Source organism: Methylacidiphilum kamchatkense Kam1 (assembly GCF_007475525.1).
Taxonomy (GTDB): domain Bacteria; phylum Verrucomicrobiota; class Verrucomicrobiia; order Methylacidiphilales; family Methylacidiphilaceae; genus Methylacidiphilum; species Methylacidiphilum kamchatkense.
This window is the reverse complement of sequence record NZ_CP037899.1, coordinates 634,387-692,057: the sequence shown is the minus strand read 5'-3', so window position 1 is coordinate 692,057 and position 57,671 is coordinate 634,387. Positions and strand designations below refer to the sequence as shown.

The 57,671-nt window shown below is 39.7% G+C and carries 49 protein-coding genes, 1 tRNA gene and 1 other RNA gene (1 of these 51 running past the window's edge); 29 read left to right on the top strand and 22 right to left on the bottom strand.

Annotated features, from left to right (window positions below; all coding sequences use genetic code 11):
• Nucleotides 1-1,026: 1,026 nt before the first annotated feature.
• From accD to kam1_RS03190, 9 genes are all read left to right on the top strand, one after another.
• The gene (accD, locus tag kam1_RS03230) at nt 1,027-1,860 is read left to right on the top strand and encodes an acetyl-CoA carboxylase, carboxyltransferase subunit beta (RefSeq protein WP_039721144.1); all 834 of its coding nucleotides are present in this window, start codon (nt 1,027-1,029) and stop codon (nt 1,858-1,860) included.
• Between the two features lie 390 nt (nt 1,861-2,250).
• Nucleotides 2,251-3,054 carry an arsenate reductase/protein-tyrosine-phosphatase family protein gene (locus tag kam1_RS03225; protein ID WP_143958246.1) on the top strand — a complete coding sequence of 268 codons (804 nt, stop codon included), beginning with the start codon at nt 2,251-2,253 and terminating at the stop codon, nt 3,052-3,054.
• 11 nt (nt 3,055-3,065) lie between these two features.
• Nucleotides 3,066-4,463, top strand: coding sequence for a serine hydroxymethyltransferase (locus kam1_RS03220; protein ID WP_276507649.1), 1,398 nt, complete (start codon nt 3,066-3,068; stop codon nt 4,461-4,463).
• 93 nt (nt 4,464-4,556) lie between these two features.
• Nucleotides 4,557-5,006 carry a hypothetical protein gene (locus tag kam1_RS03215; RefSeq protein ID WP_143958245.1) on the top strand — a complete coding sequence of 150 codons (450 nt, stop codon included), beginning with the start codon at nt 4,557-4,559 and terminating at the stop codon, nt 5,004-5,006.
• 142 nt (nt 5,007-5,148) lie between these two features.
• An RNA gene (gene ffs, locus kam1_RS03210) (signal recognition particle sRNA small type) lies at nt 5,149-5,243 on the top strand.
• Nucleotides 5,244-5,250: 7 nt separating this feature from the next.
• Nucleotides 5,251-7,041 carry a DNA polymerase III subunit gamma/tau gene (gene dnaX, locus kam1_RS03205; RefSeq protein WP_039721146.1) on the top strand — a complete coding sequence of 597 codons (1,791 nt, stop codon included), beginning with the start codon at nt 5,251-5,253 and terminating at the stop codon, nt 7,039-7,041.
• Complete coding sequence (locus kam1_RS03200) at nt 7,038-7,346, top strand: YbaB/EbfC family nucleoid-associated protein (RefSeq protein WP_009060613.1); 309 nt, start codon at nt 7,038-7,040, stop codon at nt 7,344-7,346. The genes dnaX and kam1_RS03200 overlap by 4 nt, the downstream gene beginning before the upstream one ends.
• A gap of 18 nt (nt 7,347-7,364) precedes the next feature.
• Nucleotides 7,365-7,964: a recombination mediator RecR gene (recR, locus tag kam1_RS03195; RefSeq protein ID WP_039721147.1), complete on the top strand. Its 600-nt coding sequence runs from the start codon at nt 7,365-7,367 to the stop codon at nt 7,962-7,964.
• Between the two features lie 211 nt (nt 7,965-8,175).
• Nucleotides 8,176-8,388 (top strand): hypothetical protein, encoded by a 213-nt coding sequence (locus kam1_RS03190; protein ID WP_143958244.1) that lies wholly within the window; start codon nt 8,176-8,178, stop codon nt 8,386-8,388.
• A 36-nt stretch (nt 8,389-8,424) separates the two neighbouring features.
• On the opposite strand, the gene kam1_RS03185 is transcribed toward kam1_RS03190, so the two are convergent.
• On the bottom strand, nt 8,425-9,006 hold the full coding sequence (locus tag kam1_RS03185; protein ID WP_039721149.1) for a thioredoxin family protein: 582 nt from the start codon (nt 9,004-9,006) through the stop codon (nt 8,425-8,427).
• 77 nt (nt 9,007-9,083) lie between these two features.
• Here kam1_RS03185 and kam1_RS03180 point away from each other — a divergent pair, with 77 nt between their 5' ends.
• Entirely contained in the window at nt 9,084-9,527 is a 444-nt protein-coding gene (locus kam1_RS03180; protein ID WP_039721150.1) for a universal stress protein, read from the top strand.
• A 189-nt stretch (nt 9,528-9,716) separates the two neighbouring features.
• Complete coding sequence (locus tag kam1_RS03175; protein WP_039721151.1) at nt 9,717-11,444, top strand: NADPH-dependent assimilatory sulfite reductase hemoprotein subunit; 1,728 nt, start codon at nt 9,717-9,719, stop codon at nt 11,442-11,444.
• 62 nt (nt 11,445-11,506) lie between these two features.
• Here kam1_RS03175 and kam1_RS03170 read toward each other — a convergent pair whose 3' ends face one another.
• On the bottom strand, nt 11,507-12,337 hold the full coding sequence (locus tag kam1_RS03170) for a GntR family transcriptional regulator (RefSeq protein WP_039721152.1): 831 nt from the start codon (nt 12,335-12,337) through the stop codon (nt 11,507-11,509).
• Between the two features lie 146 nt (nt 12,338-12,483).
• Between kam1_RS03170 and queA the strand changes: the two genes are divergently transcribed.
• The 6 genes from queA to kam1_RS03140 all read left to right on the top strand — a co-directional run bounded on the left by queA (nt 12,484) and on the right by kam1_RS03140 (nt 17,977).
• Nucleotides 12,484-13,488: a tRNA preQ1(34) S-adenosylmethionine ribosyltransferase-isomerase QueA gene (queA, locus tag kam1_RS03165; protein WP_039721153.1), complete on the top strand. Its 1,005-nt coding sequence runs from the start codon at nt 12,484-12,486 to the stop codon at nt 13,486-13,488.
• 119 nt (nt 13,489-13,607) lie between these two features.
• A tRNA-Arg gene (locus kam1_RS03160) sits at nt 13,608-13,684 on the top strand.
• Nucleotides 13,685-14,289: 605 nt separating this feature from the next.
• Nucleotides 14,290-15,357 (top strand): DNA polymerase IV, encoded by a 1,068-nt coding sequence (gene dinB, locus kam1_RS03155; protein WP_244946149.1) that lies wholly within the window; start codon nt 14,290-14,292, stop codon nt 15,355-15,357.
• Nucleotides 15,358-15,454: 97 nt separating this feature from the next.
• Entirely contained in the window at nt 15,455-15,775 is a 321-nt protein-coding gene (locus kam1_RS03150; protein ID WP_039721155.1) for a hypothetical protein, read from the top strand.
• A gap of 79 nt (nt 15,776-15,854) precedes the next feature.
• The gene (locus kam1_RS03145) at nt 15,855-17,261 is read left to right on the top strand and encodes an alkaline phosphatase D family protein (RefSeq protein ID WP_244946148.1); all 1,407 of its coding nucleotides are present in this window, start codon (nt 15,855-15,857) and stop codon (nt 17,259-17,261) included.
• Between the two features lie 95 nt (nt 17,262-17,356).
• Nucleotides 17,357-17,977: an MIP/aquaporin family protein gene (locus tag kam1_RS03140; protein WP_039721357.1), complete on the top strand. Its 621-nt coding sequence runs from the start codon at nt 17,357-17,359 to the stop codon at nt 17,975-17,977.
• Nucleotides 17,978-18,355: 378 nt separating this feature from the next.
• Here kam1_RS03140 and kam1_RS03135 read toward each other — a convergent pair whose 3' ends face one another.
• The 6 genes from kam1_RS03135 to kam1_RS03110 all read right to left on the bottom strand — a co-directional run bounded on the left by kam1_RS03135 (nt 18,356) and on the right by kam1_RS03110 (nt 24,923).
• Nucleotides 18,356-18,973, bottom strand: coding sequence for a hypothetical protein (locus tag kam1_RS03135; protein ID WP_039721156.1), 618 nt, complete (start codon nt 18,971-18,973; stop codon nt 18,356-18,358).
• Nucleotides 18,970-20,376 (bottom strand): selenium-binding protein SBP56-related protein, encoded by a 1,407-nt coding sequence (locus kam1_RS03130; protein ID WP_391524876.1) that lies wholly within the window; start codon nt 20,374-20,376, stop codon nt 18,970-18,972. Before kam1_RS03130 ends, kam1_RS03135 begins: the two co-directional genes overlap by 4 nt.
• 433 nt (nt 20,377-20,809) lie before the next feature.
• Nucleotides 20,810-22,213: a bifunctional 2-methylcitrate dehydratase/aconitate hydratase gene (locus kam1_RS03125; RefSeq protein WP_039721158.1), complete on the bottom strand. Its 1,404-nt coding sequence runs from the start codon at nt 22,211-22,213 to the stop codon at nt 20,810-20,812.
• A gap of 62 nt (nt 22,214-22,275) precedes the next feature.
• On the bottom strand, nt 22,276-22,965 hold the full coding sequence (gene rpe, locus kam1_RS03120) for a ribulose-phosphate 3-epimerase (protein WP_039721159.1): 690 nt from the start codon (nt 22,963-22,965) through the stop codon (nt 22,276-22,278).
• A gap of 66 nt (nt 22,966-23,031) precedes the next feature.
• The gene (locus kam1_RS03115) at nt 23,032-24,096 is read right to left on the bottom strand and encodes an NADH:flavin oxidoreductase/NADH oxidase (RefSeq protein WP_039721160.1); all 1,065 of its coding nucleotides are present in this window, start codon (nt 24,094-24,096) and stop codon (nt 23,032-23,034) included.
• A gap of 29 nt (nt 24,097-24,125) precedes the next feature.
• Nucleotides 24,126-24,923 carry a hypothetical protein gene (locus kam1_RS03110; protein WP_039721161.1) on the bottom strand — a complete coding sequence of 266 codons (798 nt, stop codon included), beginning with the start codon at nt 24,921-24,923 and terminating at the stop codon, nt 24,126-24,128.
• A gap of 20 nt (nt 24,924-24,943) precedes the next feature.
• On the opposite strand from kam1_RS03110, the gene kam1_RS03105 reads away from it, so the two are divergent.
• The 3 genes from kam1_RS03105 to kam1_RS03090 all read left to right on the top strand — a co-directional run bounded on the left by kam1_RS03105 (nt 24,944) and on the right by kam1_RS03090 (nt 28,834).
• Nucleotides 24,944-26,032: a pyridoxal-phosphate-dependent aminotransferase family protein gene (locus kam1_RS03105; RefSeq protein WP_039721162.1), complete on the top strand. Its 1,089-nt coding sequence runs from the start codon at nt 24,944-24,946 to the stop codon at nt 26,030-26,032.
• Between the two features lie 712 nt (nt 26,033-26,744).
• Complete coding sequence (locus tag kam1_RS03095; RefSeq protein WP_039721163.1) at nt 26,745-27,416, top strand: response regulator transcription factor; 672 nt, start codon at nt 26,745-26,747, stop codon at nt 27,414-27,416.
• A gap of 32 nt (nt 27,417-27,448) precedes the next feature.
• Nucleotides 27,449-28,834 carry a HAMP domain-containing sensor histidine kinase gene (locus kam1_RS03090; RefSeq protein ID WP_039721164.1) on the top strand — a complete coding sequence of 462 codons (1,386 nt, stop codon included), beginning with the start codon at nt 27,449-27,451 and terminating at the stop codon, nt 28,832-28,834.
• A gap of 7 nt (nt 28,835-28,841) precedes the next feature.
• On the opposite strand, the gene gpmA is transcribed toward kam1_RS03090, so the two are convergent.
• Nucleotides 28,842-29,591, bottom strand: a complete 750-nt coding sequence (gene gpmA / locus kam1_RS03085) for a 2,3-diphosphoglycerate-dependent phosphoglycerate mutase (RefSeq protein WP_039721165.1) — start codon at nt 29,589-29,591, stop codon at nt 28,842-28,844.
• Between the two features lie 160 nt (nt 29,592-29,751).
• Between gpmA and kam1_RS03080 the strand changes: the two genes are divergently transcribed.
• The 5 genes from kam1_RS03080 (at nt 29,752) to kam1_RS03060 (ending at nt 37,070) form a co-directional block, all read left to right on the top strand.
• On the top strand, nt 29,752-31,074 hold the full coding sequence (locus kam1_RS03080; RefSeq protein WP_235277011.1) for a TolC family protein: 1,323 nt from the start codon (nt 29,752-29,754) through the stop codon (nt 31,072-31,074).
• Between the two features lies 1 nt (nt 31,075).
• The gene (locus tag kam1_RS03075) at nt 31,076-32,389 is read left to right on the top strand and encodes a TolC family protein (RefSeq protein WP_143958240.1); all 1,314 of its coding nucleotides are present in this window, start codon (nt 31,076-31,078) and stop codon (nt 32,387-32,389) included.
• The gene (locus tag kam1_RS03070; RefSeq protein ID WP_172616752.1) at nt 32,349-33,284 is read left to right on the top strand and encodes an efflux RND transporter periplasmic adaptor subunit; all 936 of its coding nucleotides are present in this window, start codon (nt 32,349-32,351) and stop codon (nt 33,282-33,284) included. The genes kam1_RS03075 and kam1_RS03070 overlap by 41 nt, the downstream gene beginning before the upstream one ends.
• 9 nt (nt 33,285-33,293) lie before the next feature.
• Nucleotides 33,294-36,473 carry an efflux RND transporter permease subunit gene (locus tag kam1_RS03065; protein ID WP_039721167.1) on the top strand — a complete coding sequence of 1,060 codons (3,180 nt, stop codon included), beginning with the start codon at nt 33,294-33,296 and terminating at the stop codon, nt 36,471-36,473.
• Nucleotides 36,474-36,596: 123 nt separating this feature from the next.
• Nucleotides 36,597-37,070, top strand: a complete 474-nt coding sequence (locus tag kam1_RS03060; protein WP_143958238.1) for a L,D-transpeptidase family protein — start codon at nt 36,597-36,599, stop codon at nt 37,068-37,070.
• A gap of 71 nt (nt 37,071-37,141) precedes the next feature.
• Here kam1_RS03060 and kam1_RS03055 read toward each other — a convergent pair whose 3' ends face one another.
• Together kam1_RS03055 and kam1_RS03050 are read right to left on the bottom strand one after the other, a co-directional pair.
• On the bottom strand, nt 37,142-38,707 hold the full coding sequence (locus tag kam1_RS03055) for a hydantoinase B/oxoprolinase family protein (protein WP_143958237.1): 1,566 nt from the start codon (nt 38,705-38,707) through the stop codon (nt 37,142-37,144).
• 36 nt (nt 38,708-38,743) lie between these two features.
• Nucleotides 38,744-40,819: a hydantoinase/oxoprolinase family protein gene (locus kam1_RS03050; protein ID WP_039721168.1), complete on the bottom strand. Its 2,076-nt coding sequence runs from the start codon at nt 40,817-40,819 to the stop codon at nt 38,744-38,746.
• Between the two features lie 215 nt (nt 40,820-41,034).
• Here kam1_RS03050 and kam1_RS03045 point away from each other — a divergent pair, with 215 nt between their 5' ends.
• Entirely contained in the window at nt 41,035-42,672 is a 1,638-nt protein-coding gene (locus kam1_RS03045) for a bifunctional aminoglycoside phosphotransferase/ATP-binding protein (RefSeq protein ID WP_039721169.1), read from the top strand.
• A gap of 128 nt (nt 42,673-42,800) precedes the next feature.
• Complete coding sequence (locus tag kam1_RS03040; RefSeq protein ID WP_039721170.1) at nt 42,801-43,709, top strand: hypothetical protein; 909 nt, start codon at nt 42,801-42,803, stop codon at nt 43,707-43,709.
• A gap of 253 nt (nt 43,710-43,962) precedes the next feature.
• On the opposite strand, the gene kam1_RS03035 is transcribed toward kam1_RS03040, so the two are convergent.
• On the bottom strand, nt 43,963-44,418 hold the full coding sequence (locus kam1_RS03035) for a hypothetical protein (RefSeq protein ID WP_244946147.1): 456 nt from the start codon (nt 44,416-44,418) through the stop codon (nt 43,963-43,965).
• 987 nt (nt 44,419-45,405) lie between these two features.
• Here kam1_RS03035 and kam1_RS03030 point away from each other — a divergent pair.
• Nucleotides 45,406-46,086: a response regulator transcription factor gene (locus tag kam1_RS03030; protein ID WP_143958236.1), complete on the top strand. Its 681-nt coding sequence runs from the start codon at nt 45,406-45,408 to the stop codon at nt 46,084-46,086.
• Here the strand turns inward: kam1_RS03030 and kam1_RS03025 are convergent.
• On the bottom strand, nt 46,081-46,287 hold the full coding sequence (locus kam1_RS03025; RefSeq protein ID WP_039721172.1) for a hypothetical protein: 207 nt from the start codon (nt 46,285-46,287) through the stop codon (nt 46,081-46,083). The two genes, kam1_RS03030 and kam1_RS03025, sit on opposite strands and share 6 nt — an antisense overlap.
• A 142-nt stretch (nt 46,288-46,429) precedes the next feature.
• Between kam1_RS03025 and kam1_RS03020 the strand changes: the two genes are divergently transcribed.
• Entirely contained in the window at nt 46,430-47,167 is a 738-nt protein-coding gene (locus tag kam1_RS03020) for a helix-turn-helix transcriptional regulator (protein WP_235277023.1), read from the top strand.
• An 812-nt stretch (nt 47,168-47,979) separates the two neighbouring features.
• On the opposite strand, the gene kam1_RS03015 is transcribed toward kam1_RS03020, so the two are convergent.
• The 9 genes from kam1_RS03015 to kam1_RS02985 form a co-directional block, all read right to left on the bottom strand.
• Nucleotides 47,980-48,633 (bottom strand): C40 family peptidase, encoded by a 654-nt coding sequence (locus kam1_RS03015; RefSeq protein ID WP_039721174.1) that lies wholly within the window; start codon nt 48,631-48,633, stop codon nt 47,980-47,982.
• 153 nt (nt 48,634-48,786) lie between these two features.
• Nucleotides 48,787-49,644, bottom strand: a complete 858-nt coding sequence (locus kam1_RS03010) for a transglutaminase family protein (protein ID WP_039721175.1) — start codon at nt 49,642-49,644, stop codon at nt 48,787-48,789.
• 9 nt (nt 49,645-49,653) lie between these two features.
• Nucleotides 49,654-52,062: a circularly permuted type 2 ATP-grasp protein gene (locus kam1_RS03005; RefSeq protein WP_235277025.1), complete on the bottom strand. Its 2,409-nt coding sequence runs from the start codon at nt 52,060-52,062 to the stop codon at nt 49,654-49,656.
• Nucleotides 52,063-52,141: 79 nt separating this feature from the next.
• Nucleotides 52,142-53,053, bottom strand: coding sequence for an alpha-E domain-containing protein (locus kam1_RS03000; RefSeq protein WP_039721176.1), 912 nt, complete (start codon nt 53,051-53,053; stop codon nt 52,142-52,144).
• 5 nt (nt 53,054-53,058) lie between these two features.
• Nucleotides 53,059-54,576, bottom strand: a complete 1,518-nt coding sequence (locus kam1_RS02995) for a circularly permuted type 2 ATP-grasp protein (RefSeq protein WP_039721362.1) — start codon at nt 54,574-54,576, stop codon at nt 53,059-53,061.
• 456 nt (nt 54,577-55,032) lie between these two features.
• A complete protein-coding gene (locus kam1_RS10460; RefSeq protein WP_244946146.1) occupies nt 55,033-55,287 on the bottom strand; it encodes a hypothetical protein in 255 nt (84 codons plus the stop codon).
• An 8-nt stretch (nt 55,288-55,295) separates the two neighbouring features.
• On the bottom strand, nt 55,296-55,709 hold the full coding sequence (locus tag kam1_RS10455) for an efflux RND transporter periplasmic adaptor subunit (protein ID WP_244946145.1): 414 nt from the start codon (nt 55,707-55,709) through the stop codon (nt 55,296-55,298).
• Between the two features lie 17 nt (nt 55,710-55,726).
• Nucleotides 55,727-57,202 (bottom strand): site-2 protease family protein, encoded by a 1,476-nt coding sequence (locus tag kam1_RS02990; RefSeq protein ID WP_244946144.1) that lies wholly within the window; start codon nt 57,200-57,202, stop codon nt 55,727-55,729.
• Nucleotides 57,203-57,457: 255 nt separating this feature from the next.
• Nucleotides 57,458-57,671: the 3' portion of an efflux RND transporter periplasmic adaptor subunit gene (locus kam1_RS02985; RefSeq protein WP_143958235.1), read on the bottom strand. 692 nt of this gene lie beyond the right edge of the window; the window shows 214 of its 906 coding nt (coding positions 693-906); its start codon lies beyond the right edge, outside the window; it ends in the stop codon at nt 57,458-57,460.

The window sequence follows — 57,671 nt, the reverse complement described above, 5'->3', positions numbered from 1 at the left end:
TGTGTCAGTAGTATGGCATATGTGTTACATATTTATTGTTAAATTATTGCGCATATGTCATAATCGCATACAGCACTATCTTGTATAGAAACGATCTATGTAAGAAAAATGGAATAGCTAGATGGTCTAGGAAGGCTTGAGTAGTCGGGTTTGCGGGTCAGGGAAGCCAATAACTATCAAGCGGCCAATGCACTATTCGGTCATAAATCTAAAAGATATTTATGAAGAAGATTGAAAGTGTCTAACGATCTAACCAAACTTATCGAAGAAATTCGGCTTCCAAGTACTCTTTCTTATTTTTTTTTATAAAAAAGCATCAGACTGGATTATTTTGAAATGATTCATAATACTATTTGGAATAATTAGTCTATCGAATCAAAAAGAAAGAGATTTATTTATTCTATCTTTATGGCTTTTTCTAACCCAATTTCTGGTAATTACCAGCATATCCAACAATCGAATCAGCCGTTACGACTCGATAATAGTTATTATTCCACCCATATGCGTTCAAGAAGCCATTACCGTAACCATCTTTCTACAGCTTAATCAAGGTAATTCATGGGTTATTTAATTTATTCACCCCTGAGCTCCCCAACCTACCTACCCTTTCCTAAAGAATTACCCTATTTTAAAGCGGTAAAATTTGCTTGGCTCAGCCTATGTTTTTTTTCTTTTTGCAAAAGTAGGATTTGTTTTCAATGGACTTGTCCAAGAAGAAATTCTGTGTGTAAAATACTCCGGTCTCTTTGCCTATGCCAATAGTTAGAATTCTTAACAGTTTTGAAATGACTCAAGTTTAGTCAGCAACAAATGGGTTTTTATTTACATGAGAAATGGCACTAGCATAAGAGATAACTTTAGGATGAAAAGGAGCTTTGACTAATCGGCTAAGAACTAGTTAATTATAGACGATACCATTCCCACAGGGGCACCCGTTGGAGCATGAGAGGAAGTCTTAAAAAAAAGGGCAGAGCTAAGGAAATAGCAGTTCTGACCGTCGCTAGAAACTAAGGAGCTTGAAAAACAGTGATCAACAAAGACAAACCACAGATTCCGTCAGGAGACAAAGTGCTTGATATACCAGAAGGGCTATGGACAAAGTGCCCTTCTTGTTCCCGTTTCCTTTATAATAAGGAACTTCAGTTGAACCAATCAGTCTGTCAATATTGTCAGCATCATTTTCCTCTTCAAGCCCTGGAACGTATCTCTTTCCTTGCTGATCCACAAAGCTTTGTTGAATATGATCACAATCTCCTTTCTGTTGATGTCCTTGGATTCAACGGTGAAAAAAGCTACGAAGAAAGGCTTCGCTACTATCAGGAAAAAACAGGTCTTAATGAAGCGGTGGTTTGCGGAAAGTGCACCATTGGCTCTATTCCAGTTTTTCTCAGTGTGATGGATTTTAACTTCCTTGGAGGAAGTATGGGTAGTGTGGTAGGGGAAAAAATCACCCGAACGATCGAAAGATCACTGACAGAAAGAACACCTCTTATTATCATATCCGCGTCGGGTGGGGCCCGGATGTACGAGGGGATGATAAGCCTTATGCAGATGGCTAAGACCTCTGCGGCTCTCCAACGGCTTTCTCAGGCGGGCATTCCCTACATCTCTGTATTGACCAATCCAACAATGGCCGGAGTTACTGCTAGTTTCGCCTCCCTAGGAGATGTCATTATTGCTGAACCCAAAGCAATGATCGGTTTTGCAGGCAGTAGGGTGATCAAAGAGACAACGCAGCAGGAACTGCCGCAGGGTTTCCAAACATCGGAATTCCTGTTGGAAAAAGGCCTAATCGATAAAATAATCCACAGAAAAGATCTTAGATCTTCTCTAAAAGAGCTGCTTTACTTTTTGGTCTAATTGCCATGGTTGCTTTTCAAAAGAAGAAGATATTCTCAACTGGACTATTGAACCCGATGCAATGCATAGCAAACTTCTCCGACCATAATGGGAAAGGATAGTAAATTTTATTCATTACAAGGATTGCTCTTTTGAACCTTATTTTTCATTTTTCTCAAAAGAAAGTTTCTTGAAATTTTTAATTATCAGTGTTTCTTTGATTGAAAGTGAAATTTTCGTTTCATCATAGAGCAAGGGAGATTCTTCTATACATTGTCTATTTCTGAAAAATACTCTCCGCTTTTCCATTCCGCTTTTTCCATGTTGTCAAAGCGATGAAAATTTTTTTGGCTAAAAAATCTAAACATGTAAAAAAGATAATAAAGAAAGAGGCTTAGAAAAGATCGTGGGATGAAAAACATTTTGTTTGTTTGTACTGGCAATATTTGCCGAAGCCCTATGGCTAAAGGCCTTTTTGAATCTTTGATCCGTGGAAATAAGGACATTAAAGTGGATTCCGCAGGCATCGGAGCCATTAGTGGACTGCCACCAAGTGCCCATGCTATTGAGGTCATGGCCGAAATAGGCATCGACATTTCTCATATTCGAAGTAAGCCAGTCAACTCGGAATTAATTAGGAAAGCAGATTTTATTTTCTGCATGAGCTATTCGCATCTGGACTCGCTACTACTTCTCTACCCAGAGGCTGGGGAAAAAACATTTCTTCTTTTGGAATTTGCAAACGATCTCCCCATAATGGCAAGGGAAATTCCTGATCCTATAGGTGGTTCCATTGAACTATATAAACTCTGTCGAGACCAAATGAGGCAGGTTATGCCAAAAATTCTGTCTTTCGTCTTGAGCGAAGCTTCTTCCTATAGCAATGTCGCAGGTTCTGCCACCGAAAACAAAGATAAAAGCAGGCTTCGAGTCCTTCTCGGCTCCAATTTTTATGGGACTGAACTCAAAAATGCTTCCAAGGAAATTCTTGAAAAGTGGCAGATTCCCTTTGAAGAGATTGTCCCCACTGATCCTCTCGACATAGTAGGAATGGTTGAGAGGATAGCTGTGGAGCTTCTTGAAGGAAACTTTGATACCAGCATTCTTTTTTCAAAGAATGGAATTGATGTAGAAATAGCAGCCAACAAATTTCCTCAGCTCCGAGCTGTCCGAGCCACTGCTCTTTCGGATATTCTGGTGGCAAAAAAGAATTAAATTGCAACGTATTGTGTCTGGGAAGTCAGTATGTCAAAATAGCCGATCTTCCCCAAATTTTAAAAACTTGGATAGATGGCTCTATTGAAAAGCCAGCTAACCATGAACCTTATGAACCTTTAGAATCTTCCATACAACAGCCTATGCATAGTCAACATCCCCATTTCGAATCAGCCTTAGCTCAAAATGATCCAAAAATTTACTTCCTTATAAAAAAGGAAGCACAAAGACAAAAGCAAAACCTCGAACTCATTGCTTCTGAAAACTTTACAAGTCCTGCAGTCATGGAAGCCCAAGGCAGCTGCCTCACGAACAAGTATGCCGAAGGCTATCCAGGAAGAAGATGGTATGGCGGCTGTGAAAATGTTGATGAAATTGAGTCCCTTGCGATAGAAAGGGCTAAAGAGCTTTTCAAAGCCGAATACGTGAACGTTCAGCCTCATTCAGGTTCTCAAGCCAACATGGCTGTCTATTTTGCGATGCTTAAACCCTTTGATACCATCATGAGCATGGATCTTAGTCATGGTGGACATTTGACTCATGGGTTTAAGATGAATTTTTCAGGGAAATTTTTCCACGTTTTCCATTACGGTGTTAGTCCAAAAGATGAAAGAATCGATTATGATAGCCTGGAAGCAGCCGTTAGAGAACACAAGCCAAAGATGCTCATCGCTGGAGCTTCCGCTTACCCTGTGATAATAGATTTTCCAAGGCTTAAAAGTATTGCAGACAGCGTTGGGGCTTATCTCATGGTCGATATGGCCCACATAGCTGGGCTTGTGGCTACTGGACTTCATCCTTCCCCGATACCCTATGCAGACTTTGTCACTACGACCACGCATAAAACTTTGCGAGGGCCACGAGGTGGAGTTATCTTCGCCAAAGCCAAGTATGGGAAAGAAATTGACAGTCAAGTCTTTCCCGGTATTCAAGGTGGTCCTTTAGTTCATGTGATCGCTGCCAAGGCCGTTTGCTTTCATGAAGCTTTGCAAGAGTCTTTTATCGAATATCAAAAGCAGGTGATAAAAAATGCAAAAGCCTTAGCCGAGGGGCTGAAAAAAAATGGATACCGGCTTGTCTCTGGCGGAACAGAAAATCATCTTATTCTTGTAGATCTTAGACCTCTTGGTATTACAGGAAAAGAGGCTCAGGATATTCTAGATTCCGTTGGGATTACAGTGAACAAAAACACAATTCCTTTTGATACGGTTCCTCCCTACCAAGGAGGAGGGATCCGCATAGGTTCGCCCGCGGTCACTACACGTGGAATGAAGGAAAACGAGATGTTTGATATTGCTGAATGGATTCATCAGGCACTAATGCATAGGAAAGATCCTAAGACGCTAGAAAAAATTAGGCAATCGGTCTTAGAACTAACCAGTAGATTCCCATTGTCATTTGATAAATAACATTTTTTTTCTAATGCATTCCTCTTGAATTGACATCTTAATAACAAGTTTTGTTTAATGTATGCCAAATTTAACCCGAAAATAGGTTTTCACATGCATAAATTGAAAAATTATTCGAAATGTTCTCGATATATTTCAAACTGGAAAAAGCTCTTCTTACCCTTTCTAATGTTTTCTTTTTTAATCGGTTGCAACCCTTCTCCTAAAAGCGGAGATGCAAATCCCGATAAAAAAAAGGAAGAAGCTACCGCCTCACAAGAATCCTCTTCTCAGGAGCCAGCGCTGCCTTCTCCGGAGTTTTCGGCACCAAAGCAGAAGGAAGAAAGTAGTCCAGCAGCTTCTTCTAAGCCTGGAGAGCAAGAACAAACAAAAGCCCCTGCTCCCGAACAGACTATACAGCAGGAAGTAAAAAAAGAGGCAGACTCTGTTGAAAAAGAAGCAAAACAGAAAGCTGAAAGTCTAGAGAATAATCTAGAACAACAAGCTCAGCCTCAGGCTCCAGCAAATCAGCCGCAAACTCCAGCTCCTGAAAAAGAGCCATAAAGGTAGAGGAGACAAGAATAGAAAAAAACGAGTTCTTTAGACTCCCTCCTTCTTTTAAGGGAGTCCTGCATTGTTATTATCTATTTTTTTTATTTTTATTTTGTTCTTTTACACGAAGAGAAAGTTCGATTACTATTTAATTTACCAAGGACAGTAAAGATAGAGGCAGGCTAACCCCGCCAGGTCCGAAAGGAAGCAACGGTATCTTGACCTTATCTGTTACTGTCCTTGGCCTTTTGGATGCATGTACCAAGTTTTTAGTAGAAAATACCGGCCTAAAGTTTTTTCCGAGGTCGTTGGCCAGGATCATGTAGTTAGGACATTGAAAAATGCGATTCGACTACAAAGAGTCGCCCATGCATATCTTTTTTCCGGACCAAGAGGCACTGGGAAAACCACCCTTGCTAGAATCCTTGCTAAGTCACTGAATTGTACAGATGGACCAAACGCTGATTTTGATCCTAATGACCCAATTTGCCTCGACATTGATGCGGGTAGATCATTTGATTGCATTGAAATTGATGGGGCTTCCAATAACGGGGTCGACCAAGTAAGAGATCTGCGGGAGGCGGCTAAAACACTGCCTGTCCAATCACGCTATAAAATCTATATTATAGACGAAGTGCATATGCTGACTCAGGCGGCCTTCAATGCCCTTTTAAAGATTTTAGAAGAGCCACCTCAGCATGTAAAATTTATTTTCGCAACAACCGAACCTCATAAAATCCCCACAACGGTTATCTCTCGATGTCAGCGCTTTCATTTTAAACGCATTCCCCGAAAGCTTATAGCCGATCATCTCCAAAAAATCTGTTCATATGAACATATCGATGCTGATCGCAAAGCTCTTGAAATCATTGCTGATATGAGTGAAGGGGCGCTACGCGATGCGGAAATCGCTCTAGATCAGCTTATAAGTTTTTATGGAGAACGAATTGATCTCGCTTCTGTTCAGGAAATGTTTGGTATAGTTGGATGGGAGCCATTATGTGGAATTCTTAAGGATATAGCTAGTGGGCAGTCTCTAGAAGCACTGAAAAAAGTGCATATGCTTTTGGAATCAGGCAAAGATCCAACATTATTGGCTCGTGAATTCCGTAATCTTTTACATAATGTCGCTCTTTTCAAGGCTTCGATTACGACCCTTAAAGGCCAACTTGACCCTGAGGAGTTAGAATGGATTAGAGAAGTATCAAACCATCTTTCTCTTCCTTTGGTAATCGATCTTCTTGAAGCTATGGACAGTTGGGAAAACAAGCTTCGTTATGCACTGCATAAAGAAGTCCTTTTTGAAATTGCCATCCTTGAGCTATCCCAGCTAAAAGAAAAAGTAGCGCTAGAAGAACTGCTAGCCATGTGGTCTCGAAGCGAAGGGAACCTCCTCGAAGAAAAGATCTTCCCTTTGCCTTCTGCCAAAAAAGAAGACAAGCCGATTGAAGAGGCATCCTTCGAAGCTATCACCTCTTTACCTAAAGACAAGACTTCGGAAAGCGCAAAAAGCCAAGCCGATAACACCTCTTTAATTTCTGTAGCGGATTCTATAGTGGACAAAGAAGAAGACCCTAGAGAACCCCTTCCATCTAGTGATTCACCCGCCCAAAAATGGGCTTTTGTTGTCGAATCCTTTTCCGCTTCTAATCCGGCATTCAAGGAGATTGCTAAGCATCTTCACTTTTACGAACTTGGTGCCGAAGAGCTCAGGATCAACCACTCTATGGAACCAACTGAATTCGCAAAGCGGATTGCTCCTTTTTACCCATCACTTAATCTGGAAGTCAAAAAAGTGTTTGATAAAAAACTTGTTTTTTTCCCACTTCATATCAAAGCTACAACAGCAGTAACCAAATCTGAATCATCTTCCAAAAACAAAAATAACGGCTATGCCAATAAAACAAACGAAGAAAAAAACCAAACAGATAATTTCTCGATTGACGAATCGAGTCTCAAAAATGATCCTTTAATAAAAGAAGCCCTAGAGATTTTTAAAGGGAAGATCTTGAGAATTGAAAAACGAAATAAAGAAGAGGGCCCGTGAATATTAATAAGATACTGAAACAAGCCCAAAAGCTGCAGGAAGAAGCAAAAAAGATTCAGGAACAATTGGCCTCTCTGACTTTTGAAGGTGAAAGTGGAGGGTCTAAAGTCAAAGCAACCGTCAATGGCGAAGGGGTTCTTGTCAAAATTGCCATCGATCCTAGCCTGTTAGAAACGAAAGACGGTGAAATGATCGAAGATCTCATCGTTGTCGCTGTTCAGGCTGCTCAAGAAAAGGCCAAAGAAGCTTCCCAAGCACAATTTCAAAAGTTAGGGGGTGGCTTGGGCATTCCTGGAATGTTCTAAAACCAAGAACCAAAACAGATGATCGACTTTCCTCCTGTAATTCGAAACCTTATTGAAGCCTTAAAAGAGTTGCCTGCTATTGGCCCACGCTCAGCCGAAAGGATCATCCTTTATCTTCTAGAAGAAAATAAAGGAACAAAACAAAGGCTTATGGCTTCTTTAAGGGAGCTCGAAACAAAAATCACACTCTGTTCTCGATGCGGTTTTTATAGTGAAGAGCCTCTTTGCCAAATCTGTCAGGATCCTTCCAGGGATCTTCTATATTTCTGTGTTGTCATTCATCCTGTCGATGTTTTAAAAATAGAAAGAACAGGAGCCTTTCGCGGAGTTTACCATGTGTTAGGCAAAAAAATCTCTCCCTTAGAAGGGCATACCCCAGAAGACCTTCCTATCGCCCACCTCATTCAGAGGATAGACAGAGAAAAACCTAGAGAAGTCATTCTAGCTTTTGGAACGGACGCAGAAGCCGAAGCAACAGCTTTATTCGTCAGTCAGATTTTGAAGAAAAGAGCCATTAAGGTCTCTTCCCTAGCTATGGGACTTCCTGCTGGTAGCGGACTTGAATACGCAGACAGCGTTACCTTAAGTTATGCTTTGTCAGGAAGAAGAGAACTTTAAATGTTCTCAAAAAAAAATATTTCTGGAGATTGAGTGCTATTTGTTACTTTCCAAAAATTTTTATCTTTATTAAGATTTTTCTTGTAGGATGAAATTTGTAAAATTCTTTTTTTTGAGCTTTCTTCTTCTTCCTCAGTTGTCTTATGCCCTTATGATGGGGACATCTAAAGGGCCGAGAATTACTATTCTCAATCCTCACGGTGCAGAGAACATGGAAAAAAACAAAATAGTGAGGATTCCCAAAGGAAAAGTGTACATTCAGTCTCTCAAAACTGTTGATTCAAAAAAGAAAGATCCTGTGGTTCAGACCCAATCAGTTAATAAAAAGCCAAAAATTTCTTTTGCAGAAATAAAAGGAAAAGCACTTCCGGAAAAGAAAAAAATCGGAACAACCTCACACATAAAGGAAAGACCCTTTAAATAAAAGAAGCGTGAGTGGAAGAACGAATGCTAGAAAGAATTAGAAATTCCACCACGACGGTTCATTTCCAATTTTCCACTTAAGACTGCAGCCAATACTGGGTTTTTGATCAGGATCGACTGGTTCTCCTTTAAGGGTAGCTTCAATGGCTTTTGAGAGATCTGCTCCAGTAACAGCCACTCCACTATTTGGTCTACTATCGTCGTAGCGCCCCCTATAAACTAATTTCCTTTCTTTATCGAATAGGAAAAAATCTGGCGTACAGACTGCTTTATAAGCTTTTGCCGTTTCTTGAGTCTCATCGAAAAGATAAGGAAAAGTGTAGCCTACTTGAAGAGCTACTTCTTTCATCTTTTCTGGACTATCATCGGGATATCTTGACACATCGTTAGAATTAATTGCCACTGCTGCTAATCCCTCTTTTTGATATCTAGCAATCGTTTGCGCCAAATGATGCTGGATATGTTTTACATAAGGGCAGTGGTTACATATAAACATCACTAATAAGGCTGAGAAGCTGTCAAAATCAGATAAAGAAAAGATTTTTCCGCTTACTGCATCTGGTAAAGAAAATTCAGGAGCCTTTGTTCCCAAAGGAAGCATAAGAGAGGTAACAGCCATACCAAAAATTTTTTCCCAATTTTCTTTTTTAACCAATAAAAGTCAAATAAAAATAAAAAGGAGGAAAGCAAAAGGATATGTATACAAAAATATTAATTGCCTATGACCGGTCCAAAGGTGGGAAAATGGCTATCGATGAAGGTTTTTGTTTAGCCAAAACTTTGGGATGTCAATTAGGTGTTATTTGGGTTGTTCCTCCAATTCCTTATTATGCAATTAGTCTTGTGATCGAACACGAAGAAGAAGAAAAAGGAGAGAAGTCATTTTTTTCCGAAATAAGAAAAGATATTCAGGAAGCAGAAAATAGGTGGGGAATAAAAGTAAGGGAATTTTACAAAAAATATGGTCATCCTGCCTTAGAAATTGTCAACTGCGCAAATGAAAATGGCTATGATCTGATTGTCCTTGGACATAGTGGGTATTCAGGTGCCTTGGGTCGGGCATTAGGAAGTACAGCGGCACGCGTTAGCGAGGAGGCAAAATGTTCTGTCTTGATCGCACGCCATCCTCCTGCTGAATGATACGATCAAACTCCAGATCCTTGATCCTTACAAGCGGCATCGAATCTCTCTCTCAACCCTTTTTCTTCTCATAGAAATCCCAGAAGGCATTAGACAAAAAATTAATTTTACGAAGTAAAATATCTTTTTTTTCTTTCATTTTTTAAAAAACATAATATTTTCCTATTATATCTATAGAGATACATAATTATGCCATCACCAGTGGAATCCATTAAGGAAAAGAGTCGGAATCTTCGTGGAGCGATTTTAAAAACACTAAAAAAGGCTTCTGCAACGCATTTTTCTGAAGAAGATTATCAGATTCTTAAATTTCACGGCTGTTACCAGCAAGATGACCGGGATCTAAGGAATGAACGAAAAAAGCTCGGGCAAGATAAAGCCTGGATTTTTATGGTTCGAACCAAATGTCCTGGAGGAGCTTTGACTGCCTCTCAATACCTTTCTTTAGACAAACTGAGCGATTCGGTTGGTAATGGAACCCTTAGGATTACGACTAGGCAAGGCATTCAACTGCACGGGGTTGTTTTTAGAGGGCTCCATCGCTGCATTTCTTCCATCATTGCCTCTGGCATCCATACATGGGGTGCTTGCGGGGATATTGTCAGGAATGTGGTGGCTCCTCCCTCACCTATAAAAGATGGCGCACATGATGAACTTCAAAAACTTGCCCTTTCTATCAGCAATACTTTTCTTTCGAAAAGCAAAGCCTATACTGAAATTTGGATTAATAACATTCCAGTAGAATATGAATCGGCACAAGAAAGTTCAGTGGAGGAAGAACCGATCTATGGGAAGGTGTATCTGCCTCGGAAATTTAAAATCGGCTTTGCTATTCCTCCAAGAAATGATGTCGATATTTATTCCCAGGACCTTGGCTTCGTTGCCCATGTTTCAGGCACTACAATAGAGGGGTTTACCGTTTTGGTCGGTGGCAGTCATGGGATGACCCATGGTGTTGTGAAGACTTACCCAAAACTAGCTGTTCCTTTATTTTATATTCCAAAAGAAAAGCTTACTGAAACAGCCATTGCTATTGTTACAATGCATCGAGATTTTGGTAACAGGGAAGATCGCAAAAGAGCCAGGCTCAAATATCTCATTGATGAAAAAGGTATCGATTGGTTCCGTTCAGAGGTAGTCCAGCGGCTTTCTTTTTCTCCAGAATCCCCAAAACATTTTTCCTTTACCACCGTAGCTGATAGCCTAGGATGGCATCCTCAAGGCGATGGGAAGTACTTTCTTGGAATCAGAATAGAAAATGGACGAATAGCTGATTTACCTTCCCTTCCCATACGAAGTATCCTCCGCTCTATTATAGAAGATTATCAACCTTCGATCCGTTTGACACCTAACGCCAATATTCTTCTATGCGATATTGACGAGGATAAAAAAGAAAAAATAGGAAAGATTCTTTTAGAAAATCGTCTTTTCCCACTCTCTCCTAAGACTGCAGCTAGGAATCTGGCACATGCTTGCGTTGCCCTTCCAACATGCGGGCTAGCTCTTGCAGAAAGTGAAAGAGTCTTTTCCAAAATCATGGATCAGCTAGAAGATATTCTAAAAGAACTAGGATTAGAAAAAGAAGAAATTCTTTTTCGGATGAGTGGTTGTCCCAACGGTTGTTCTCGGCCCTATAATGCTGATATCTCCTTTGTGGGAAGGGCTCCCAACCGCTATGCCCTTTTTGTAGGTGGCTCTACCGCAGGAGATAGACTAGCTAGTCTACAGAAAAGGGTCGTTGACATCAACGACATCCCAGCAGTAGTCCGCGAATATCTGGAAGATTTTGTTCGTAACAGAAGACACGAAGAATCATTCAGTCAATACTGGCATAGAATTAACCCTAATTGTGAGCAATCTTTTCCCCAAAACTTCCACATGGAAATGTCTTCCTTACAAACAAAAAATACTTCCTAAAAAACTTCTTAGGATTTATTTCTTGCAAGGAAGCCGTCACATAGGGATCAGCATCCTCTCAATTAGCTTTGGCTCTGGCCATTTTTAATTGGTTGTACGAACAACGGAGAAAATTGACGTAAAGGCAATGCCGAAGGAATATGAAAATTTTTAGAAGGATCTCTTTCTAACTCCAGTTCGTAAATCACGCGATCACACCGGTAAAATCGTTTCTGGAAATAAATGGGTTGATCCGAAACGGTAAAGGAAGTCCGATGAATCGCCAGAACAGCCTGGTTTTCTTTTATTTCTAAATGGCTTGCCAGTTCGTTATCCGCATTCACAGCTTCAATCAAATATCGACCACGGATTACAGGAATCTTATATTCACGTTGTAATATCTGATATATAGTCTCTCTTTCTAGATCCCGACCATCCAAAAGCCGAGCATAATAAAGAGGAAGCCAGGTTCTATCAAAAGCAATAGGTTTTCCATTACCAAGTCGTAACCGATCAAGCCGAACGCAAACACTCCTTTCTTCAATACCTAATTCTTTGGCGATATCTTTTGAAGCATTTTCTTGTGCATAAAATAACACTTTGGATGAAGGCTCGATACCAGCGCTCGAAATATCCTCAGAAAAATCCGTCAGTCTGACCAATCCATGACGTAACCTAAAATCAGCCACAAAAGACCCAAGCCCTTGTTTTCGATAAATCAACCCCTCTGATTCCAAAGTTTGAAGCGCCCTTCTGACGGTAATACGGCTTATGTTAAAGGTCTTTTGAAGCTCTTTCTCCGAAGGTAGCTGTGCACCAATCCCCAGACGACCCGAATCAATTTCGTTTCTAATCCACTGGCTAACTACCTCATGTCGGGGTAATCGTTGATAGCGAGAAGTACTTGATTGCATTTATTTCTCTATAGATATACTATATTTGAAAACAATACAATAATAATCTTTTAAACTTGATCAGTTGAAATATCAAATCATAACATTATATAAAAATACCTTTTCTTCAACCTTTTTCATTTTGTCGTACTGATAAAACTAAAGCAATGGAAGAGTATTCATTTTCATTACCCAAGGAGCTGATTGCCCTTGATCCAACGCCTCAAAGGGATCATTGCAAACTAATGGTAGTCGACAGAAAAACTGGTTGTTTTTATCACTGCCAATTTTCTGATCTTCCCCAATTTCTTTCAAAAGAGGACCTCCTTGTTTTGAATAATTCGAAGGTACTGCCCGCTTTTTTCAAATCAATGGATGAAAAGACAACCTTTCTTTTTGTAGAGGCTTTAGCCCCCTATCAATGGAAAGTCATGGCGTCCCCCTCCAAACATGTAAAGAGTGGTTCAATCGTTTGGCTAAAAAGGTCGCAAAAAGATGGATATTGCGAGCTTCAGGCAAAAATCGTTTCTAAACTTTCCGATGGCTATTATATCCTGGAATTTGATAAAGCACCCAATCTTGAAAGCCTTGGGCTTCCTCCACTGCCTCCTTATATACGAAAGTTGAGAAAAAAGAATAACCGACCTGAAATAGAACAGCAGGATATGGAATACTATCAGACCGTCTTTGCCCAATGCCCTGGATCGATTGCGGCTCCCACAGCTGGACTCCATTTTTCAAAGGAGTTACTTAGCAAGTTTAAAACCGCTTTTATTACTCTTCATATTGGTCCGGGCACTTTTCGCCCCCTAACAGCTGAACAGCTAAAGAGAGCGAAATTAGAACCGGAATATTTTATCATCGATGCGAACCTAAAAAAAATGTATAAAGAAGGGCAACGAATTGTTGCTATTGGCACCACTGTCGTACGTGTTTTAGAAACGATAAAAAACCTAGAACCTCAAGAGGGATGGACTGATCTTTTTATTTTTCCTCCCTTCCAATTTCAGCGGACAGGAGCTTTAATCACCAATTTTCATTTACCAAAATCTAGCTTGTTTCTTTTAACCTGTGCGTTTGCAGGTACCAATCTTCTTAAAGCAGCCTATGAAGAAGCAATCAAAAAAGGCTATAGGTTTTATAGCTATGGCGATGCTATGCTTATTCTTTAAAAGAGATAAACTGTTTTCCTTTGTAAAGGGAACAGAAAAAAATAGCCATCACCGAACAATTGTTCTATGCTAGAGGACAATTCAAAATCGTTTTTAAAAGCAGTTTCCATTTTAGAGGAGGTCCCGTAGCTCAGAAGGATAGAGCAGCGCTTTCCTAAAGCGCGGGTCGGCAGTTCGAATCTGCCCGGGACCGCCAGCTCTTTTCCTCCTGCATCCCCCCTTGCCCATCAATAAACGAGCACACTTTTCCAATTTAGGCAAAACCACCGATAAAAACTTATTGGCTTAGATAACTTTTTTTCCTTAGTCGATATTCCCCTTCTTGTGATTCAGCCCAAACAAAGGATAGGAAAAAAATCTATAATTTTGGGAAAAAAATGACTTAACTACTAGAAAGTGGGCTATTTTTTAAAAAACTCAGGGACAAATAAGAAAAAAAATCCTCTATATTTTTTGCTAACATTTACGAAATAGAACAAAATTGAAACATAATAATATTTTATGAAACCATGAAATTTCCTGTTTTTATTTTTGTATTTATTCTTCTTTTTGTCATTGTCTGGGGGTTTGCTTTTTATTATATCTCCACTAGATTTTGAATCCTTTTTTATCAACAGATTCATTTAACTTCTCATGACTGAAGTCTAAGCTTGCTTGCTCTTTATATAAAGTAAAGCGCTATTCCTTTTGTTTTCTTGTTGGAATCTAAAAGAATCAAAAACTGCCCAATCTCCCTCTTTTATGCTATTTTTAGATGTGATCGTTTCAAATGCTTCTTATGAAGAGCCAACTATCATAAGCATGGAAAGAGGTTGGTTTATATTCGTAGATCTCGATGCGTTCTATGCTTCCGTCGAAATACTTCAGCATCCTGAATTAAAAGAAACTCCAATGGTAGTATGGATGGGCAGCCTACAAGGCAGAGGAGTAGTATCTACCGCTTCTTACGAGGCAAGAAAGTATGGGGTGCACAGCGGGATGCCACTACGAAGAGCTATTTCCCTCTGCCCTGACCTTATCCTTGTGCCCGCACATCATGCTCTTTACGAGGAATATTCGGCAAGAGTTTATGCTCTTTTAAAAACCTTTTCAGAGCGAATCCAAAAAGTATCTATTGATGAGGCTTGCTTGGAGTTAGCCCCACATATCGAACCGGAAAAGATGGCATTGGCAATTCAAAAAGCTATTAAAGAAAAACTTGGTCTACCCAGCACTATTGGAGTAGCCTCCAATAAACTTGTGGCAAAGATCGCTTGCGACCTTGCAAAACCCAACGGGGTCAAGGTCGTCCCCAAGGGCTCTGAAAAAATTTTTTTAGCACCACTACCTGTAGAAAAAATTCCAGAAGTTGGTCCTGCAACTGTTAAAAAATTGCAGACCATGGGAGTAATCACTATTGATGATCTAGCAAAGATACCAGAACAACAACTAATAGAAAGGTTCGGGAAACGAGGCCGATATTTTCACCTGGCCTCTTTGGGTATAGATCTTAGTCCTTTAGAGCTGGAAAGCAAACCTCGGTCTATGAGTCGGGAAGTAACCTTCAATAAGGATACGAAAAATCTGGACCTACTTATAAAAGAGCTTTACAGCATGAGTCAAACATTGGCCGAAGATCTCAAAAGACAAGGACTTATCGCAAAAACCGTCTTTATTAAGTTGAGATACTCTGATTTCTCTACCCTTTTACGCCAGCTCACTTTGACCTCTCCAACACAGAGTCCACTCGAAATTGCTTCCTGTGGCAGTTTACTGCTAAAAGCAAACTTACAAAAGGATCGAGCCGTTCGACTAATTGGTCTTGGAGTGCGCAATCTTATTGCAAAAAATAAAACTAAAATAGAGGAGAATAAAGAAGAGAAAAATTAGAAAAAGGCTCCTTCTCTATTATATGCTTTACTTATAAGGTTTTATAAGATATTATAATACTAAAGCCTAAAAAAGGGTTTAAACTTCGAGAATACAAATGAAACATTTCAAGACGGTTTTTATCCTTACATTAAGCCTTTTCTTTGGAGTATCAATCATTAGTGGAAAAGCACAAAGCACTCAACCAAGCACTCAAACCCAGACCAACTCACAGGGAATTACAAAGGAAGAAAAAACCACCAGCCAAAATCAATCTAAGGAAGGGAAAAAGCATCATCACAAAGCCACAACAGGAAAGAAAACGAAGAAAAAAATAAAGAAAGATACAAAAAAATTTGGCCATGATGTGGAAAAGTCATTCAAAGATGTAGGGGGAGAAATGGAAAAAGGCTTAACTGGGAAAAGAACCATCAAATAGATTGTGTGTTTTTAACGACTGACCTTTAGAAAGAAAAGAAAAATCATATTGCTCTTTTTCTTTTCTTTCTATGAGGTCGATGTTTTATAAAGTCTTTCTATTTTGTCTTTTTAATTGTGTTTCTCTTTCTCTATTTGGAGAAAAAACCGAAGGCAATTTTTTCCCCTATGGTGTTGCCAGTGGTGATCCCACCACAAACTCTGTTATCCTTTGGAGCCGAATTGAAAGTTCGATTCCTAGAATTGATGTTCAGTATGAAGTCGCACTGGATCCTGAATTTAAAAAACCTGTAACCAGTGGTATTGTTTCAACTTCTCCTGAAATCGATTATACCTTAAAAAAAGAGGTGCAAGGCCTCGAACCTGCAAAGATCTATTATTACCGTTGGTCTTGGAATGGGCATTTTAGTCCGATAGGAAGAACAAAAACATTGCCGCTAAAAGCTGAAAAGATACGAATAGCTATTGCCAGCTGTCAGCATTTCGGAGCGGGATTTTATACAGCCTATAAGTACATGCTACAAGACAATCCTGATTTTATTATTCATCTGGGTGATTGGATCTATGAATTTCCGGTGTATGGAACGGTTTGCGCTAGGCCAGATCCAGTAGGTATAGCTGTTGATCTTGCCACCTACCGAGCAAAACACAGGCTTTATCGGACTGATCCTGATCTTCAGGAAGCCTTAAGAAATTTTCCTCTAGTTGTCATATGGGACGACCATGAGGTGCAAAATGATTATGCTGGAAGAGCTCTATCATTCTATAACCCCGAACGGATGAAAGCAGCTTATCAAGCTTTTTTTGAATATTTACCTATTCGACAACAAAAAGAATGGAAACTTTACCGGTCTTTTAAAATCGGTAATCTTCTAGAGTGTTTTCTTACAGATGGCAGACAATATCGAGAAGAAGACGTGTGGCATCCTGCCGTCCATGCCCCCGTTGAAGCGACGATGCAGGCATCGGCACCTGGCAGATCGATGCTTGGATCCGAACAAAGAAATTGGCTCCTTGAATCTTTGAAATTAAGCCATGCTCAATGGAAATTTATTGCTAGTGGAGATATGATGATGGATATCAAACTAGAAGGCAAGCCCATAAACTTAGATCAATGGGATGGATTCGCATGGGAACGGAAAGAGATTTTAAAGACAATACGGGACAATCAGATCCGTAATGTTGTTGTACTAAGTGGGGATAGTCATGTGTTCTCTTTTGGCAAACTACTACTTGATGGAGAGGAAATAGCCTGCGAAATTGGAACCGCAGGAATTTCTTCCCCGGCCGGCAAAATCGAAGGCAAAGAGAAAATTCTTAAAGAGAACCCTCATATTCTTTTTAACGATACCGAGCATCGCGGTTATGTGTTAGTAGAAATAACCCCTAGTGGTTGTAGCGGCTATTTTTATGGAATAAGCACTGTACTAAATAATAAGGGTGAAAGATTACTTCTTAAAGAAATCCACATTCCTAGTCGTTTTTAAATAGATGAATTATTTTTTTTTGTGTGTGGAACACTAAAGCCTTGTATAATTTCCATTTCTTAGCAAAACTTTCGGATCGTTCTTTTTTCCAAATCATGAATAAGTACATCGTTGAATTTATAGGAACCTTTTTTCTTGTTCTAACTATTGGGTGCACTGTCTTAGGCAGCGGTGGAATCCCACCCTTAGCAATCGGTTCGGCTTTAATGGTTATGATTTTTTCAGGAGGACATATTTCTGGAGGCCATTTCAATCCAGCAGTTACTCTTGGCGTATGGTTACGTGGCCGATGCCATTCAAAAGATGTCCTCCCCTATATGTTTTCACAGTTTCTTGGAGCTTTAGCCGCTGCACAGCTTGTTAGGCTTTTTAGAAAGCCTCCATCCACGCCACTGTCTATTGATTTGCTTCCGGCATTTGCAGCAGAATTCCTTTTTAGTTTTGCCCTAGTATTCGTAGTTCTCAATGTTGCTACAGCAAAGGGAACGGCCGGAAATTCCTTTTATGGACTCGCCATCGGGATGACCGTGATGGTTGGTGCTTTTGCTGTGGGAGACATTTCGGGAGGGGTATTCAATCCTGCAGTAGCCCTGAGTATTTGTTCTCTGGGCCTTGTGGCAATCAAAAACCTCTGGTTATATCTGATTGCTGATTTCCTAGGCGGTTTTGTGGCTGCTCAAACTTTTAAGATCGTAAGCAAGGAAGACGCTGCCTAAAAACATGCTTCAGCTTACTTACGCCTAAACAAGCATGTCTTCTTTTTTGTTTTGATTTTCTTCGAAACAGTCTCTGGGATTGTCTTGATAGTATTCTGGATGACGGTGCAATTTTAGTCAATACAAAGAAATGGTTCCGCAATTTCATTGGATGTAAGCAATCCGCAATGCTGCTGGCAGAGGAACTTGTTTTCTGCGCTAGGAACAGTAGCTATCCTAGCACCTAGAGCAAATTCCAATAGCTATAAGCCTAAGTTTTCCTTTTTACAACGGATAGTTGGTTAACAAGTATTTAGAACGAAGCCTTTAGACTCGATTATTTTTATCCTACCTCTTCAGAGAATCAACAAATCCAAACTGCTGGTTTTATTTATACTCCTAGTTTAAAGCAATCCAGGTACCTGCGGCAAACAGAGCAGCCGACCAGAGCAGATCAAAATTAATCCATTTTCTATAAAGCATTTTCAAAAGATCACTCATATAAACAATAGTGGCAATGCTAATCACCGCTAGAAAATACCCAAGGGTATGGATCATCGGAGGAATAAAAAGTTGTGCAGTAATTCCCGTCGGCTGTATCCAAAAAGCAAAGGATCGACTGCAGAGAGATGAACCAACAAGAAGCATCAAACCAGCCCCATGCGCGGAAGCCATCAGGAAAGACCAATAGATCAGATCGGCTACACCAACATTCATCCCAACCCATTTAGGGTGCCTTGAACGAACGAGCCAATAAAAGGCAAAACTGAAAAGAGCTACAACGGCCATCCATTTAATCCATTGCAAAGAAGCCCATTTGCCCAAAAGCAAGAAGAAGGCAAAATAGGAGCCTACCGACAAAAAATGACCTGTTAACAAGGCTACAGTTGAACGAATGATCCATCGGAAACTATTATGCTGTAGGGCAAGAGCAACCGCAAAAAGCCAACCCATCGCTGGATTTAGTCCGTGAAAAATACCTATCCCAAGATAATAGCCTAGGCTTTCAATGCTCATGGAAAACAAAAAGAATCTGTCGAAGAATCACCACCTTGCAGCCGGACTTGATGAGGCCTAAATCCAGGGAATTCCACAAAGAAATCCTTTTCTAACTCAAAGCTTTCCGCCTTAATCTTTACTAACCAACCTTCTATTCCCGCTGGATAAAACTGTTCATCCCAAGCCCAGTAAAGAGAATTAGTCAGATAAATTCTTTTACCATCTCGACTGATTTCTACCATTTGAGGACCACCAAGAAGTGGCTTTTGCGGTGCTTTTGGATGCGGTGTTCTGGCAACAATCCCTCCAATTTTAATACACCCTTCAAGAACAGGATGAAAAGGATCGCTGACATCATACTTATGCAGTTCCCCAGTTCCCCAGCAGGAAACATAAAGATATTTATCATCTAGAGAAAGATCGATGTCTGTCACCAAAGGAGGTACCATACCAAAGGGTTGTAAGAGAGAGGGGAGCGCTTCAGGGTTGGCTTTTAAAGCTGGAATTTCGATTACTTTTTTAATCTGCCAATCGTTTTTTTCTTTAAACCATAACCACACGGAAGCGGATAGATCTTTCCTAGAAATTACTACTCCCAAAAATCCATAGAGCTTTCTAGGATCATGTGCAGGTCTTACTTCCAAAGCCATTTGGTATTCATTTCCTAAATCTAAAGCTTTTAAATGCTTTCTTTTTCTCAAATCCCAAACATGAAGGCTGTGACCATATTGACCATCCATTAGAAGGCTGCCCACAACCCCATTTTCTATCATTGGTGGAGTGCCCCATTCACTACTCAAGAGAATATCCTGGTTGATATGCCACCAAAAATCATAAGCATAATATTGAGGCCCTCTGTCTATTTCCCACATGCCTAAAGGCTCAAAAGAAAAATGATCCATAACAAAAATTCCTCCAGGCCCCTCTCCTTTATTGTTGCCTAAAGCACTAATGTAAATCCCATCAGGCCCACAATGGACAGTGTGAGGTCGGGAATATCCAGTCCTCTTCATTAATGTTTCTGGCTCTATAATCTTGGAAATCGATGGGAACTTTGGGTCAGGTTTTGTATCGATGATATAAATGCGGGAAGATCTTAATCCAGGTACTATAAGATACCTTCTCTCAAGCTGCGGATAGAGAGCATTTGGACAAAGGGCACTGCTACAAGCATTCCAACCATAATGATGCAATTCATCACCGCTGTAAGGCATTTCCAACAAGCTAAGAATTTGAGAGTAACTTTTAGAATCTGGATCCACATCGATCACAGCCAACACATCTCCTCTTTCTTTAGTCGAATGATCTGAAGATAGAGCTTTAGGATTAAAAGCAACTACATAAGCAAGTTTTTCTGGTGGAGCATCCATTGCCAACCTTGCAGAGGGATAAAATGTAGGATCTATAGTCCAGTTCATAATGTTCCTTATGAGAGAAAATATTGGAAAATATATTCCTTAAAAACAAGATTTAAAGAGATATTTTATTTGGAGCACATAGAGGATGGTCTTGGTCTTTGTTGGTTAACAGGTCATAAGAAGACGCTTTTATTGATGTACGCTAACACTCCTTTTCTATTCTTCTTCAAAGTCAATGATTTAAGAGCTAACCGAATGAATCACTTTGGATTCCTAGGCAAGCAATAAAAAGAGAAACCAATCGGTCTTTATGAGCAATAACCAATCTTGCACTAGCTTAAAGCCAAACCAAAATAAGCAATAGCCCCAAAATTCCAATCCTAAAATCCATGTTGAGTAACCTTACCTAAATGCATACTGACCATGGTGTCCATGATCGGAAGAAACAACTGTCCATTGAATTGATTTATATTTATGCCTCTTATAAGAACAGGATCTAGATATCAGGAACAAATAAAGAAGCCAGTTCAGATGAACTTTTGCTAAAAAACTTTTCTTTACTAAGATAAAGATCAAGAATTTGTTTTTTTCTTTCTTCCGAAAAAAGATGATCCAAAGAATTTTCTATCTTCTGCAACAATACCTTTTGAAATTCATTTCTCCTTTTAGGATGGCCAAGGGGATAAAGAATCTCTTTTTTTATCGTTGCAGTGCCATCTTCAAAAAACACTTGTATTGCATTAGGAACAGCCATCTTTTCTGGATCATAATAATCGGAGGTATAGGCCTTATCCTCAATAGTTACCATTTTTTTTCTTAGCGCATCAATCCGCGGATCTCTTGCCACCTCATCTTCGTATAGATCTTGCGTCACTTTGCCGTACAACAGCGCGATGGCTACAATGTATTCCAAACAGTGATCACGATCAGCTGGATTGTGAAGAGGACCCTGCTTATGAATAATTCTGATCGCCGGCAACTGTGTATGAATCTCAATCCGACGTATTTTTTCAAGTTTAGGAAGAACTTCTTCTCTAAGTTCCAAAGCTGCTTCTATTGCACTCTGGGAATGATATTCTGCTGGAAAAGGTTTGAAAAGAACATTTTCCATGACAAACTGCGAAAGCGGTCTATCCATAACGATGGGTGCTCCTCTTAGCAGAGCATCTGAAAATCCCCATTGAGGAAGAGACAGCACATTGGGATAAGCCATTTCCCCTTTGATTGCCATAAACGCTAACCATACCGCTCTTCGGACAGCATCTGCTGCTGCCCAAGACTTTCTCCATCCAGTAGCCGGTGCATGTCGATAAATTCTTAAGGGAGCTCCATCCACAAAACTGTTGCTTAATGCACTCATTACTTCTTTTTCTCCTCCCCCAAGGATGGATGTTGCGATGGCTGCCGAAGCCACGCGAACAAAGACAACATGGTCTAAGCCAAAACGATTCAAAGAGTTTTTTAGGGAAAGGATCCCTTGGATTTCGTGAGCTTTGATCATCCATTCCAGTATTTTCAACCCACTTATCTTTTCCCCTGTAGTCCTCTCCATGTACTGGGTGCATGCTAAAATTCCACCCAAATTATCGGAAGGATGCCCCCATTCTTGAGCCAACCAAGCATCATTATAATCAAGCCAACGGACTGCGCAGCTAATAGCATAGGAAGCATTGAGGGGATCAGCCTTAAGCAAAGTCCCTGGAATGACACAGCTTCCAGGGGAATCAAAAAGTGGGGTCATTCTCCAGCGACATTCCTCAGATTTAACCCCATGCAACAAACAAGCTAGAGCATCCCAAAAGCAAAGATAGGCATTTTCAATAGCACTGACACTAAAATCTTTGCTATGTAGAGCATAGCTACAAATTTCTTCCAATACCTGATCACCTTCAATGTTCATCAGGATGCATCCTTTCTTTTGTATTCCGTCTCTCTTCTAGTTACATCCACTGTAAACGAATCTCAAGGGAAAGCCTTTTCAATACTTTCCCTTAGTTGTAAAATATTTTCTTTGACATTTCCTTTAAAAACAGCAGAACCAGCAACCAACACATCAGCTCCCGCTCTTACAATTTCAGTAGCATTGGCAGGTTTAACCCCTCCATCAATTTCAAGCCAGGCTTTAGATTTTATCGCATCAAGCATCTGCCTGAGTCGTTCCACTTTCCTTGTACTAGTTGGAATATACTCCTGTCCACCAAATCCAGGATTTACCGACATGATCAGAATCAAATCAGCATACCAAATAATTTCTTCAAGGCTCACCAAGGGAGTTGCTGGATTCAATGTAACTCCTGCTCTAACTCCTAAGTCATGGATTAACTGAACTGTCCGATGTAAATGAGGACAAGTTTCTACATGAACAGTTATAATATCAGCGCCCGCTTTGACAAAATCAGGAATATAGCGATCAGGATTTTCAATCATCAAATGCACATCCAACGTTGTGCCTGTCGCTTTTTTTAAATTTCTAAGAGCTTCAACAATCAAAGGACCAATTGTAATGTTTGGAACAAAATGACCATCCATTACATCAATATGGAGCCAATCGGCTCCAGCATCTAATGCTTCTTTCGCATGAGCTTCTAACCGAGAAAAATCAGCAGACAAAATAGAAGGAGCAATTTTAATATCTTTAGGACTCATTTTCATGCTCTATGATTATCTCGGTTCTATATATGCAATTACAAATAAAATTTCTTTTTTCTAAAAAGAAAATTACGATGGTTTGGCTCGCAAATACTGGGAGGGCCATGAAACTTTGACTCCCAGGGCATTAGCAGCCTTCAAAACCCAGTAAGGCTCTCTGAGTAGCTCCCTAGCTAAAAAAACGCAATCGGCTTTATTTTCAGAAAGAATCCCTTCAGCCTGCCAGGGATCGGTGATCATTCCTACCGCACCTGTCATAATGCCTACCTGCTTACGAATCGATGCAGAGAATGGGACTTGATAGTTAGGAGCAACCGGTATAGGGACATTAATAAGCCCTCCACTAGAACAATCGATCAGATCAATTCCAATCTCTTTAAGCCGATGACAAAAGGAAATTGACTGCTCTAGATCCCAGCCTTCTTTATGCCAATCAGATGCCGAAATGCGAACAAAAACAGGGAGTTCTTGAGGCCATAGGGATCGGACAGCCTTCGCAACAATAAGAGGAAATCTCATCCTGTTTTCTAGACTTCCTCCAAATTCATCAGTCCGCTTATTAGACAGTGGGGAGAGAAATTCATGAAGCAAGTAGCCATGAGCCATATGGATTTCCAAAACTTGGAATCCAGCTTTTCTTGCCCGTTGTGTCGCTCGGGCAAAATCCTCTTCCACCCTATGGATATCCTTATGCGTCATCTCCATGGGGGTAGGAGAAAGCGCATCAAAAGGGATAGGGCTTGGGGCTATAGGAATCCAGCCGTTTCTTTCAGGAGGAACTGGAGCCCCTCCAAACCATGGCTTATCAGTGGAAGCCTTTCTGCCTGCATGAGCAATCTGTATCCCAGCAACCGCGCCTTGTTTGGAAATAAAATTGACGATTGGAATAAAAGGCTCGATATGCCTATCAGACCAAATACCTGAATCAAAAGGGGTAATCCTTCCTTCTGGACTGACGGCTGTCGCTTCAACCATCACTAAACTCACTCCTCCTACAGCTCTTGAACCTAGATGGACAAGATGCCACTCATTTACAAATCCTTCTTCGGCCGAATACATACACATTGGAGAAAGAAAAATCCTATTTTTAAAACGGACGGAACGGATGCAAAAAGGCTCAAACAGCTTGCTCATAGTTTCTCTTTGTTCTTGGTTATTTGTTGTTAGTTGCTGCCAATCTGCTGAGGCAATTTAAAGTCTTTCATTGAAATAATCTGTCTGGCATGGGTTTGTCCAAATATATATTTGAGTCGGTATTCTAGATCGAAAAGAGAGGGCATATATCCAAAAAGACCCTTTTCAGCATTGGCGTGATAGTGGATATCAAGCTTATCGACAACCGCAATAAACCATGCCATAGCCACCGGTTTGGGTAGCCTGCCTTCTACATACAGGACCGAAAAATCATCTTGACTAATCCATATTTTACCTTGAACAGAGTTGATCAGCTTTTCTATTTTAGATTGATAAGGTTGGTTCGGTTTTGGATCAAAACCAATAATATATGAAGCCAGCCCATGCCATTGGTTCATTCCTTCATAGCGTAATTTAAATCGGGGAACAAGGTTCCGAAGCGAAAGATAATCTGAGACTAAATTAGCCGTCTGAGCTTTTTGAATGTCTTTGGTGCTCATCTTTCGGAAAGACAAAGTTCCGCTATTTGGATCAGCTGACAAAAGAAAACCTTCTCCTGGTTTGACTAGAAATTCAAGACGGTCTGTCTTCACAGGCTTTCCAAAAGCGTCTAATTTTTGAAGTTCAATTTTTTCTTGATATTCCAACCCAAGCATAGCTTTGGTCATAAGCTCGTTTTGAGAAATGGCGCGGCTGACGATTTCTTCAAGAGATATGGGAGGTTTACTAGTTTGCTGAGCCTTATGTTGGCTATTAGCAAGGGACAATCCATACGTCAACAAAAGCAAGATTTCAAAAACAACAACTATCATTTGCTTTTTTTTCATAAGAAAGATATTTTGACGGAATGTCGAACCACATAAAACTTTTTATACCTGGTCCTACTGAAGTATCTAAAAAGACTTTCGAAGCTTTTGCAAGTCCAATGATCGGACACAGAAGCAAGGATTTCCAAGCTCTTTACCGTGAAGTCCAGACTGGACTTCAGAAACTATTCTATACGCAAAGACCTGTGTTTTTCAGTACAAGTTCAGCTTGGGGAGTCATGGAAGCTGCCATACGGAATCTTGTACAGAAAAAAGTGCTTTGCTGTATGAATGGAGCTTTCTCTGATAAATGGTTTGATGTAGCAATCCGCTGCGGTAAAGAAGCTGATAAACTCCAATATCCATGGGGAAAGCCAATTGATCCTAATGATTTAAAAAACCGTTTAAATTCGAACGCATATGATGCAGTAACTTTCATTCATAATGAAACTTCCACAGGAATGATGAATCCTCTTTTTGAAATTGCTGCCGTCATGAAAGAGTTCCCAGACGTTTCTTTCATCGTAGACTGTGTCTCTTCCTTCAGTGTTCTTAAAATTCCTTTTGATGATCTTGGAATAGATGTCATGCTAACGGGAACTCAAAAAGCATTGGCTTTGCCTCCCGGCGGTGCTCTCTTTGTCGTATCGCAAAGAGCAATGGCTAAAGCAGAAAAAACACCAGCAAGAGGATATTACTTTGATTTCCTTGAGTTTCAGAAGAATCATGAAAATTCTATGACTCCCAGCACCCCTTCGATCAGTCTCTTTTATGCATTGAAAAGTAAAATAGCAGAAATCTTCGAAGAAGGACTTGAAAACAGATATCAAAGACACCTCACCATGGCTTTAATGACAAGACAATGGGCCAAGGAAAGAGGCTTTGAGCTTTTCCCACAAACTGGATATGAATCGATCTCTTTGAGTTGTATCAAAAACAATCTAGGGATTGATATTCCTCAATGGATTCAACTTCTTAAAAATCGTTTTAGCATGGTAATTGATGGAGGCTATGGGAAAATAAAAGGACAGACATTTAGGATTGCTCATATGGGAGATGAGACCCCTAAAACCATTGGCAATCTTTTGGATAATCTGGATGAGTGCTTACAAGAACTTAAGAAAGCTTGATGGTTTAGCTTGCATTATAAAGTAGTGCCTCAGAAGCCTCGCTTGCGAGACTTGCCCCACAAGGGGATAAGCCAAATCATCGGGTTTTGTAAAAAAGACGGCATACAGTCGCTTTTTCCCAACAACTCTAAGGAGGGTGCGGAGAAGCCATGTCGTTCATCCCCAGAGTGCATGAGCCAGTGGGAATAGGGCAAGAACATCAATGTGCTGCAACAGAAGTTGAGTAAAGGCCGTACCGTGTACTTCGCTTAAGGAGGAAGCTGGCAGCTAAAGAGGGTATGCGGCATGCGGCCCTTATCAGAAGCCTAAAGGGCTGGACTCTCGATGCAAAGCCCCTTGAATTGGAGGGTTACAGAGACAGTGTGGGTCCGAGTAACATGCCCCCTATCGCCCATGGTTAGGTAGGGTTGTTGCCCAAAGGCATTACCTTCTTCCTGTAAGTCTCCAGCATAATAGTAATCTGGATATGGGCTAGTGTTTTCTTGCCTCAATTTCAAGCATCAAGCACGATATTAGCACGGGCGCAGGTTCCCTACTATGGAAAGAGCCCACGGCTTGTGAAATGGGAATAGAAATCCATCCGCTTTAGGGGATTGGAGAGATGTGGGAGCGTCACAAAAATAGATGCATTATCAACAGGAATTTTTTCTTTTGAGCATTGACTCTTTCCAAAGACAGCTTTTAATCCTATCTTTGAGAAAGAACTGGTGGCATGCGTATTCTTGTCGTCGAAGATGAAGGAAAAATTTGCCGATTCATTGCCAAGGGATTGGAAGCAGAGGGTTTTGTTGTTGATACTTGCAACCGAGGGGACGAGGCCCTAGTTCAATTGCTCACGACCCCTTATGATGCAGCGATCTTAGACATTATGCTTCCAGGACCAGATGGGATCAGTGTCCTTAAGGCTGTTAGGGAAAAAGGGGTTCATCTTCCTATTCTTTTATTGAGTGCAAGAAGCCAAACAAGAGACAAAATAGAAGGGTTGAACAGTGGTGCTGACGACTATCTTCCAAAACCTTTTTCTATGGATGAGCTAGTAGCTCGTTTAAGGGCGTTAATCCGAAGAACGGCAGGTGTCGGTCTCTCTGTTTATAAAGTAGGGAATTTGACGCTGAATTTGGTAACAAGAGAGGTGTTCCGCGGCCAAAAGAAAATCGATTTAACGGCAAAGGAATTTTCTCTTCTTGAGCTACTAATGAGAACGCCAGGAAGAGTTTTCACGAGGACTCAAATTTGTGAACATGTTTGGAATTATCATTTTGATCCTGGAACAAACCTTGTGGATGTCTATATCCAAAAGCTGCGCAAAAAGATTGACGAACTTGAAGACCAAAAATTGATACAAACCGTTCGGGGTGTTGGATACAAAATAGAAGCCGTCTAAGAAAACCCGCTGAGGCCATTTCTATTGTTGCTATGAAAAACCTTCCTCTAGGCTGGAAGATAGCCCTTTGGACCGCTTTTTTAGTTGGAGCCTCTCTTCTTTCATCTGGAATTGTCGCTGGCTTGGCCCTCTATAGAGAGTTGATTGAAAGTACAGACCAAGAGCTAAAAACCGATTCGATTGAATTGGTTAGTCTTTTAACTGAAAAGCCTGTCTCCTTCTTTTCTTCCAAAGACTCTTTTTCTTTGAATATTAATCCCTTCGAAGAAAGCTCAATTCTCGAACTGTCTTATTCTGATCCAGCATTGGTCTACAAATCACCAGTCTTAGCTGGTAAAAACCTCTTTGAAGACCACGCAATCAACAGTTTTTTTTATGCACAACTTGGAGATGGCCTCTATCGCGTATTTTTTACTGAAAAGAACGGTTATAAGCTTGCTCTTGGGAAAAAGATGCTTTCGATCTATGAAATCCTCACTGAAGCTTCCTACGCCTATCTCCTATCTGCCCCCTTCGCTTTGATTCTTTCCACCTTTGGAGGATGGTGGATCTCTAGAAAGGCTTTGCTACCTATCCGTCAAATGACCTCTACCCTCGAACAGATCAGAGCTTCGGCTTTGCATCAAAGACTTTCCATTCCAGCCCTAGATCCGGATCTTAAAAGGCTTGTTACGATCCTCAATGAAATGCTTGGAAGACTGGAAGAGGCTTTTCAAAGAGAAATTAGGCTGACCGCTGATGCCTCCCACGAATTAAAAACACCCCTAACCATTTTAAAAAACGAGTTGGAATCAGCACTCCAAAGAACGGATATAGATAATCAAACTGAAAAAACGTTTCTGAACTTATACGAACAGGTCCAGTCTTTAAGCTCCATTACGCAAACACTTCTTTTTTTATCTAACTTGGATAGAGACAATTCTTTTATAAAACCGACTCGTATCGACATAGCCCAAATCCTCAATGAAATTTTAGAAGACACCGCGATTCTTGCTGCCTCCAAAGGAATCACTATTGAAAAGCAACTCCCTCAGTCAATTCCCATGATTGCCGACGAAGACCTCATACGCCGACTCTTATGGAACATCTTTGACAATGCCATTCAGTACAATATTTCAGGGGGATACATAGGGGTGAGCTTGCAACTTAAAAGTACTGACCGATGCCTTCTTCAGATAAGTAACAGTGGGCCTGTAGTGCCTGAAGAAGAAAGAAAAAAAATTTTCGAACGGTTTTACAGAGGAAAAAACGCTACTGAACGTGGAATTTCTGGACATGGACTAGGTCTTAATTTGTGTAGGGAAATTGTTCTCGCCCATAAAGGAGAGATTACCTACTTGATTGATGAAAAAGGACACAACCAGTTTTCCCTTCTTCTTCCAACAGGTTGTGGCAATGAATCAGAGAAAAAAAACTAGCTGTTTTTTAGCTGCTTGCTTTGCCTTGGCTGGCGACCATTCGTTCGGCTTTCTTGATCTCCTGAATATCTCCAAGATAATAAGAAGCAATTTTTCTCCCCTTCTCATCGAGTTCATAAACCAAGGGAAAACCAGTTGGGATATTCAATCCAACGATCTCTTTGTCACTGATGCTCTCGATATACTTTATTAAGGCACGAATACTGTTCCCATGGGCGGCAATCAACACCTTTTTTCCGGAGAGAACTTCGGGAAGAATCTTCCCTGTCCAGTAAGGCACAGTTCTCTCCAATGTGTCTTTTAGACTTTCAGCTGAGGGGATGCTTTCAGGAGGCAGGGATCTATAGCGAGGATCAAACTTAGGATGTCTTGGATCGTTCGAATCTAATGCCGGTGGCCTAATGTCATAACTTCTGCGCCATAAGAGCACTTGCTCTTCACCATATTTTTTTGCCATTTCAGATTTATTGAGTCCTTGAAGTGCTCCATAATGCCTTTCATTAAGCCGCCAACTTTTCTCCACAGGAATCCACATCAAGTCCATTTTATCCAGGACAATCCAAAGCGTTCGGATTGCTCGTTTTAAAAGGGATGTATAGGCAATATCAAAGACAAAATGTTCTTCTTTGAGCAACCTAGCGGCGTTTTCTGCTTCTTCTATTCCATGGGCAGATAAATCAATGTCTGTCCAGCCCGTAAACCTATTCTCTTTATTCCATAGACTTTCACCATGACGAAGAAAGACGACTTTCATCATTTATTATGAGTCGAAATTAACAAAAAAGAAAAATTAATTTTTTTTCATTGAAACGATTATTCTTTCTTTACTTTATCGATCCATGTTTTCTCTAAAAAAGACAGTTAAAAAAGCCGGTTTTATTTTCGGAATAGTAACCATGAGCTTCCACACAATAGTCATGAAAATAGGTTATGGCATACAACTGCTCAGTACCTGGATGGTCTATTTTATCGCCTTTAATTGCTTATATGGAGGAGAGAATAAAGAAAGACTTTTAAAAAAGCTGGTTGATCAAGCCCTTACAGTCGATCCCACTGTCCATTATTTTTATATGGAAATCGAAGCGGCAAAAGGTCAACAAATTCAGGCTAGATTATTTCCTTTCCCTCAATTCATCGGATATATTGGGCCATGGAATAGCAGTGGCTCTATTAATGCTCCTTCGGCTTTCATTCCCTATGGCTATCAGTTATACCAACTTTACCAACCCCTTCCATTTCCTGGAAAGCTGAAATCTCATAAAGAAATAGCTCTTCTAGACCGGGAAATTGCCGAGCTTGTTTTTTTGAGATACAAACTATTTTTGGCCTTCAAAGTCTACTCCCTTGTTTACAGCATAGGGCTTACCAACGAAAATCTTCGAGTAACAGACGAAATCATTGAAAGGCTATCGGCGTTGATTGCTTTTTTGTCACAAAGACCGAAGATTGGTATACAAGGCCTTATTGAATTAAGAATTCTTCAGGGAAGTTTAATTAGTTTTCTCCAGAGCCAAAGGGATCAGCAACAAAACCTGACCACTCTCAAATCTCAACTCAACGCTCTTTTAAATCAATCTCCCTTAAGCCCCTTACCTTCGAATATCCTTCCTGAGAGAACTTTCCCTAAATTAAGTCTGGAATCTCTACGACGTTCGGCATTAACTCATAACCCCACAATTCTTATCAATGATCTTTTAATACACAGGGCTGAAAAAGAGCTCTATTTAGCTAGGCTAAATGCCTATCCAGACTTCACTGCTGGTCCTTTCTGGGAATACAACAAAGGAATCAATACCGATCAGGGAGGTGGAATTACTTTTACTGTAGGGATTCCTTTCAGCGGTTCGAATGTTCCAGGTCAAGCCGGATTCGCATGGACTACGAACAAAGGAAACATTGTCAGTGCGCAAGCAAAAGTATCCCAGGCTCATTCTATATACAATGCTACCGTTCAAATGATTGATTCTTTGCTTGGCTCTCGCTTTGCTGTTTATGAAAAAGCTCGAGAACAGCTCCTGTCATTGCCTTCGGAAAAAATTTTAGAAAAGCTGAAACAGGCGGCATCTATTGCAGAAAGACAGTATCGAGTGGGATCGATTGATATTAACCGGTTCCTTGCCGTCCAAAAACAATACCAAGCAGTTTCTTTATCAATCAGAAGTACTGAAATCAATCTGCTCTCAGCTTTTTACGAATTAGAGAACATTGCCGGAATAGAACCTAGCCAAACTATATTTTAAAATGAAAACACAACCCAAAATTAAGCCTTCTTACCCTTTTTTCCTTCTTGAACTCCTGGTCTTCTGTCTCTGTTTTTTTTGTCTTCCTCCTTCTTTGAAAGGTCAATCGGATAAGTTTAACTTTTCCATTACGATTCAGAATCTCATAGAAGAAGCCTACCGGAGGAATCCAGAAATACTTTATTATGAAGCAGGGATCGAAGCAGCTAAAGGGCAATCGATCCAAGCAAAAATTTTACCCTATCCAGAAATTGTTGGTTATGCAGGCCCATGGTTTAGCTCCCCAGGCCAGGGAGAAAAAGCAGGCGGGGCAACAGGTTTTTACCAGGAATACGAAATCGTTCAGCCCTTTTTCTTCCCTGGTAAAATGGACATTCTTAAAGCCATTTCAGACAAAGATGGAGAATTAGCAAGGCTTTGGTTAAATCAATTTAAGTTAAGCTTAAGAGCGCAAGTGGCAAGCCTGGCTTATCAGCTGGCTGTCGCCGAAGTGAATGCCAAAGCAACACAAGAAATTGTCAACCAAAGCAAAGAACTAATCGATTTTTTAGCAAAGCGCCCAAAAATCGGGATCCAGGGGCTGCTAGATCTAAGGATAATCCAGGGAAGTTTAGTTGATTTTCAGAGAATGTACAGTGAGCAGGAACAATTAAAAAAAACAGTGTTTGCTCAACTTAATGCTATTCTTGGCTATCCTCCAGAGCATCCTCTTCCTCAAAATATTTTACCACCTGTCCAATGGCCTACTGTTCCTGATCTAAAAAAGCTTCTTGATTTGGCAAGCAAACAAAACAATTTCATCAAAATGCGAGTGGTGGAAATCGAACGAGCTGGGAAAGTAATCGATTCGGCAAAGCTGGCGAATATGCCAGATTTTGGTCTTGGTCCTTATTTCATTCAGGAAAAAGGGACAAACAACAATATTGGTCCAGGAGTGATTTTTACTAGTGGTGTTCCTCTTTGGAATCAGAACCGTGGAAATATTCTTACCTCTGAAGCAAGAAAAGAGCAGGCGATTTCCATGCTCGCTTCAACTTGGAGAATGGTTCAAAGTGCGATCAACTCCAGATTAGAAGTATATAAACAAGCAACAAGCTTATTAGCTAAACAGCCACTATCCCTTTTGGAAGAACTTCGTTCGGCCGTCCATCTTGCCGAAAGACAGTACCGGGTCGGAGCACTGCCTGTGCAAACATTCCTGGAAATGCAAAGACAATATATCTTCAGTGCGCTTACTTTAAGAACCGCACAGATCGATGCAGCGGTTGCTTTCTATGACCTACAAACCCTTACTGGTGGAGAATGGTCAAAATAACATTAAAAAGATAAATACTACTGACTGCAATGCACTTCTGTTATTTATTGTGCCCCTTCCTAATAAAGTTTCCAGGATTTACCTCTTTTTTTATTTTCTCTTTTGTTCTCATGGCTTGGTTGACTTTCTTTTTTATCCTTCCCTTTATGGACAAGTTACGGAGAACTCCACTGGAACTTCAGCTCCAGAAATTGTTTTTGAAGAATCGCTGCCCCGACTGGACCCCTCCTCTCCACCGCAATTCATTCCTGGTAAAGGACTTTTCCTTGGTGAAATCACAGAAAAAGAAATGGGAATTCAAATAGAGGCAGCGGTCGAAAAAGAAATTGCTCCCCTCTACTTTGGAGAAAGTCAAGTTTACAGAGCCTCATGGGAAAAAACTTCCGAGCAGAGTGGTCAGAAAGAAGGTTTTGCCTATTCTACTTCTTTTATTGATGCTAAAGATTCTGAAAAACTTAACGTTGGCCAACGCGTGCTTGTTAAGTCCAAACAGGGAAACTCAGAGGCTACCTATGAGGGAAAGATTTTTTTTATAGACAAAGAGCTCATTCCAGTCATTGGGAAAGCTGAACTTATTTTACAGATCGCTGATCCTAAACAGAGTCTTCAAGCGGGCGATTGGATAAACTTCGAAACTTCCTTGGGGCTGGTTGCAACTTGGGTAACTGTTCCTGAATCCGCAGTTTTATACACCGCCAGTGGCTGCTTTTCCTATCTTTTTTTAGGTCATGGCAGGTATCTACGCAAACCGGTTGAAGTCGCCTTTGTCAGTCAAGGAATAGCCGCCATAAAAAAAGGGATCGAAAAAGGACAAAAGGTCGTGACACACGGGGCCAAACAGCTCTGGTTACTTGAACTGTCTCTGTCTCAATCCGGAGGACCTTCCACCTACTAAAGAAAAGTTATGACAAGAAAGATCATATTTTTGTCCATCGAAAAGAAAGAAATTGTCCTTGGCTTAGCCATTGTTCTATTTATCGTCGGACTATGGTCTTTTTTCCATCTGCCTATTGATGCTGTTCCAGATTTATCGAATGTTCAAGTCCAAATTAATACCTATGTTCCCGCATTTGCCCCTGAAGAAGTAGAAAAACTAATCACATTCCCAATAGAAATCGAAATGGGAGGAATCCCAGGACTAGAAACGATCCGTTCTTTAAGCAAATTCGGTCTTTCTCAAGTGACATTAATCTTCAGAGACGGCACTGATATTTATCGTAGCAGGCAACTTGTAGGCGAAAGGCTACTGGTGGCCAGCTCGAAGATTCCACCTAATATTACCCCAACCATGGCACCCATAGCCACAGGATTGGGCGAAATTTTCAATTATATTATCCGCTATAAAGAGGGTGCAGATAAGCCTTCTTCAGAACTGCTTCAATTGATAGAACTACGACTGCTCCAGGAATACACAATTAGGCCAATGCTTAGAAGAGTAGCAGGCGTAGCCGATGTAAATACGAGCGGAGGCTATCAAAAGCTGATACTCGTAGAACCTGATCCTAGTCGGCTGACTAATGTGGGACTTACGATTGGTGAATTTGGGCATATTGTTGGCCAAAATACGGAGATTGCCGGTGGAGGAGTCATCGATAAAGCTGGCGAACAGCTTACAGTAAGGTCTTTGGGCAGGGTGAATACTCTGGATGAAATTGCGATAATCCCGATTAAATACGCCGGAGGATCACGGCCAGTATTAGTGAGGGATGTAGCTAAGGTAGAAGTGGGAGGCAACATACGAGTAGGAGCTGCAACTTACAATGGTGCCGAAGCTGTTCTCGGAACGGTGATGATGCTTATTAAAGAAAATAGTCGGACTGTTTCTGAGAGAGTCAGCAAGCAGTTGGAACTTATCCAGCAAAGGATTCCCCCTTCCTTCGAAATCATTCCGGTTTATAACAGGGCAGATGTAGTTAATGCAACAATCCGAACAGTAACTCACAACTTGATGGAGGGAGCCCTACTAGTCACTGCCATCATCTTTGTTTTACTGGGTAACTGGAGAAGTTCATTACTTATTGCCTCGGTCATTCCTATGTCCTTCCTTTTCGCCATTACTATTATGTGTTGGTTGGGGCTTTCTGGAAACCTTATGAGCTTAGGGGCCATTGATTTTGGATTGATCGTTGATGGTGCCGTCGTCGTTACAGAAAATGTTCTTCGAAGGCTCTCTGTAAAAGAGGCTTTACTTGCTCGACCTATTAGTCCAGAAGAAAAAAGAAAAGAAATATTCGATGCTACTTTGCAGGTAATCGGTTCTGTCTTCTTTGGGATTCTAATTATTACAGTCGTCTATCTACCTATTCTCACCCTCTCTGGAATCGAAGGGAAGACCTTTAGACCCATGGCGATAACTGTCATTTTCATTCTTTCTGGCTCTCTCCTGCTGAGTTTAACCTATGTCCCAACCGTAGCCGTACTTGGTTTAAAAGCTCAAAAGGAAATGAAAGAAACTTTTGTGGTCTCTGTGCTTAAAAAAGCCTATCTTTTGGTTTTGCATTGGACACTAGCTTCTGGCAAATGGATAGTTCTTCCTGCTGCTCTGCTCTTAATAGCTGCTGCCTTTTTGGCCTTCGGTCGGCTAGGAACTGAATTCATCCCAAGACTGGACGAAGGATCTATTGCCGCCATGATCTATAGAGCCTGGTCCAGTGATCTGCCTTCCTCGGTAGCCATGGAAAAAAAGACTGAAAAGATGCTTTTAGAAAAATTCCCTGAAATCAAATGCATCTTTTCTAGAGTAGGCACTTCAGAAATTGCTACCGATCCTATGCCTCCAAACGAAAATGACATCTACTTGATGTTAAAACCCAAAGATATGTGGAGAAAGAAAAACGGAAAACCGATTTCCAAAGAAGAGCTTATTGAGTTGATAAATAAAGAAATTTCCTACCGCGTCCCTGGACAAAAAATCCTTTTTTCCCAACCGATTGAAACACGATTCAATGAAATGCTCGAAGGCGTCCGAACGGATCTTTCAATCAAATGGTTTGGAGAAGATTACGATATTTTGACTAATTTAGCCAAGCAAACTGAAGCAATTGTCAAATCTATCCCTGGAACTCTTGAAACCCAAATTCAAGCCGAAGGAGATGCTCCTTCTCTAGAATTCATTCCTGATCGAGAGTTGATGGCCAAATATAATATCGAGGCCAGCGAAATGAATTCGGCAATATATTCGGCGATGGCTGGAAATCCTGTAGGTCTCATGATCGACGGAGAAAAGCGATTTCCTATTACTATCCGACTTCCAGAACAGCTTAGAGAAAATCCAGATGAAATCCTTAATCTGCCAATTAAATCGGTGACTGGCGGTGTCATGCCACTTTCCTCTATCTGCCACTACCAAATTTATAAAAGGCCACGATCGATTTTCAGAGAAAACGGTGTTCGATATCGTGCTGTCATGGTCAGTTTCACAAAGAATGATATCGAAGGGTATGTTGAGGAAATCAGAAAAAAAGTTGAAAAACAGATTCATCCCCCTAAGGGATATTACGTCGAGTATGCTGGTCAGTATCAAAATTTAATAAAAGCAAGGCAGAGACTCTTTGTTATTGTACCCTCTTGCCTGTTGCTTATCTTCTTTTTATCGTATATCGCCCTGAAAAATTTCAAACAGAGTCTTCTTGTCATTTCTAGTGTCCCTTTTGCAGCCACCGGTGGCATACTATCTCTTTTCTTTTTGCATATTCCTTTTAGTATTTCTGCAGCCATTGGTATGATCGCTCTTTCAGGTATATCTGTTTTGGCCTCTTTGATCCTCGTCACCTTTATCAACCAGCTACGACAGGAAGGATATGAACTAAAAGAAGCGATTGAAAGAAGCTGTGACTTAAGATTTCGACCGATCCTTACCACTGCAGCAGTTGCAAGCCTTGGTTTCATCCCAATGGCACTTTCTAAGGGAGCTGGAGCTGAAGTTCAAAAACCTCTTGCCATTGTTGTCATTGGAGGGATTGGTTCCTCGACCTTCCTAACTCTTTTACTGCTACCTCTTTTGTATTTTTATCTGGAATATCGAAAAGAAAAAAAACAAATTCATCCGATACTTAAAGAGCAAGAATTCCTTGAAAAAAAATAACTGCAAAAAAAACATATCATTTAGGAAATTAAAAGAAGGATCCTTTTGTTGCTAAAGAAAAGACTGCCGTTTTTGGCTCCTTGTTGTCTTATTTTTTTCCTTTTTTTCCTGACACATGGAGTAATGGCTGAAAGAGAGAAAAATTATCAATGGATTAGAAGCCAAACGGAGGTTCAGATTTCAGAAATAATTGTTAGCTTATCGGAACAAAAAATCTATGCCTATGGTACCAATGGGAAACTCGTTGGCACATCGATTATTTCTTCAGGAAAAGAAAATTTTTCTACCCCAGCTGGAGAATACCAGATTATAGAAAAAGAAAAAATTCATTATTCAAACCTTTATGGCTATATTGTCGACCGTTACGGGAACATCCTAAAGCCAGGCAGTTCTAAAGAAAGAATTTCAAAAAAATGGCATTTTCGAGGAGCCCCAATGCCCTACTTCCTCCGCTTGACAAAGAGTGGCATCGGCATCCACGGTGGACCCACCACAGGCAGACCTATTTCTCATGGATGCATCCGATTACCTATGGATTTTGCTGCAAAACTTTTTACAAACACCCCTCTTCACACCAGAGTGCTTGTTTTCGATTAAAAAGCAAACTAAAACGAATAAGATTTTTTTCTTTCCTACCCTGCATTCGCCTAATTTTTGTTATGAACAACCTATTTCTTCATTCCCCAGCCACCACCACCTGGTGTTTCAATTCTTAAACAATCTCCTTTTTGGACGCTAAACACTTTTTTTGAGGGCAACCGAATTTCCTGACCCTGACTGATTAAAATATTTTCTCCAGGTTTACCATCTTCCCCACCCAAAAGACCATACGGAGCAAATTTTCTTCTATCCGAAAGAATCGAAACAGTCATTGGTTGCAGAAATTCTATTTCCCGAATGATCCCATCCCCTCCTTTTTTTTCTCCCTTGCCACCTGACCCCGCTCTAATGGCATATCTTTTCACTCGGATAGGCAAATTATATTCCATCGCTTCAATGGGAGTATTTAAAGAGTTAGTCATATGCGTCTGGACTGCACTGTCCCCATCACCTAAAGGTCCACCTCCCATCCCACCGCCAATGGTTTCATAATAGGTAAAAGACTCTGCACTCTCATAATGGAGGCCTCCAAAACTAAGATTATTCATTGTTCCACTGCTAGCCGCTGGAATCAACTCCGGGATAGCTTGATGCAAAGCTTTTAGAAGCACATCGACGATCCTTTGTGAGGTTTCAACATTGCCTCCAGCCACAGAAGCCGGATAGATGGCGTTCACTACAGTTCCCGAAGGAGCAATCAGCTGCACGGAAGATAATATTCCCGCATTAGCAGGTACTTCTTCAGGCAAAAGGGCGCGCAAGACATAAGCAACAGCCGAATGAGTAATGGAAAAGACGGCGTTGAGGTTCCCTTCGACCTGATGAGATGAGCCGTTGAAATCAATTAAAACACTCTTGCCTTTCTTTTGAATTGCCACTTGTATAGGAATTGGATCTGGAGAAATCCCATCATCATCTAAGAAATCCAAAGCTTTGTAGGTTCCATCAGGTATTTGCTCTAGCCTCTTTTGCACCATATTTGCTGTGTAATCAATTAAAGCGCTCATAGCCTCGGCTATCTTTTCTTTCCCATATTTGCGGACCATCTCCAAGAGCCTTTTTTCACCCACTCGATTTGCTGATAATTGGGCTGTCAAATCGCCTTCGCGTTCGGAAGGAGTGCGAACATTCGAAAGGATAAGATTTAATAGTGGCTCGTTCCATTTTCCCTCTTCAACTAGTTTTACGGCAGGAATACGCAACCCCTCCTGGTATATTTCTCGAGTTAAGGCCATCGAGCCTGGAGCTATGCCGCCAATATCTGAATGATGGGCTCGAGAAGCCACATAAAAAAAGGGAGTCCCATCAGCATTGTCAAGAAAAACGGCCGTTATCATGGTAATGTCCGGAAGATGCGTTCCCCCCTCGAAAGGATCGTTGAGAATTACCACGTCCCCCTTTTTCATGGGAATCGAACGAACAACCCTACGAACCGCCATCGGCATAGAACCTAAATGCACAGGCATATGGTCGCCTTGAGCCACAAGTAAGCCTTCTTCATTATAGATAGCGCAGGAATAGTCCCGCCTTTCTTTAATGTTTGGAGAAAAGGCAGTCCTTCGCAGGGTTACGCCCATTTCTTCGGCAACATAAATAAAAAGAGACTTAAATATCTCTAATTCAATCGGATCCATAATCCTCCTGAAATAAAAAAACAGAGTCAAAACCGATCAAGTCCTCTTGGAGATAAAAAGATTTCCATAACAGTCGACAGTGGCTTCAAAGCCAGGGTTCACAACTGAGGTTGCACTATATTCAACAATAATTGCAGGACCGACTATCCGGTTTCCTCCCTCTAGCTTTTCCCTTAGATAAAAGGAAGTGGGCCACTGCTTTTTTTGAAAATAAACTGGCATTGTCCCAATCAGAGCTTCAGGACGAGGGGTTTCTCCTAAGATTGGATATCTCGGAAAGGTCATCTTATCAATAACGCCCACCGCTTTTAACCGAAAAGTCACCGTTTCTATTGTTCTTGACCAGTCACAATAGCCAAACCTTTCCTCATGCTTTTGGTGAAATTCTCTTTCCAATCTCGTACTGTAAGGAAGGCTAATCTCAAAAGATTGGCCCTTATACCTCAAATCAATATATCTGCTAAATAGTTGTCTAGAACTTGGTATTCCCTCTTCTTCTAGATCTTTCTTAGCTTCTCTTTCTAATTTTCTAAAAAAAGATTCGATCTCTTCCTCCTCAAATGCTTCCAAGGATCTGATACAACTAAAAGAATAATCTTTGACAACATCAGATAATAACACGCCCAATGAACAAAATAACCCTGGATCTCTTGGCACCACAATAAGTGGAATCCCAAGAGCTTCCGCTAAGTCACAACCATGTAGTCCACCAGCTCCACCATAAACCATTAAAGAAAAATCTCTTGGATCTAGTCCCTTAGAAACAGTCATAAGCTCGATAGCTTTAGCCATTTGTAAATTAGTTATATCCAATATTCCCTGAGCAAGTCCTATGACTCCTTTTTCGATTCCCCCTTCCTTTTGGATATACTCGGCCATTTTCTGTTGGCAAAATTGCTCAAAAAGTTGCCAAGTCCTTTGTCGATCCAATCGTAACTGCCCACCCAAAAAAAACGTATCCAGTAATCTGCCTAAAATAAGATGCGCATCCGTCACCGTTAAACATTCTCCTTTCCCATAGCAAATCGGCCCTGGATCGGAACCGGCACTCTGAGGACCTACCCGCAAAGCTCCTCCCGCATCAACCCGAACGATCGACCCACCCCCCGCTGCAATCGATTTTATCGAGAGGATAGAACTGCCAAAGGCATATCCCCCAATTTCACCTTCTGTCGTTCTATCCATCTCTTCACCCACGAAAAAACTGACATCAGTTGATGTGCCTCCCATATCAAGTGTTACCACTCGTTCTAAACCACAACTGCGAGCCACAGCTGCTGCTGCACACACCCCTCCAGCTGGTCCGGATAAGATCGTCAAAAGTGGTTTTTTTCTGATCCCATCCACCGATAATATGCCACCGTTAGATTGCATTATTCTGAAAAAAGACTTTCTTCGACAATGAGAAAGAAGCCGATGTCCAAAACGAGAGGCAATCCATTGATAAAGAGATTTCAAAGCCCCTTCGAGATATCTTGAAATTACAGGACCAATCATAGCATTGAGGACTGTCGTCGACGTTCTTTCATATTCCCTATATTCAGAAAGAATTTCATGCGACAAGCTTACCTGATAGCCTTTCTGCCTTAGGAATAACCCAATCTTCTTTTCGTGGATGGGATTAGCAAAAGAGAACAGGAAAGAGACAGCCACGCTTTCTACTTGCTCCTCTTTTAATTTGTCTATCAGAGTGTCCACAGCGGAAAGATCGATAGCCTCTATTACTTCTCCTTCTTTTGTGACTCTTTCAGGAACCCCAAAGCGGAGGTGTCGTGGAATAAGACAAGGGACTTTAGATGGCCCAAGTTTATAGAGGCTACGCCGGTTCTGCCTACCAATCTCAAGGACATCCTCAAAGCCTTTGGTAGTAAAAAGAGCTGTCTTCGCACCTTTGCCCTCAAGAATAGCATTGGTTCCAACAGTTGTACCATGGACAATTTCAAAAGCACTCAGACGATCAAAAGAGTTAAGCAGTTCTTTGATTCCTTCAATTAATCCTTCTTCAGGTCGCACACTGGTCGACCGCCGTTTTAACCTTTGAATAGAACCCCCATCATAAACCACAAAATCTGTAAAAGTGCCTCCTATATCCACACCAATTCTAACAAACATATTCCGACAATCCTTAAAGCTTTATTATTATAATGCGTTCTCTCCAACAAAACTCAGAGCACTAAATCTTGTTCAATCCCTCAGTAGTCTTTTGCCTTTCCTTTTTCGCTTTCCTTTTATATCCTCTTTGGAAAGGGTTCTTAAGAAAAAAATCATCCCAACAACTACCGATGAATCAAAAAGATATATATCCTGAAATGTAAAAAAAAACACATATGAATAACGACAAAAAAACAAAGGACGATCTTCCATCTCAAGAAGAACTCTTAAAGTTTCTGTTAACCAAACATTCCTATCCCCATAAGCCTAAACATATTCGCTTTGTTCAAACCCATGCATCCTATGTTTTTATCGTTCCTCCTTTTGTTTACAAAATAAAAAAACCAGTGAATTTTGGATTTCTTGATTTTTCTACTCTCGAAAAAAGACGTTTTTTTTGCCAACAAGAAATTCAGTTAAATAGGCTCCTCTGTCCTGATGCATACTTAGGAGTCATTCCTATTTTCAGAAATTCTTCGGGTTTCTTGTCTTTTGATGGCCCAGGCACTGCCGTCGAATATGCAGTACAAATGCGTATGCTCCCGCATCGTTATTTTTTCAAAAGATTACTCCGTAGGAATTGCGTGCAACTAGCGGATATTGATAGGATTGTCTCAAAGCTGTGCCAGTTCTATAAAGAAACCGACGGGGGAGCGGATATTGCTTCATGGGGTACCATCGAGAAAATTAAAAAAAATACCGATGAAAACTTTGAGCAGACCCAATCGGTCATCGATATAACCGTCAGCCGAATCGCCTTTGAGTCGATCCGCTATTTTACAAACCGTTTTTATGAACTGTATCCTGACCTTTTTGAAGAGCGAGTACAGCAAGGTTGGATCAAAAATTGTCATGGAGACTTGCATCTTGAACATATTCATTTGCAACCTAAAAATATCTGTATTGTCGATCGGATTGAGTTCAATGAAAGATTCCGGTTCATAGACATTGCCTCTGACATTGCCTTCTTAGCTATGGATCTTGATTATAATGGCCGACCAGATTTGTCTTTTTTCTTTTCAGACCGTATGGGGCAAGAATTAAAGGATTTAGGCCTAAAAAAACTGCTTGATTTTTACAAGTCCTACCGTGCTTACGTCAGAGGGAAAGTCGAAGGAATGACTGCTCAAGATCCGCTCGTTGATCCAGCGAAGAAAAAAGAGCATATTGAAAGGGCTAAAAAATATTTCCGCCTTTCTTTACAGTACGCTGCGATCGGGTCTAAGCCTATTCTTTTGGTGGTTATGGGAAAAATAGCGACAGGGAAAAGCTATTTGGCGCAAAGCCTTGCAGAGGAGCTTGACTGGAAACTTTTTTCTTCTGACAGGATCCGTAAAGAGATGCTAGGCCTAGACATTTATACAAGACCTGAAGGATCAATTCGAGAAAAATTATACTCAGAAGAAATAACCTCTAAAACCTACGAACGATTGATCCATAGCGGACTTATTGAACTCAGTCAAAACAAAGGAGTCGTACTCGATGCTACCTTTGGACGAATAGAACAAAGAGCATTGCTTTTGGATGCATTGCATTCAAAAGGTTACAACTCTTTATTTATAGAAGTGCAAGCGGACTTACCTACAAGGGAAAAAAGGCTTGCAGAACGAACACTCTATCCTTCTATTTCTGATGCACGTCTAGAAGATCTCACTCTAATAGATAGCCTTTATGAAGAGCCTATGGAACTTCCACAAGACCGTCTGTTGAAGATATCTTCAACAGAACCGCTCATGCTTTTATTGAGTCGTCTTTTCCATATTCTTTGTGATCGTCACTTGCAGCAATTGATGCAAGGAAAAGCAAATATCTAAACTTCCGTTTTAGCTCTTCTTTAATCAAGCCAAAAAAAAGATAAAAACGATAAAAACTGGCATTCCCTTTGCTTTTATTTATACACCAAAGTACTTTTTTCTCCAATGAATGCATCCGGATACAGCTAATGGTTATCCGTACTTTTCTTTTTATTTTGCTTTTGTTTGCTTTATCGAATTTCGCTAAAGCCGACACAGTTTTTTGGCCTGGGGAAGAAGTCGCTGCGCAAGATCTAGTTGAAACAATGAATTCGCAGGACCCAGGGAAAGGATGGCTTGGCAAATGGAGAAAAATGGCCGCAGAAACACGAGATAGACAGCCCAAATGGCTTACTCCTCTTGTTACTTCAACTGCAAGGCTCGAGCAGAGAATCCGCTATGATGTTTATTATGAAACTCTCCCAACCGGCAATAAAGGATGGGATTTTGGTTCAGGCAAAGGTGTATCTCTGATTGTTGGGCCAACCATCCAATTTACTTTTTCTCTACCAGAATACTTATTTTTTCCTGGCCAAGGAAGAAATGACGGCTTTGCAGGAGAAACTTTTCTTGTTAGGAACCGAATCATGGCTTCTCCTGAAGGTCAAAAAAATTATTGTTTTTCTGTACAATTACAAGCTGTTTCTCCGCTTGGCACTACGATTCCCGGCCCTCAAAACCACTGGACTTGGGCCCCTACCCTTCTTTTTGGCAAAGGATGGGGTAATTTTTCTATGCAATTGAACTTTGGGACTCGATGGACTGATGGGAATAACACTCATTCAGCACTGCCCTATTTCTATAATGTCGCCTTCCAATATCGAATCGGATATGTTACTCCAACAGTAGAAATCACCTCTCAATCTTCCTTCGATCAGCTCTATTTTATAAATGCCCCAGGACTTTTTGTGGTCCCGGAGGTGTTGATTGGCCGTTTTGCGTTCAAAGATGATTGGAAAGTCTACTATGGGTTTGGTTATCAAATTGGATTGAATTCCCCAACAATAGAAAAAAAATACGCCAATGCGTTGATCATGAAATTCCATCTACTCTTTTAAGCTTTTCTCCTCCCCACTTTGTTATGCAAAGAGGAGGATTTTCCATAGCCAAGGGCAAAGGAGACTTTGTCTTTATTGTTCGAATGAAGGGCAATTCTTGTGAGCAGATGTCATCATGGCTGTGCTACCTTCATGGCTTCCTTAATCACTATTCTGTAGCAGTTTTTCGGTTCTTAGCTAAGCCGCGTAACTAAGGGACTTATGGAAAAGATCAATGATATTCCATTAAGACGATTTAGTCCAATGGAAAGCTTTAAGGCAAAATCCCTAATTTTTCGTATGCCTCTTTTTGTAGGGGATAAATCTTATTTTTTAAGGCCAAAGCTTCGGCTCGTAATTGTTCCTCGCCTTTTTCAGCTAATTCCCTTTTTGCCCAAAATGAAGCAATACAGCCTACTTCTTGAGAACTTAAACCAATCTTTGGAAGATCTCGATAAACAGCACAAAAAGAACAATAATGAACGAATTGTATTTTCGAATTTTTATTCGAAAATAGTAGCACTCCTTTTCTTTCATTTCCATCTTCAGATATGAAATAAAAATCCTCTCCATCCACACTGGTTGTTCCAATATAATCATGGGTACAATCAAAAGCTAAATAACTGCGAATAAAAATCTGCTCGCCTTCAGGGAACTGATCCAGAAACCTCAAAAGCCTTGGAGTAGCAAAAGGGGTTTTAGCCGCTCTTAAAGCTAAGAGCTCCGACAACTGCAAAGCAAAGAAAGAGCAAAGGAAAAAAATTACAATTGACCATCTCCTCATAAATGCTCGAAGGATTAAAACAAAACTTCTAGTAGCTGTTTCAATAATTTTTAAACATCAGCAAAAAATAGAACTAAATAAAACGTTTCTTTTTTAATATTTCCTTCAGAGATGTCCATCGAAAAATTGCTTGTTGCCAAGAACCTATATTTCCTTGATTTTTGATCCCTCATTTAACAAATTTTTAACTTTTATACAAAGCAAAATATCCAAAACACTCTTTCTTCTCCTGAAAATTGACTTTCTCTCAAACGGCTTTTCGCCTTCACCTTATCCTGATGAAATCAACTATTGCGAATACGGTTGAGGTTCGAGTTGATCTAAATAAGCAAAGAAATTGGTTCATTAATACTCAAATCATCAGCTTACTCTTTTGCTCAATTCGATTTCAAAACTTTGGATAAAACCCCATGGTAATTTCTCCCATCCATATTCTTTCTGCTATGGTAGAAAAAATCGTCTTTGAGATCGCAAAAAGTCTCACCTAGAAAGCTCCAAACGATAGGTATGGATCAAATTTTTTATTGGTTATCACAGCTTGTTTATAAATCTATCAACATCTAATCTTTTCAATATGCTTAATAGTACATCAGAGCGACATCATTTGGTGGATCCTATTTTATAACTTTTTCTTTAAAAAAAATAAAAGGACGGCTTTTTAATGTTTTTTTAAGTGAAAAATAGGGATTGACCTGGATATAGTTTTAAATAAAATAAAAAAAATTTAGATAAGATGAATTAAAAATGATAGAGAAGAATGGTTTTGTCATTTATTGATGAAAATAGTTAATAAAAAAAATCTTAATAAAACACAATTTCTTAAGTCCAAGTATTGGAAACAATCAGAGTCACATTGTTAGCTACAAAAAAAATCTTCTTTTCTTTTCCTCTTAAAGAGAATGGTAGTGAATCTCTTTTTATTAAGGCATTTGTATGATCTTTATCCTTGCAACATCAAACGAAGCTTACATTCGATCTGTTGAAGAAGCTACAAAGCTTCTAAATAGCCAACTAATTACCGTAAACCATTTAAGCGAATTTTTTATCCAGCTCATTTTTAAAACTTATGATGCTGCCATTATTGATCCCAAGACTCCCACCAACTTTCCTTATCTAGAAATTGTTGAGAAATTAAGGAGCGAAGGCATTCTACTACCCATTCTATTAATTGACATTGATTTAAATGCGCAAAAAAGAATCATTGCTTTAAGAAAAGGCATTGAAGTTTTTATTCCAAAAGATTTTAGCCCGGAAGAGCTTGCCGAACATCTACAAATACTCATTAAAAAAAGAAAACCAGAAAAACATATCTTGAAAACTGGGAACCTCACCGTTGATTTAAAAAATTCTAAAGTCTGGAAAGGAACCAGAGAAATAAAACTGACTCCAAAAGAATTTTCTTTGCTGGCCCTATTGTTATCAAAAAGAAATAATATTGTATCTACCGAAGAAATTTGTGAACAAATATGGGGTAATTCCTCTAAGATTAGCTCGATCCAAAATGTGATTCAGGTACATATGTGTGGGTTAAGAAAAAAACTTGAAAAAAATACCTTAAAAAATTTCATTACCACTGTTCGAGGTAAAGGGTGGATAATCCGGGATATTTTATAGATTCTCTTCCTTCGATTCATTAGAATTTGTCTTGGAAATGCCAACGATCTTTTCTATTTCAGCTATCCTCAATTCAATCTGGTCAAGCATTTTTGCCAAAGATTCCATTGCTGTCCATATCCTTTCGTTTTTGTTATAATCGATGAGTTTGTTAAATAAATTAATTAATTCTGTAGTAATAAGTTGATCATTTTTTTTCATAAGCGTTAGTATTTAATAACATAATTTTTTTTATGCAACTATTCACTTGATTAGGGAAAATAACTTAATTATTCTTAATGTTCTTATTTTATTCATCTTTTAAATAATGGAAAGTTTTTCTTTTCTTAGTAAAAAAGACCTTATGGATACTTTAGATATCATTAATTCTTCTATATTTATCAAAAAAGAAAAAGAGCTAAGGAATCTCTTTGGGAAAGTTCAGAATATTCTACCTTCTAGGCTGATTGCTTGCGGTATAGTAAAAACCAATGCTGATTTAAAAATAGAAAAAATCCTTAAAATATTTAATCATAGCTTTCCAAATGATCTCATTGCCTTTTATCTAAAGTTACAATATCAGAAGATAGATCCCGTGGTGAAGACAGCACTTCAAAACGAAGGAAGAATAGTCAGAAGAACTGTCATTTTTAAAAACTATCACGACAAGTTAAGAAAAGAATACATCAAAGACGCCTCTGATATAGGGCTTCTAACAGGCTTGAGTTTTGGAGTTGTTGAACGTGCAAATAGCATAACTACTCTATTCTCTTTCTGTGATAAGGATATTGAAAGGCATCGTCGCCACGAAATAGTCTTAGGAGTCCTTATGCATCATCTCCATATGTCTTTTCTTAAATGCTGTTTGCCAAAAAGTATTCAAAGATTAGAGAGTACCTTTTTAGACACGTTAACCCATCGAGAAAAAGAGATATTAAAATGGATTAAAGAAGGAAAGACTAATTGGGAAATTTCCTGTATCTTAAACATTAGTGAATCAACAGTAAAATATCATTTAAAAAATATATTTCTAAAACTTGATGTTACGAACCGATGCCAGGCTGCTGCAAAAGCAATTCAGACAAGATTATTGGATCCGTAAGTTACATTTCTAATACTTATATGCATTATTTATCTTTTGGTAAAGAAACAAGCGTAACATAAGTTAAAATATACTTTACACATCTTCTACGATCTGAACATTAGACGTTCTGAAATAATAATTATCTTATTTTTTATTTTTTTTATTAAGGTGCTTTCTCCTCTTTAGAACAGAAAGCATTTATGATTTTGGTTTTTAGTTTTGTTTTTACTATTATTGCAATATTCTTAACAATAAATAATATTATTTAATCGAATTGATTATACGTTTACATTTCACAGATAATGAGGGACTCTATTGTTCTTATTCGTATACTTCTATTTTCAGAAGTTCTTTTCTTAAATTGGATTTTCGGCAACATTAGCAAGATTTTCACTAGCATTTACTTACATCTATCTAGAATTAGAATACCTCTTATAAAATTGGGGGAAAGTCATGGCTTCTTTTATGGCATGAATATTGGTTAATTATACTCCATGACTTTGCAAACAAAAAATGATAATCGGTTATTTCTAGAGAACTGGAAGGTTTATATTGTGGTACTTTATGGCAGTTATGATTCGCATTTAAGATTCTCTAATTCTTTCCATCAACTTTTCTTTCTTTAAACATTCTTCTCTTCCTTATAAGTTAGCTTTGATATATAAAAGATACTTCTGGATTTCCACGATCACAAAAACGATAGGACAATTCGCAATGTTTTATAGTCATAATTCAATGTTGTGTTTCATAATACCCTCATGAGATAATTTTTTCTCTTTCTATGGCTTTTTATAGTTTGCATAACCATCTTTCACCTTTTTTTATAAATGCTAGTTTTCTTCCAATTTTTCTATCCCAGGAATTTTTCCGTAGCCAATAAACTTTGTGGAACTATTCAGATGATAATGAGGATTTGCAAATTTCATAAAAAGATCAAAAACACTAACCCCCCATCTTCTTTTCCCATGATAGGTTCGTCCATCACTTGAACCAACCATTACCCGTTCTCCTGTTTGTTTTTCGTGACCAAGATAAATCATGACGTGAGTAATGGGTGGATCATTGGTTGTCGGATAAGTTCCTATCCAGAAAAGAAGATCGCCTGGCTCCAGTTCAGATAATTCAAAACTTTCTTGGTTGTTACTCAACACTACTTTGAATAATCCTTCTTTTCTTACCCAAGAATAGATTTGAGAAGCACTTCGCGGAACATCCTTCAATCCTATTTGGGTAAGAAGATAATAAATAAATCCAGAACAATCCATTCCTCCTTCCTTTGGATCGGCTGACCCATAAAGGTATGTCAAGTTTTGGTGGGTCAATGCCAAAGCTTTTGTAATGAGTAGTTGAATAGGTTTTGATAATTTTGGAAATTCGATCAGATCTTCTGGTTCTAAAGAAGCATTGGGAAAGGTATCTGCAGGCTGGGCATGATCAGAAGAGGTAGAAGCAACAATCGATGATTCAAACCGACTAAAAAGCATCCATAGAATTAAAAGAAAAAAAAATTCATTGTCTTAGCTATAATGCAAGGAATTTTCTAATAATTAAAGCGATTTGCAGTCAATTTTTCGTTTTTTTTCCTGCCATAAAATGAATACAACAAATTCTGCTGTAATGATTGTTCCACATTACTCTCACACCCTTTCTACCTGAACAGCGACCTTCAACTCCTGCCCATGATACCCTTTGAAGATCCCACGTAGCGGAGCCACATCATCATAGTCTCTTCCAACAGCTATTTGAATATGATATTCTCCTTCCACCGTATTGTTTGTGGGATCGAATCCAACCCATTTCTTGTTAGGTAGATAGACTTCGACCCAAGCATGCGTTGCCGCGCCGATTGGTTGTTTTACAGAAGACTCTTCTTTGATTGGCTCAATATATCCACTAACATATCGAGCTGGAATACCCGCAGAGCGAAGGATAGCAATCATCAAATGGCTATAGTCCTGACACACTCCTTTTCTCAGTTTCAACAGTTCGGATACAGAGGTAGAAATATCAGTTGTTCCAGGTGCATAAGAAAGAAAGTTATGTATGAATTGGTTCAGTTCGAGCAATGCCTCAATCAATGGCTTTTCTTTTTGAAAGATCTTTAAGCTGATTTCTTTGGTTTCTGGAAGCAAAGGAATATATTTTGATGGAAGTAGAAAATCAAACAGCTCAAACCTTTCAAAGCCATAAACAATCAATGCTTCACTAACGCTAAGGCTTATGCCTCCAAGGGGATCCGGATACGGATGCGTAAGAACGATACTTTTAGTCTCAACGATTAATCGATTATGTTTAAAAGGAATACTAAAAAATGAGGTCTTATTACCAAAATAATCGGTATAAAAATAAATAGGCACTGCAGGCGCAAGGATCATTTCGTGGCTTAAAACTGTCTGTCGTATGCAATTCTGTGGATGGCATCTTAACTCAGAAAATGATTCCAATGCAGCTGCCGTGTACACATATTCAGTCGTATGGGATATAGAAAATTTCATTGAGGATGATCAATCAGTTGCAAATTTTCCTTCCTCCATGACCACATTTTCAAAGGTCGATTGATGGGTCAAATACTCATCAGAAAGGAGAGAATGAAATTCATAAAATTCCTTTTCTATCTCTTCAATCCACTGTGTAAATTGGGTAATGTTGTCTTTGTCTTTCTCTTTGTTTGAATCAATTTCGTCCGCCCATCGTTTCAATTTTGCCTCCATATACCGAACAAATGAAAGGGGTTTTTGTGACATGTTTCGAATCCTTTCAGTAAATTGCAGCATCGCTTCGATCTGGCTCAAACAAAAATAGATTGAACGAGGGAACTGCCTATCGAAGAGAAGAAGTTCGATGAGATTCTTTGGAGAAAAGGGATAATGATAAAGACTTCTGTAAGCATACAAGGCCGATGTAAGCTTCAGTATCCATTCCAAGGCAATCTGAAGGAAAAATCCTCGGAACAAAGCCTCTTTTTTTTCTGTGATCTTTGTACAAAGTTTAATTAAGTGAAGACTAAACTTCCCTTTTTCGTAAAATGTTCCAATCTGAAAAAACTTCCAAAGCTCGTTGCGTAGAAGATGTTCATTAATGATAGCAAGGAGCCTGTCTGAGGCTATAGAAAATTCGTTTAATCTTTGATCATAATTAATAGAAGATCTTACATGAGGTTGAGTTTGAAGACTAAAAAAGAGTGAGCTGAGGGCAAGCCATACTTCAGGAGGAAGGGAGTCGCGAATTTTTCTTCCATTATCATAACATCTCGATATACAGCTGACCACTGAATCGTACCAATCTGTTCCAGCGAAAAAAGAAGAAAAAAGCATCGAAAAATCTATTGGTCCTGCTGAATGAAAAGAATGTGAAGGAATTACAAAATAGCCGAGGACTTCTGATAAAAGATTCTGAAAAGCTTCTCCACGCTCTCCTTTCATTGCCTCATCTCCATAGGATCGAACTGTTAGTAGCATGTGATTGAGTTGCATACTCCTAGTCAGATATCGTCCCATCCAGTACATCGATTCAGCAACTCGGCTTAAAGGAGCAATGCGACTTCTCATAGAAACACTGACACATGCATTTACATTTGAAAAAGACCAAGAGTTATTTTCTTGCAAAAGCCAGACGTCTTTATAGAGATGCGACTGATTATTTTCCTGAAATGTAACATCTGAAATAACTTTCCCAAACATAATAGGCAGCAATTCAGGCTGTCCATTTTTAACAACTCCAAAAAGGACCAAAGCAGTCGGTTTATGTGAAAGGGTAGTACGATAAAAAGAAGGGAATTTTTTTAACTGAGGCTTTTTTTGAATGACCAAGGATCTACAATCTAATCTAGAAATTGTCTTTTCATCCTTTCCAAGTAGCTTTTCTAAAACTACACTATGTCCATTCCGGTCTTTTAGGAAATAATTCTGGAAGCTGTCCAGAAATAGCGAAAAGACATCAGGATCATAAGCTGGATAAGTAGGCAAAGAGTTGAGCAGCGGCTTTTCTCCTAAATAATATCGGATCATTTTCGAAGTGTAAGATTGAAGGAGTGGATCGGTAGTAATCCCGCAACCAGCTGCATTGATGAGTCTAAGAGTTGCTTTACGCAGACACCAGAAAAGCCCAGCTATCCCTTCTTGGGCTCCACAACGGGTTGCAATTGGATCAAGCAAACTATCAGGCAGTCTTCGAAAAAGAATGTTAATCGGTTCCAGTCCACTTAGCGTTTTCGCATAAAGCTTTCCTTGCAAAACAACAAGATCAGAGGGTAAAAACATAGGAATGCCCATCCTTCTAGCCAATATCGCTGCTTCCCAATCCTCAGCCGTTGCTGCAACAACGGCGATCTGACAATTTTTATCATCAGATAGATTCTGACTAAAAGCCTCGAGCATCCTTTCTGGAAAACCAGTTAAAGGCATAATTTCCAAACCTTCAAATAGCTGTGGCAAAGCCTCTTTGAGTCCTTTCCTAATTTCTTCTGAAAGCATGAGGTTGCGCGGCTGTTCCAGTTCGTCTCTCAATACAATCCATTTCCCCTTTTCTTCTTTCGCTACTTCACAAGAATAAATGTAGAGATATTCTCCACCAGGAGGTTCTAACCCCACGCATTCACGCCTATATTGGTCGGAAGAAAGAAATGGTTCAAAAGGAATGACTTTATCTTTAAAAATCGATTTTTCAAAGTAGAGGTCTTTTAAAAACCTTCGCCAAGCCAACATCCTCTGTTCCACCCCTACTCGAATCTCCATCCAATCATCCACAGAAAGAACCAGAGGCCATGGATCAATATAATAATCTAGGTTCTCTTCATAGAAAGAAGGACAGACTCCGTTCAGTTTAAAATAAAGAGATAGAGATTGCTGGGATTTTTCTAAGTTCTCCTCATCAAGGAAAGCGGCGTTCTTTAAAATATTTTTCCAAATGATCACAGTTTAATATTTTTATTAGTGTTAATCAGTTACATTGAAATATTTAAAAAGAAAAATAAAAAAAAATTGTGCAACAGTTTTAACCAATAGCTGACAAAAGGTGCTGGTGGATCGAATTGCATGCGATTTGAATTTCTAGAAACAATTTTTTTTTGTTTTCTGATGAAACTTCTTTCTGGCAAGAATCAACGACATTGTCCAAAAGTTCTTTGGCTGTTGACTGAGCAATATCTATTGTCCACACTTGAGAGACTATTCCAAAACAGCCAATGAGTTTTTCCAATTGCGATAGAATCGAGTAGGGATACCTGTTTGCAATTAAGATAAAAGAAGCGATCTGATCAAAGCTTAGCGAAGCCAATCCTACTTTTTTTCTAAACAGGTCCAAAAGAAAGAGCGAATTAAGAAAAGCTTCCCACTCCTCAAAAGAAGGATTGTCTTTGTTTTCCGTCGGATCGTAGGCGAAAAGAAAGGCTGCAAAATTTCCAATTTTTTCAATGTATTCACCTACTTTTAGCCATGCCCAGAGTTCATCTTCTTCGAAAAGGTAGCTTTCCAGCTGATCAAACAAGAGCATTTTTTCAATAGTCGTTGTAATCAATGGATAATGAGAAGGTTGCAGACTCGAAGTGACTGTTGTCGAAGAAAGAAGAAAATAGGCCTCGTTTAGTTGCTCCCAAAGCGCAACAGGAAGAATATCCCTCAAAATTTTCGCGTTTTCTCTGGCTGAAAACAAGGAAGACAAAGCAGATAAGGGATTCTCGCAGTCAAACAAAAGAAAAAACAGGGACATGGGTAAGGAGCTATGGGTAGGATCTGAAGCACTGAAAATACGCATTCCTTTTTTGATTCTTTGCCAACAATAGCCCCATTTTTCTTGACTTGCTTCCAAACCATATCCCAGATAGCTTTTGCCAATATTCAAACTGAATAAGGCTCTTTCCATGTATCTGGCCATCCAATAAATATTTTCTACCCGATGATCTATCATAAGCTTTACCCTCCCTCATTCTCAATGATCCATGTATCTTTGCTTCCCCCTCCTTGAGACGAATTGACTATAAAAGAATCCCAGCTTATAGACACTCGTGTTAACCCTCCAGGAACAACCCTTGGTTCCTTACCCATTAAGACAAAGGGACGCAAGTCAACCCTTCGTGGTTCAATTCCCGAACCGCTCATACAAGGTAGTTTTGAGAAATGGATCAGTGGCTGTGCAATATAATTTCGGGGATGGGCTAGAATTCTTTTTTTAAATTCTTCTCGCGTTTTAGAAGAACTTACGGGTCCAATAAGCATCCCGAATCCACCGGATTGATTCACTTCCTTAACAACCAACCCCTCTAGATTATTCACTACAAAAGCCTGTTGCTTAGGATCTACACATGAATAGGTTTCAATGTTCCTTAGGATGGGTTCTTCATCCAGATAATAACGGATCATTTTTGGAACATACGGATAGATGGCTTTATCATCTCCAATGCCACAACCGGGAGCATTGATCAAACTAAGTCGACCTTCTATAAAAGAGCTAAACAATCCTCTAACTCCAATCAATGAATCCGGCCGAAATGCGACAGGATCCATGAAGCTTTCTTCGATGCGTCTATAAAGAATCGATATCCGTTTTTTATGGGTCTTAGACTGGAAATAAAGAGTTCCATTTTCAACAACAAGATCTTTGGGTTCGACAAGTGGTATTCCCATCTGATTTGCAAGGAATGCATGTTCAAAATAGGCAGAATTATAAGGGCCTGGAGTCAGCACCGCCACCACTGGTTCTTGAGAAACCTCAGAAGGATGAAGATCGAGAAGGGTTTTTAAAAGAACTGTGGGATAGGATTGTATAGGCAAAGGTTTGTTGAGTTCGAAGAAAAAAGGACAACTCTCCTTTAAAACTTTTCTGCAATTCAGCATATAGGCAGCCCCACTTGGGATCCTAAGGTTATCTTCGAGTACGACAAAATTTCCATTTTCGTCTTTGAGCAGATCACAACCACAAATCGCTGCGTAGATGCCCCTAGGCACTTTCACTCCAATCATTTGAGAAAGAAAACCTGAAGAGCTTAAGACCAACGCTTGGTCAATACCCTTTTCTTTTAGAATCCGTTGCTTTCCATAGACATCTTCTATAAATAGATTCAAAGCCATTGTTCTTTGAATAAGTCCTCTTTGAATCTTGTCCCATTCTCTTTTGAGGATAAGTCTCGGAAGAATATCGAAAGGGAAAATTCTTTCTTCGGTTTTCTCTTTGGCGTTTTTTAGTACGAAGTGAACACCAAGCTGCCGTAACCTATCATTTGCTGTATTCTGTGCGCTGAGTAATCTATCCCTTCCAACCCTTGAAAGGATAAGCTCCCACAGAGCTTTGTATTCTTTTTTCGGTTCACCCTTTGGATCTAAAGATTCATCAGGGCCATCCAAAAGGAGTTTTCTATAATTCTGAGAAAGAAATTCAAATCGCGTATCCTTTTCTCCATTTGCTTGAGAAATCTGAGGAATTGGCGCTCCCATCTTTTTTCCTTCAAGCAAAAATTGGACCAAAGCTATTAAAATTAAAAAAAAAGCCTCTACAGAATCTTCCCTATTGCTGATTCCATATGGTGTGTATCATCCATCTTTTTTTATTTTGGTTTCCTATCGATTAATCATGCTACATAAGGATCAATAGCAGCACGCTGTTTTACAACACATTCCTTTGGCTCAATCTCTCCCAATACAGGGCAAGAGAGCTAGTGTTGTTTACATCAATAATTGCATAACCAATCCATCAAGAAGATGTCTAAAGTTTCAGAAGCACTAGTAGTTCCATTGATAAGACTGCCTTTATTCCATTGTATGGATCGCAATGCTATGAGCCTGAAAGCTCAGACTGCAAGATTGCAACTATCAAAATGACAAACAAACATATCCAATAGGAGATTGAAGCAACAAACTCTTTGCGATGTTTTATGGTTAGAAGCTGCCAATCTATTCTTCATGTTTATAAAAAAGAAGGGCAGTCAAAAACCGATAGATTTTTTTGCCAAGTATCGTTTTTCTACCTTTAATCACAATTTTGGCTCTCAATCCCTCCACCATAAACTGAGAAGGGCTTTCCACTGGAATATAGGCAAAATAAAAAGGATTTTTTTCGTATTCTTTTTTTATATTCGAAGGAATTAGTGGAACTTTCCCTCCATAAGGAACAAGATGACCAGGATCAAATTCAGAGACATCTGCCATTTTTTGGCTCACATGGGCAACATGACTATGAAATATTTTTTTGTGCTTATCCAGATCCCTTTGACTTCAGCTCCAGAATACACAATCCTTGATTGGGATTGATTCAGTGGCGCTACAAGCGAAAAATGATGCATGTCCCTAATTTTGAGAATGGTTTCTCCGGCTTTAAAATATCTTCCTTTCAAAGATTCCACATTTGGGCTAACAATGATGCCATCAATAGATGAGCGGAGAAAAAGCTGTTCTTTTTTTTTCAAAAAATAATCGTAACGGCTCTTCATTACTTGAATTTCTTTTGACTTAGAGGCCTCCTCATCCTTTTGTTGAAATGTTCTTTTGTTTGAGAACCCAACCATTTTTAAGGCTAAATCAAGTCTTGCAAGCTGTGTCTCAGTCTCAACTTTGTCATTTCTTAGTTTCAATAGCGGCTGACCTGGTTTTACCTGTTCACCACTATAGACCCATATCTCCTGAACAATCCCCCATCTGGACTCGTTACATTTTGTCCAAAATCTGATCGAACCACTCCCACCGTCCGGACCTTTTCTCTTACAGGAAGCATACAGAGTATGCCCAAGGCAACCCCTCCTATGGCTACCCATTGAAGCTTGCAGAGGCTCTTTTTTATGCCTTCGGTTTTAGAGATCATCAAGAGGGGTTGAAAGAAAATCCTTAATAAAATAGCCATTACAAAAGCAACCTCTAAAGAAAATCCTAAAAATTCGCCTACTCTTTCCAACCCTATCGGCTTAAGAAAATTTCTAACAACTTGGCCAATCGAATGACAAAGATAAGCCATGTAGACTGTAGACAAAATGGAATAAATAAAAAAGATCCATGCATTTATGGACTCGTTTTTTTTCCCTTGATTAGATGGATCTTGATATCCTAAAAGCCATTCCTGGAGTTTTGCTGTGCAATACGCAAAAGATTTCTCCCGAAGATTTGGTATTTCAAGCAAATCAACTAATGCATAATAGCCATCAAACTTCATCAAAGGATTGAAATTAAAAAAGAGGGTCGTCACACTAGCCGTAACCATAAGGTTAAAGGCAAGATTTTTTGCCAGACCTAAGGGAAGAAAAACCCAAAAATAAGCGGCTATGGAGGCAACAATTAATTCTGTATAAACTCCAGCCAAGCCAACAAAAATCCTTGCTTTCTTATCCGGAATCACCCAGCTATCTGAAGCATCCACATATCCTACAGGGATAAAAAAGAATAAGCCTACACCCATTTCATGAATCTCTCCCCCAAAACGCCGGCATGTAGTCGCATGCCCAAACTCATGAAGGCTCTTGTCAATGATGATGGCTAAATAAAGTAAGAATATGTTTTGTGGAGAAAAAAACTGGATCTGATTGGTTATAAAAGAAGTGCGATGGAAAAAAAGAAAAAGAAGAGTGAAGAGCCAAAAACAAACGGTTAGCACTACCCCTTGAAAAGACCACAACCACCAGAGACGATGAACAATCCTGTCAAGCCAAGAAGAGGGACGAACAAGGGGAAATTTGATGAAAAAAATCTTTACAAAAAATTTGCTTAACTGATGAAAAAAAGAAGAAGCTTTTCTGGGGAGTTGATCCATCCATTGGTTTGCTGGAAGAATAGTCAGATTTCTTCGACTAAGAATTGAAGCAAATCGCAGCACTTCTGCCGGATTAATCTTCCGATGCGGCCAGTGGGCATTAAAAATTTCAGCTATCTCTTCGGTTGTTCTTTTCCCATCGAAAAGGGTGGCAAGAAAAGCTTCTTGAGGAGGAAACCTATAATAGGAAAGTCCCAAGGGGTCTTTGACAATATAATAGGTTTTGTTACCGAAAATTTGTTTCTGAAAAATTAGATCAGTTCTTAATCTATAAGGAACAATTTTTTCTTTTGTCGTTGACTGTTGGCTGAATCCTCCCAAAGTCATAATTAAAAATCAATTAATCTCTTAGAAGCTGACCGCAAACAATTGTCAGCCTAGCAAGAGAGAGGCAATATTATTATCTCTGGCCTTCGTAAATCCTTTTTTTCCTATCAGTAATACTTGTTTTACCGTGAAGTTAACATCCAAAACCATTCGAAAGACAAATTTCATCGTCGATTCTTTTTCTATTAACATGTAATTGTTGAAAAAAATAAATGCTAACTCAAAAAAAATTCCCCTAAGCACGCTCTAGATTTTTCATTTGATCTTTTCTCCTACATTCAAGCCTATGATTGGAGAATGGGAAGGGAATTCCTTTTTATCTTCCGGTATTACGACCTCAGCAGTAATCCCCGCAACCACTTCTTTTGAGGCATGCATCACCAGTTTTACTCTAAAAGTCCCACTAGCAGGATCAAGGAAGGGATCCACATACACAACGGTCGCTTCCACTCTTTTTCCAGCACAAGGT

Bases quoted from the DNA above. Each gene is read 5' to 3' on its own strand.
- kam1_RS03215 (WP_143958245.1), top strand. From the start codon at position 4,557: ATGCATAAATTGAAAAATTATTCGAAATGTTCTCGATATATTTCAAAC.
- kam1_RS03050 (WP_039721168.1), bottom strand. From the start codon at position 40,819: ATGTTTGTTAGAATTGGTGTGGATATAGGAGGCACTTTTACAGATTTT.
- kam1_RS03045 (WP_039721169.1), top strand. From the start codon at position 41,035: ATGAATAACGACAAAAAAACAAAGGACGATCTTCCATCTCAAGAAGAA.
- kam1_RS03095 (WP_039721163.1), top strand. From the start codon at position 26,745: ATGCGTATTCTTGTCGTCGAAGATGAAGGAAAAATTTGCCGATTCATT.
- kam1_RS03135 (WP_039721156.1), bottom strand. From the start codon at position 18,973: ATGAGCATTGAAAGCCTAGGCTATTATCTTGGGATAGGTATTTTTCAC.
- kam1_RS03105 (WP_039721162.1), top strand. From the start codon at position 24,944: ATGTCGAACCACATAAAACTTTTTATACCTGGTCCTACTGAAGTATCT.
- kam1_RS03075 (WP_143958240.1), top strand. From the start codon at position 31,076: ATGAAAACACAACCCAAAATTAAGCCTTCTTACCCTTTTTTCCTTCTT.
- kam1_RS03190 (WP_143958244.1), top strand. From the start codon at position 8,176: ATGGAAAAAAACAAAATAGTGAGGATTCCCAAAGGAAAAGTGTACATT.
- kam1_RS03150 (WP_039721155.1), top strand. From the start codon at position 15,455: ATGAAACATTTCAAGACGGTTTTTATCCTTACATTAAGCCTTTTCTTT.
- kam1_RS03040 (WP_039721170.1), top strand. From the start codon at position 42,801: ATGGTTATCCGTACTTTTCTTTTTATTTTGCTTTTGTTTGCTTTATCG.
- kam1_RS03225 (WP_143958246.1), top strand. From the start codon at position 2,251: ATGAAAAACATTTTGTTTGTTTGTACTGGCAATATTTGCCGAAGCCCT.
- rpe (WP_039721159.1), bottom strand. From the start codon at position 22,965: ATGAAAATGAGTCCTAAAGATATTAAAATTGCTCCTTCTATTTTGTCT.
- kam1_RS03055 (WP_143958237.1), bottom strand. From the start codon at position 38,707: ATGGATCCGATTGAATTAGAGATATTTAAGTCTCTTTTTATTTATGTT.
- kam1_RS03000 (WP_039721176.1), bottom strand. From the start codon at position 53,053: ATGATAGATCATCGGGTAGAAAATATTTATTGGATGGCCAGATACATG.
- kam1_RS03015 (WP_039721174.1), bottom strand. From the start codon at position 48,633: ATGCTTTTTAGTCGGTTTGAATCATCGATTGTTGCTTCTACCTCTTCT.
- kam1_RS03180 (WP_039721150.1), top strand. From the start codon at position 9,084: ATGTATACAAAAATATTAATTGCCTATGACCGGTCCAAAGGTGGGAAA.
- kam1_RS03125 (WP_039721158.1), bottom strand. From the start codon at position 22,213: ATGAACATTGAAGGTGATCAGGTATTGGAAGAAATTTGTAGCTATGCT.
- kam1_RS02990 (WP_244946144.1), bottom strand. From the start codon at position 57,202: ATGACTTTGGGAGGATTCAGCCAACAGTCAACGACAAAAGAAAAAATT.
- kam1_RS03170 (WP_039721152.1), bottom strand. From the start codon at position 12,337: ATGCAATCAAGTACTTCTCGCTATCAACGATTACCCCGACATGAGGTA.
- kam1_RS03140 (WP_039721357.1), top strand. From the start codon at position 17,357: ATGAATAAGTACATCGTTGAATTTATAGGAACCTTTTTTCTTGTTCTA.
- kam1_RS03065 (WP_039721167.1), top strand. From the start codon at position 33,294: ATGACAAGAAAGATCATATTTTTGTCCATCGAAAAGAAAGAAATTGTC.
- kam1_RS03070 (WP_172616752.1), top strand. From the start codon at position 32,349: ATGACCTACAAACCCTTACTGGTGGAGAATGGTCAAAATAACATTAAA.
- kam1_RS10460 (WP_244946146.1), bottom strand. From the start codon at position 55,287: ATGGCAGATGTCTCTGAATTTGATCCTGGTCATCTTGTTCCTTATGGA.
- gpmA (WP_039721165.1), bottom strand. From the start codon at position 29,591: ATGATGAAAGTCGTCTTTCTTCGTCATGGTGAAAGTCTATGGAATAAA.
- kam1_RS02995 (WP_039721362.1), bottom strand. From the start codon at position 54,576: ATGGGAGCGCCAATTCCTCAGATTTCTCAAGCAAATGGAGAAAAGGAT.
- kam1_RS03010 (WP_039721175.1), bottom strand. From the start codon at position 49,644: ATGAAATTTTCTATATCCCATACGACTGAATATGTGTACACGGCAGCT.
- dinB (WP_244946149.1), top strand. From the start codon at position 14,290: ATGGAAAGAGGTTGGTTTATATTCGTAGATCTCGATGCGTTCTATGCT.
- kam1_RS03115 (WP_039721160.1), bottom strand. From the start codon at position 24,096: ATGAGCAAGCTGTTTGAGCCTTTTTGCATCCGTTCCGTCCGTTTTAAA.
- kam1_RS03145 (WP_244946148.1), top strand. From the start codon at position 15,855: ATGTTTTATAAAGTCTTTCTATTTTGTCTTTTTAATTGTGTTTCTCTT.
- kam1_RS03025 (WP_039721172.1), bottom strand. From the start codon at position 46,287: ATGAAAAAAAATGATCAACTTATTACTACAGAATTAATTAATTTATTT.
- kam1_RS03030 (WP_143958236.1), top strand. From the start codon at position 45,406: ATGATCTTTATCCTTGCAACATCAAACGAAGCTTACATTCGATCTGTT.
- kam1_RS03110 (WP_039721161.1), bottom strand. From the start codon at position 24,923: ATGAAAAAAAAGCAAATGATAGTTGTTGTTTTTGAAATCTTGCTTTTG.
- kam1_RS03185 (WP_039721149.1), bottom strand. From the start codon at position 9,006: ATGGCTGTTACCTCTCTTATGCTTCCTTTGGGAACAAAGGCTCCTGAA.
- queA (WP_039721153.1), top strand. From the start codon at position 12,484: ATGGAAGAGTATTCATTTTCATTACCCAAGGAGCTGATTGCCCTTGAT.
- dnaX (WP_039721146.1), top strand. From the start codon at position 5,251: ATGTACCAAGTTTTTAGTAGAAAATACCGGCCTAAAGTTTTTTCCGAG.
- kam1_RS03080 (WP_235277011.1), top strand. From the start codon at position 29,752: ATGAAAATAGGTTATGGCATACAACTGCTCAGTACCTGGATGGTCTAT.
- kam1_RS03090 (WP_039721164.1), top strand. From the start codon at position 27,449: ATGAAAAACCTTCCTCTAGGCTGGAAGATAGCCCTTTGGACCGCTTTT.
- recR (WP_039721147.1), top strand. From the start codon at position 7,365: ATGATCGACTTTCCTCCTGTAATTCGAAACCTTATTGAAGCCTTAAAA.
- kam1_RS03020 (WP_235277023.1), top strand. From the start codon at position 46,430: ATGGATACTTTAGATATCATTAATTCTTCTATATTTATCAAAAAAGAA.
- kam1_RS03060 (WP_143958238.1), top strand. From the start codon at position 36,597: ATGGCTGAAAGAGAGAAAAATTATCAATGGATTAGAAGCCAAACGGAG.
- kam1_RS03175 (WP_039721151.1), top strand. From the start codon at position 9,717: ATGCCATCACCAGTGGAATCCATTAAGGAAAAGAGTCGGAATCTTCGT.